The organism is Microvirga lotononidis, from assembly GCF_034627025.1.
In the GTDB taxonomy this organism is placed as follows: domain Bacteria; phylum Pseudomonadota; class Alphaproteobacteria; order Rhizobiales; family Beijerinckiaceae; genus Microvirga; species Microvirga lotononidis.
The window spans coordinates 1,752,527-1,807,180 of the sequence record NZ_CP141048.1 but is presented as its reverse complement, the minus strand read 5'-3'; the positions used below and the strand labels follow the sequence as shown (position 1 = coordinate 1,807,180).

Annotated in this window: 61 protein-coding genes (2 of these 61 only partly in view); 29 read left to right on the top strand and 32 right to left on the bottom strand. The window is 65.6% G+C overall.

Features of this window, described 5'->3' with window-relative positions; genetic code table 11:
- The 3 genes from U0023_RS08565 to U0023_RS08555 all read right to left on the bottom strand — a co-directional run.
- Positions 1-446: the 5' portion of a hypothetical protein gene (locus U0023_RS08565; RefSeq protein ID WP_009490735.1), read on the bottom strand. The gene continues 166 nt to the left of window position 1, outside the view; 446 of the gene's 612 nt are visible here — the first part of the coding sequence; the start codon lies at positions 444-446; the stop codon falls past the left edge of the window.
- 137 nt (positions 447-583) lie between these two features.
- The gene (locus U0023_RS08560; protein WP_009490734.1) at positions 584-1,279 is read right to left on the bottom strand and encodes an HAD family hydrolase; all 696 of its coding nucleotides are present in this window, start codon (positions 1,277-1,279) and stop codon (positions 584-586) included.
- Positions 1,276-2,064: a GyrI-like domain-containing protein gene (locus U0023_RS08555; protein ID WP_009490733.1), complete on the bottom strand. Its 789-nt coding sequence runs from the start codon at positions 2,062-2,064 to the stop codon at positions 1,276-1,278. Before U0023_RS08555 ends, U0023_RS08560 begins: the two co-directional genes overlap by 4 nt.
- A gap of 207 nt (positions 2,065-2,271) precedes the next feature.
- Here U0023_RS08555 and dapF point away from each other — a divergent pair, with 207 nt between their 5' ends.
- Both dapF and mtaB read left to right on the top strand, forming a co-directional pair.
- Positions 2,272-3,156, top strand: coding sequence for a diaminopimelate epimerase (dapF, locus tag U0023_RS08550; protein ID WP_009490732.1), 885 nt, complete (start codon positions 2,272-2,274; stop codon positions 3,154-3,156).
- Complete coding sequence (mtaB, locus tag U0023_RS08545; RefSeq protein WP_009490731.1) at positions 3,156-4,541, top strand: tRNA (N(6)-L-threonylcarbamoyladenosine(37)-C(2))-methylthiotransferase MtaB; 1,386 nt, start codon at positions 3,156-3,158, stop codon at positions 4,539-4,541. Before dapF ends, mtaB begins: the two co-directional genes overlap by 1 nt.
- Here the strand turns inward: mtaB and U0023_RS08540 are convergent.
- Complete coding sequence (locus tag U0023_RS08540; RefSeq protein ID WP_009490730.1) at positions 4,538-5,218, bottom strand: RluA family pseudouridine synthase; 681 nt, start codon at positions 5,216-5,218, stop codon at positions 4,538-4,540. The two genes, mtaB and U0023_RS08540, sit on opposite strands and share 4 nt — an antisense overlap.
- 66 nt (positions 5,219-5,284) lie before the next feature.
- On the opposite strand from U0023_RS08540, the gene ftsY reads away from it, so the two are divergent.
- From ftsY to U0023_RS08505, 7 genes are all read left to right on the top strand, one after another.
- Entirely contained in the window at positions 5,285-6,625 is a 1,341-nt protein-coding gene (gene ftsY / locus U0023_RS08535; protein ID WP_009490729.1) for a signal recognition particle-docking protein FtsY, read from the top strand.
- A complete protein-coding gene (locus U0023_RS08530; protein ID WP_009490728.1) occupies positions 6,622-7,218 on the top strand; it encodes a septation protein A in 597 nt (198 codons plus the stop codon). The genes ftsY and U0023_RS08530 overlap by 4 nt, the downstream gene beginning before the upstream one ends.
- A gap of 70 nt (positions 7,219-7,288) precedes the next feature.
- Positions 7,289-8,812, top strand: a complete 1,524-nt coding sequence (gene murJ / locus U0023_RS08525; RefSeq protein WP_009490727.1) for a murein biosynthesis integral membrane protein MurJ — start codon at positions 7,289-7,291, stop codon at positions 8,810-8,812.
- Between the two features lie 163 nt (positions 8,813-8,975).
- The gene (gene trpS / locus U0023_RS08520; RefSeq protein ID WP_009490726.1) at positions 8,976-10,016 is read left to right on the top strand and encodes a tryptophan--tRNA ligase; all 1,041 of its coding nucleotides are present in this window, start codon (positions 8,976-8,978) and stop codon (positions 10,014-10,016) included.
- Positions 10,017-10,097: 81 nt separating this feature from the next.
- On the top strand, positions 10,098-10,598 hold the full coding sequence (locus U0023_RS08515; protein ID WP_009490725.1) for a universal stress protein: 501 nt from the start codon (positions 10,098-10,100) through the stop codon (positions 10,596-10,598).
- A 236-nt stretch (positions 10,599-10,834) separates the two neighbouring features.
- Positions 10,835-11,395, top strand: a complete 561-nt coding sequence (locus U0023_RS08510) for a NifU family protein (protein ID WP_009490724.1) — start codon at positions 10,835-10,837, stop codon at positions 11,393-11,395.
- Positions 11,396-11,529: 134 nt separating this feature from the next.
- Entirely contained in the window at positions 11,530-12,120 is a 591-nt protein-coding gene (locus U0023_RS08505) for a malonic semialdehyde reductase (RefSeq protein WP_009490723.1), read from the top strand.
- A 3-nt stretch (positions 12,121-12,123) separates the two neighbouring features.
- Here the strand turns inward: U0023_RS08505 and U0023_RS08500 are convergent, their stop codons facing one another.
- Positions 12,124-12,708: an NUDIX hydrolase gene (locus U0023_RS08500; RefSeq protein ID WP_009490722.1), complete on the bottom strand. Its 585-nt coding sequence runs from the start codon at positions 12,706-12,708 to the stop codon at positions 12,124-12,126.
- A 153-nt stretch (positions 12,709-12,861) separates the two neighbouring features.
- Between U0023_RS08500 and tsaB the strand changes: the two genes are divergently transcribed.
- The 4 genes from tsaB to U0023_RS08480 are packed head-to-tail and all read left to right on the top strand — an operon-like array spanning position 12,862 to position 15,313.
- Positions 12,862-13,545, top strand: coding sequence for a tRNA (adenosine(37)-N6)-threonylcarbamoyltransferase complex dimerization subunit type 1 TsaB (tsaB, locus tag U0023_RS08495; protein WP_040638321.1), 684 nt, complete (start codon positions 12,862-12,864; stop codon positions 13,543-13,545).
- 11 nt (positions 13,546-13,556) lie between these two features.
- A complete protein-coding gene (locus U0023_RS08490; protein ID WP_009490720.1) occupies positions 13,557-14,042 on the top strand; it encodes a GNAT family N-acetyltransferase in 486 nt (161 codons plus the stop codon).
- A gap of 48 nt (positions 14,043-14,090) precedes the next feature.
- Positions 14,091-14,546, top strand: a complete 456-nt coding sequence (locus tag U0023_RS08485; RefSeq protein ID WP_009490719.1) for a Fur family transcriptional regulator — start codon at positions 14,091-14,093, stop codon at positions 14,544-14,546.
- The gene (locus tag U0023_RS08480) at positions 14,543-15,313 is read left to right on the top strand and encodes a lysophospholipid acyltransferase family protein (RefSeq protein ID WP_009490718.1); all 771 of its coding nucleotides are present in this window, start codon (positions 14,543-14,545) and stop codon (positions 15,311-15,313) included. Before U0023_RS08485 ends, U0023_RS08480 begins: the two co-directional genes overlap by 4 nt.
- 56 nt (positions 15,314-15,369) lie before the next feature.
- Here U0023_RS08480 and U0023_RS08475 read toward each other — a convergent pair whose 3' ends face one another.
- Positions 15,370-16,302: a transcriptional regulator GcvA gene (locus tag U0023_RS08475; RefSeq protein WP_009490717.1), complete on the bottom strand. Its 933-nt coding sequence runs from the start codon at positions 16,300-16,302 to the stop codon at positions 15,370-15,372.
- A gap of 119 nt (positions 16,303-16,421) precedes the next feature.
- Here U0023_RS08475 and U0023_RS08470 point away from each other — a divergent pair, with 119 nt between their 5' ends.
- Together U0023_RS08470 and U0023_RS08465 are read left to right on the top strand one after the other, a co-directional pair.
- Entirely contained in the window at positions 16,422-16,661 is a 240-nt protein-coding gene (locus U0023_RS08470) for a DUF1127 domain-containing protein (RefSeq protein WP_009490716.1), read from the top strand.
- Between the two features lie 19 nt (positions 16,662-16,680).
- Positions 16,681-17,364, top strand: coding sequence for a glutathione S-transferase family protein (locus U0023_RS08465; RefSeq protein WP_009490715.1), 684 nt, complete (start codon positions 16,681-16,683; stop codon positions 17,362-17,364).
- A gap of 38 nt (positions 17,365-17,402) precedes the next feature.
- Here U0023_RS08465 and U0023_RS08460 read toward each other — a convergent pair whose 3' ends face one another.
- Positions 17,403-17,900, bottom strand: a complete 498-nt coding sequence (locus tag U0023_RS08460) for a YidH family protein (protein ID WP_009490714.1) — start codon at positions 17,898-17,900, stop codon at positions 17,403-17,405.
- Positions 17,901-18,013: 113 nt separating this feature from the next.
- On the opposite strand from U0023_RS08460, the gene U0023_RS08455 reads away from it, so the two are divergent.
- On the top strand, positions 18,014-18,277 hold the full coding sequence (locus U0023_RS08455) for a hypothetical protein (RefSeq protein WP_009490713.1): 264 nt from the start codon (positions 18,014-18,016) through the stop codon (positions 18,275-18,277).
- A 45-nt stretch (positions 18,278-18,322) separates the two neighbouring features.
- Here U0023_RS08455 and coaA read toward each other — a convergent pair whose 3' ends face one another.
- From coaA to hisF, 4 genes are read right to left on the bottom strand one after another with little or no spacing between them, the layout of a single operon-like run.
- Positions 18,323-19,300 carry a type I pantothenate kinase gene (gene coaA / locus U0023_RS08450; RefSeq protein WP_009490712.1) on the bottom strand — a complete coding sequence of 326 codons (978 nt, stop codon included), beginning with the start codon at positions 19,298-19,300 and terminating at the stop codon, positions 18,323-18,325.
- Positions 19,301-19,321: 21 nt separating this feature from the next.
- Complete coding sequence (locus U0023_RS08445) at positions 19,322-19,642, bottom strand: phosphoribosyl-ATP diphosphatase (protein ID WP_009490711.1); 321 nt, start codon at positions 19,640-19,642, stop codon at positions 19,322-19,324.
- A gap of 7 nt (positions 19,643-19,649) precedes the next feature.
- Positions 19,650-20,399, bottom strand: coding sequence for a type I methionyl aminopeptidase (gene map, locus U0023_RS08440; protein ID WP_009490710.1), 750 nt, complete (start codon positions 20,397-20,399; stop codon positions 19,650-19,652).
- A 51-nt stretch (positions 20,400-20,450) separates the two neighbouring features.
- The gene (gene hisF, locus U0023_RS08435; protein ID WP_009490709.1) at positions 20,451-21,254 is read right to left on the bottom strand and encodes an imidazole glycerol phosphate synthase subunit HisF; all 804 of its coding nucleotides are present in this window, start codon (positions 21,252-21,254) and stop codon (positions 20,451-20,453) included.
- Between the two features lie 31 nt (positions 21,255-21,285).
- On the opposite strand from hisF, the gene U0023_RS08430 reads away from it, so the two are divergent.
- Positions 21,286-22,029: a DUF3800 domain-containing protein gene (locus U0023_RS08430; RefSeq protein WP_009490708.1), complete on the top strand. Its 744-nt coding sequence runs from the start codon at positions 21,286-21,288 to the stop codon at positions 22,027-22,029.
- Between the two features lie 96 nt (positions 22,030-22,125).
- On the opposite strand, the gene hisA is transcribed toward U0023_RS08430, so the two are convergent.
- The 4 genes from hisA to hisB all read right to left on the bottom strand — a co-directional run bounded on the left by hisA (position 22,126) and on the right by hisB (position 24,782).
- The gene (gene hisA / locus U0023_RS08425) at positions 22,126-22,893 is read right to left on the bottom strand and encodes a 1-(5-phosphoribosyl)-5-[(5-phosphoribosylamino)methylideneamino]imidazole-4-carboxamide isomerase (protein WP_009490707.1); all 768 of its coding nucleotides are present in this window, start codon (positions 22,891-22,893) and stop codon (positions 22,126-22,128) included.
- Positions 22,890-23,540 (bottom strand): imidazole glycerol phosphate synthase subunit HisH, encoded by a 651-nt coding sequence (hisH, locus tag U0023_RS08420; protein WP_009490706.1) that lies wholly within the window; start codon positions 23,538-23,540, stop codon positions 22,890-22,892. Before hisH ends, hisA begins: the two co-directional genes overlap by 4 nt.
- Complete coding sequence (locus U0023_RS08415; RefSeq protein ID WP_009490705.1) at positions 23,537-24,028, bottom strand: DUF2628 domain-containing protein; 492 nt, start codon at positions 24,026-24,028, stop codon at positions 23,537-23,539. The genes hisH and U0023_RS08415 overlap by 4 nt, the downstream gene beginning before the upstream one ends.
- 166 nt (positions 24,029-24,194) lie before the next feature.
- On the bottom strand, positions 24,195-24,782 hold the full coding sequence (gene hisB, locus U0023_RS08410) for an imidazoleglycerol-phosphate dehydratase HisB (protein WP_040638241.1): 588 nt from the start codon (positions 24,780-24,782) through the stop codon (positions 24,195-24,197).
- A 181-nt stretch (positions 24,783-24,963) separates the two neighbouring features.
- Between hisB and hslV the strand changes: the two genes are divergently transcribed.
- The 5 genes from hslV to U0023_RS08385 all read left to right on the top strand — a co-directional run bounded on the left by hslV (position 24,964) and on the right by U0023_RS08385 (position 29,281).
- Positions 24,964-25,494, top strand: a complete 531-nt coding sequence (gene hslV / locus U0023_RS08405; protein ID WP_040638240.1) for an ATP-dependent protease subunit HslV — start codon at positions 24,964-24,966, stop codon at positions 25,492-25,494.
- A gap of 120 nt (positions 25,495-25,614) precedes the next feature.
- Positions 25,615-26,925, top strand: coding sequence for an ATP-dependent protease ATPase subunit HslU (gene hslU / locus U0023_RS08400; protein ID WP_009490702.1), 1,311 nt, complete (start codon positions 25,615-25,617; stop codon positions 26,923-26,925).
- Between the two features lie 184 nt (positions 26,926-27,109).
- On the top strand, positions 27,110-27,877 hold the full coding sequence (locus U0023_RS08395; protein ID WP_009490701.1) for an endonuclease III domain-containing protein: 768 nt from the start codon (positions 27,110-27,112) through the stop codon (positions 27,875-27,877).
- A 69-nt stretch (positions 27,878-27,946) separates the two neighbouring features.
- On the top strand, positions 27,947-28,615 hold the full coding sequence (locus U0023_RS08390) for a BA14K family protein (protein ID WP_009490700.1): 669 nt from the start codon (positions 27,947-27,949) through the stop codon (positions 28,613-28,615).
- Positions 28,616-28,819: 204 nt separating this feature from the next.
- Positions 28,820-29,281: a BA14K family protein gene (locus U0023_RS08385; RefSeq protein ID WP_009490699.1), complete on the top strand. Its 462-nt coding sequence runs from the start codon at positions 28,820-28,822 to the stop codon at positions 29,279-29,281.
- Between the two features lie 56 nt (positions 29,282-29,337).
- Here the strand turns inward: U0023_RS08385 and U0023_RS08380 are convergent, their stop codons facing one another.
- Positions 29,338-29,688, bottom strand: coding sequence for a RidA family protein (locus tag U0023_RS08380; protein ID WP_009490698.1), 351 nt, complete (start codon positions 29,686-29,688; stop codon positions 29,338-29,340).
- A 187-nt stretch (positions 29,689-29,875) separates the two neighbouring features.
- Between U0023_RS08380 and U0023_RS08375 the strand changes: the two genes are divergently transcribed.
- On the top strand, positions 29,876-30,379 hold the full coding sequence (locus U0023_RS08375) for a DUF4142 domain-containing protein (RefSeq protein ID WP_009490697.1): 504 nt from the start codon (positions 29,876-29,878) through the stop codon (positions 30,377-30,379).
- A gap of 132 nt (positions 30,380-30,511) precedes the next feature.
- Here the strand turns inward: U0023_RS08375 and U0023_RS08370 are convergent, their stop codons facing one another.
- Positions 30,512-31,126, bottom strand: coding sequence for a pyridoxamine 5'-phosphate oxidase family protein (locus U0023_RS08370; RefSeq protein ID WP_040638239.1), 615 nt, complete (start codon positions 31,124-31,126; stop codon positions 30,512-30,514).
- A 176-nt stretch (positions 31,127-31,302) separates the two neighbouring features.
- Here U0023_RS08370 and U0023_RS08365 point away from each other — a divergent pair, with 176 nt between their 5' ends.
- Positions 31,303-32,937 (top strand): adenylate/guanylate cyclase domain-containing protein, encoded by a 1,635-nt coding sequence (locus U0023_RS08365; RefSeq protein WP_009490695.1) that lies wholly within the window; start codon positions 31,303-31,305, stop codon positions 32,935-32,937.
- Between the two features lie 72 nt (positions 32,938-33,009).
- The gene (locus tag U0023_RS08360; RefSeq protein ID WP_009490694.1) at positions 33,010-33,855 is read left to right on the top strand and encodes an AraC family transcriptional regulator; all 846 of its coding nucleotides are present in this window, start codon (positions 33,010-33,012) and stop codon (positions 33,853-33,855) included.
- A gap of 157 nt (positions 33,856-34,012) precedes the next feature.
- Here U0023_RS08360 and pnp read toward each other — a convergent pair whose 3' ends face one another.
- Together pnp and rpsO are read right to left on the bottom strand one after the other, a co-directional pair.
- Positions 34,013-36,190, bottom strand: coding sequence for a polyribonucleotide nucleotidyltransferase (gene pnp, locus U0023_RS08355; RefSeq protein ID WP_009490693.1), 2,178 nt, complete (start codon positions 36,188-36,190; stop codon positions 34,013-34,015).
- A 214-nt stretch (positions 36,191-36,404) separates the two neighbouring features.
- Complete coding sequence (gene rpsO, locus U0023_RS08350) at positions 36,405-36,674, bottom strand: 30S ribosomal protein S15 (protein ID WP_009490692.1); 270 nt, start codon at positions 36,672-36,674, stop codon at positions 36,405-36,407.
- Between the two features lie 313 nt (positions 36,675-36,987).
- On the opposite strand from rpsO, the gene U0023_RS08345 reads away from it, so the two are divergent.
- Entirely contained in the window at positions 36,988-37,524 is a 537-nt protein-coding gene (locus U0023_RS08345; RefSeq protein WP_009490691.1) for a ferritin-like domain-containing protein, read from the top strand.
- A gap of 103 nt (positions 37,525-37,627) precedes the next feature.
- Here the strand turns inward: U0023_RS08345 and truB are convergent, their stop codons facing one another.
- From truB to rimP, 6 genes are all read right to left on the bottom strand, one after another.
- Positions 37,628-38,548 (bottom strand): tRNA pseudouridine(55) synthase TruB, encoded by a 921-nt coding sequence (gene truB / locus U0023_RS08340; RefSeq protein WP_009490690.1) that lies wholly within the window; start codon positions 38,546-38,548, stop codon positions 37,628-37,630.
- On the bottom strand, positions 38,545-38,979 hold the full coding sequence (gene rbfA / locus U0023_RS08335) for a 30S ribosome-binding factor RbfA (RefSeq protein WP_009490689.1): 435 nt from the start codon (positions 38,977-38,979) through the stop codon (positions 38,545-38,547). Before rbfA ends, truB begins: the two co-directional genes overlap by 4 nt.
- 156 nt (positions 38,980-39,135) lie before the next feature.
- Positions 39,136-42,015 (bottom strand): translation initiation factor IF-2, encoded by a 2,880-nt coding sequence (gene infB, locus U0023_RS08330; RefSeq protein WP_009490688.1) that lies wholly within the window; start codon positions 42,013-42,015, stop codon positions 39,136-39,138.
- On the bottom strand, positions 42,012-42,683 hold the full coding sequence (locus tag U0023_RS08325) for an RNA-binding protein (RefSeq protein ID WP_009490687.1): 672 nt from the start codon (positions 42,681-42,683) through the stop codon (positions 42,012-42,014). The genes infB and U0023_RS08325 overlap by 4 nt, the downstream gene beginning before the upstream one ends.
- Before the next feature lie 30 nt (positions 42,684-42,713).
- Complete coding sequence (gene nusA / locus U0023_RS08320) at positions 42,714-44,333, bottom strand: transcription termination factor NusA (RefSeq protein ID WP_009490686.1); 1,620 nt, start codon at positions 44,331-44,333, stop codon at positions 42,714-42,716.
- A 12-nt stretch (positions 44,334-44,345) separates the two neighbouring features.
- On the bottom strand, positions 44,346-44,975 hold the full coding sequence (gene rimP, locus U0023_RS08315; RefSeq protein WP_009490685.1) for a ribosome maturation factor RimP: 630 nt from the start codon (positions 44,973-44,975) through the stop codon (positions 44,346-44,348).
- Between the two features lie 244 nt (positions 44,976-45,219).
- Here rimP and U0023_RS08310 point away from each other — a divergent pair, with 244 nt between their 5' ends.
- The 3 genes from U0023_RS08310 to U0023_RS08300 are packed head-to-tail and all read left to right on the top strand — an operon-like array spanning position 45,220 to position 48,165.
- On the top strand, positions 45,220-46,218 hold the full coding sequence (locus U0023_RS08310; RefSeq protein WP_009490684.1) for an efflux RND transporter periplasmic adaptor subunit: 999 nt from the start codon (positions 45,220-45,222) through the stop codon (positions 46,216-46,218).
- A gap of 1 nt (position 46,219) precedes the next feature.
- Positions 46,220-47,467 carry an ABC transporter permease gene (locus U0023_RS08305; RefSeq protein ID WP_009490683.1) on the top strand — a complete coding sequence of 416 codons (1,248 nt, stop codon included), beginning with the start codon at positions 46,220-46,222 and terminating at the stop codon, positions 47,465-47,467.
- Positions 47,464-48,165 (top strand): ABC transporter ATP-binding protein, encoded by a 702-nt coding sequence (locus U0023_RS08300; protein WP_009490682.1) that lies wholly within the window; start codon positions 47,464-47,466, stop codon positions 48,163-48,165. Before U0023_RS08305 ends, U0023_RS08300 begins: the two co-directional genes overlap by 4 nt.
- A gap of 8 nt (positions 48,166-48,173) precedes the next feature.
- Here the strand turns inward: U0023_RS08300 and trmB are convergent, their stop codons facing one another.
- From trmB to U0023_RS08265, 7 genes are all read right to left on the bottom strand, one after another.
- Positions 48,174-48,857, bottom strand: a complete 684-nt coding sequence (gene trmB / locus U0023_RS08295) for a tRNA (guanine(46)-N(7))-methyltransferase TrmB (protein WP_009490681.1) — start codon at positions 48,855-48,857, stop codon at positions 48,174-48,176.
- Between the two features lie 143 nt (positions 48,858-49,000).
- The gene (gene metK, locus U0023_RS08290) at positions 49,001-50,179 is read right to left on the bottom strand and encodes a methionine adenosyltransferase (protein ID WP_009490680.1); all 1,179 of its coding nucleotides are present in this window, start codon (positions 50,177-50,179) and stop codon (positions 49,001-49,003) included.
- A 103-nt stretch (positions 50,180-50,282) separates the two neighbouring features.
- Positions 50,283-50,696 (bottom strand): helix-turn-helix domain-containing protein, encoded by a 414-nt coding sequence (locus U0023_RS08285; RefSeq protein WP_009490679.1) that lies wholly within the window; start codon positions 50,694-50,696, stop codon positions 50,283-50,285.
- A gap of 49 nt (positions 50,697-50,745) precedes the next feature.
- Positions 50,746-52,350 (bottom strand): apolipoprotein N-acyltransferase, encoded by a 1,605-nt coding sequence (gene lnt / locus U0023_RS08280; protein ID WP_009490678.1) that lies wholly within the window; start codon positions 52,348-52,350, stop codon positions 50,746-50,748.
- Positions 52,347-53,378, bottom strand: a complete 1,032-nt coding sequence (locus U0023_RS08275; protein WP_009490677.1) for a hemolysin family protein — start codon at positions 53,376-53,378, stop codon at positions 52,347-52,349. Before U0023_RS08275 ends, lnt begins: the two co-directional genes overlap by 4 nt.
- A 20-nt stretch (positions 53,379-53,398) precedes the next feature.
- Positions 53,399-53,857: an rRNA maturation RNase YbeY gene (ybeY, locus tag U0023_RS08270; protein ID WP_040638312.1), complete on the bottom strand. Its 459-nt coding sequence runs from the start codon at positions 53,855-53,857 to the stop codon at positions 53,399-53,401.
- Between the two features lie 14 nt (positions 53,858-53,871).
- On the bottom strand, positions 53,872-54,654 hold the 3' portion of the coding sequence (locus U0023_RS08265; protein ID WP_009490675.1) for a PhoH family protein. 318 nt of this gene lie beyond the right edge of the window; 783 of the gene's 1,101 nt are visible here — the last part of the coding sequence; its start codon lies off the right edge, out of view; the stop codon is at positions 53,872-53,874.

Below are 54,654 nucleotides of genomic sequence, written 5' to 3'. Positions count from 1 at the left end.
TCGGGCTTGGTATCGATCTTCATCCATAGATCGATACCCTCGTCTTTGACTTCGTCGATTCCCGAGAGAATCCCCAGATCGGACTCCACGAGACGCTCTCCTAGAACGATCAGCTTCAGATGCGGTCCGTACTTGGGGCTCTTGCTGCCGAAATGCTGCAATACGAGCAGGTCGTCCTTTTGAGAGACGAACAGGTATCTCTTGCCCCTGCCCCCAATGAGGACAGCTGCAGGCTGCTGCGTGAAGGCGCACTGTGTCTGGTCGGAAGGGTGAGCTTTCCTCTTGATGAGGAAATCCGAACGCCAGTCCTTCCGGTCGCGTTGGACGACCAGATAGTCAGGGCTCTCATGGCATTTGACATCACCCGGGTCAGCATAGGCCGGCATGGCCCACAGGCTCGCAGCCAGCAGGACGAGGGCAGCAGCTCCCAACTTTCGCCGCTTCATGGCACTTCCCTTACACGGCAGACATGAACTCCATGTCACAATGTACCATAACCAGGGAAGCCCCGAAGCATTTCTTACGCGTCAGCAAAGATGGTATCCACGACCGGCAGCGGCTCATTCCAGCTGGACGTAGATGTTCACCTCGAAATCGATGTCTTGCCAATCGGTGACGTTGGTCTCGTATCCTCGAGGAAAGCACCCCTGGCGATGATCTCCTCGAGATCGCCCGGTTCGTCCACGAGGCAGGCCGCACCGGCCTCTAACAATTCCTGACGGGAGCCATAGCCCCAGGTGACGCCGATCGACGTGATGCCGTTGGCCTTCGCCCCGATGGCATCGTGCTTCCGGTCGCCGATCATGACGGCGCTTGCGGGGTCGAAGCGCTCCTCATCGAGAATGTGGCGGATCAGGTCGCGCTTGTCGGCATTCCGGTTGTCGGGTTCCGAGCCGTAGATCTCGACGAAGAACCGCGACAGGCCGAAATGATCGAGGATTCTCCGGGCGAAGACCTGAAGCTTCGACGTCGCGACGTAGAGGCGGACGTCCTTCTCCCGAAGATCCCGGAGCAGGGCCGGGATGCCCGAATAGACCTCGTTCTCGAACAGGCCCACATCGCCGTACCGCTCGCGATAGAAGCGCACGGCATCCTGCGCATCGTCGGTCCCGCCCAGAAGTTCCGTGAAGCCCGCGATCAGCGGCGGGCCGATCATCCACGTCAGCTCGTCCGCATCCGGCACGGGGCGGCCCAGCCGCTCGAGCGCATATTGCACCGAGCGGGTGATGCCGGCTTTCGGGTCCGTCAGGGTCCCGTCGAGGTCGAAGAGAGCGATCATGGCTTCGGCTGGACGTAGATGTTCACCTCGAAATCGGTGTCCTGCGAGTCGGTGAAGTCGCTCACGTATTCCTCGATGAAGGCATCCTTGGCGACGATCTCCTTGAGGTCGAGATAGGCCGTGATCGTCTCGTAGGTGCCGTCGATCTCGTCATAGGCGTCCTTGTGCACGAAGCGGAAGGACTTGCCCTCCGGGGTCTTGCCGAACTTGATCTCGGGGGTCAGCTCGGTCTTGCCCTCGGGAACCTGGGCGATCGGCACCATGGCTTCGTATTTGAACCCGTTGTCGTCGGTGTCGACGAAGATCGTCAGCGGCCGGCCCGCCGGGGCGATCCCGGCCTTCTTCATTTCGCCCTCGATCTTGGCGAAGGCGTTCTTGAGGTTGGTGAAGGCCTCGTCCCAGGTGCTGGTGCCCGAGAGCATCACGGTCGGCTTTGACACCAGGACACCCTCCTCCACGCCCGTCGGGTCGCTTGGGTTCGGGAACAGGGTCGTGCGGCCGGCCTGCTGGGCCGGCGCGGGGCTGGCGGGCGCGGCCGGGGCCGCGGGGTTTGGCTGCCCGGTCGCGGGGGCCTGGGGAGCCGCGGGCGTCTGCGGTTCGGCCGGAGCCGGGCTCGGGGTGCTCTGGGCCTGCGGCGTGGGCTGCGCCGCCGCCGGAGGAGCGGCCGGCGTTGCGGGAGTCGCCGAAGGGGCCGGTGTCTGGTCGGCCGCCGGAGGCGTCTGCGCGAAGGCGACGCCCGAGCAGAGGGCGAGAACGAGAAGAAGACCTGAAGAGCGCAGCCGCATGGGAAAAACGCCTCACCCGCGAATCAAAATGGAATACCGGGCAGCACCATAGGGGGGATTTGTAGCAGCCGCGAGGCCGTCAGCGGGGTCCTGTGGAGGACGGATTGCAGCAGGCCGGATCCCCGCCTCGCGGCCACCTGACGATATTGCCGCAGACAGGTGCGATCCCTCTCGCGATTTTCGACATTTTCGGCCATATACGCCCCCATGAGTGCCCTTTCGAACAGCCGTTTCCTGAAAATGAACGGTCTCGGCAACGAGATCACCGTGCTCGACCTGCGCGGCTCCTCCCATCGGGTGAGCCCGGCGGAAGCGCGCGCCATCGCGGCCGATCCGCGCTCGCGCTTCGACCAGCTCATGGTGCTGCACGACCCCGTCACGCCGGGCACCGACGCCTATATGCGCATCTACAACACGGACGGCTCGGAATCCGGTGCCTGCGGCAACGGCACCCGCTGCGTCGCCTGGGCGATGACGACGGATCCGGTCATGAGCCGCCCGGTCGAGGACGACCTCGTGCTCGAAACCAAGGCGGGTCTGCTGCCGGTGGAGCGCGTCTCGGACAGGGTCTTCACCGTCGACATGGGCCCGCCGCGCCTCGCCTGGAACGAGATTCCCCTGCGCGATCCCTATCCGGACACCCGCACGATCGCGGTCGACACCCGGCTTGCCGAAGCCCCCGAGCTTCAGGGCCCCTCCGCCGTCAGCATGGGCAACCCACATGCCGTCTTCTGGGTCGAGGACGCCCAGACCTATGACCTCGCGGCCATCGGCCCGGCCTTCGAGCACGATCCGGTCTTCCCGGAGCGGGCCAACATCTCCTTCGCCCAGGTCACCGGCCCCGACCGCATCATCCTGCGCGTGTGGGAGCGCGGTGCCGGCGCCACCCGCGCCTGCGGCTCCGCCGCCTGCGCGACCCTCGTGGCGGCCGCCCGCAAGGGACTGACGGGCCGCAAGGCCGTGGTGACGCTCCCCGGCGGCGATCTCGTCATCGAATGGCGCGAGAGCGACGGCCACGTGCTCATGACCGGCCCGACGGAGCTGGAGCACGAGGGCACCTTCTCGCCCGCCCTGTTCACCGAGGTGGCCTGATGGACCGGGATCTGTCGTTCCCGGCCGGAAGCGGCGAGGCCGCTGGAGGGGAAGGGAATCCAGGTGACACCAACATGGAGCGGGATCCCCTTCCCTCGCTGCGCTCGCCGAAGGTGACCACTTCGACGCAGGGTCGCGTCGAAGTGGTCACCTTCGGCTGCCGGCTCAACACCTACGAGTCGGAGGCCATGCAGCGCCACGCGGAGGAAGCGGGGCTCGGCGAAGTCATCATCGTCAACACCTGCGCGGTCACCGGCGAGGCGACGCGCCAGGCCCGCCAGTCGATCCGCAAGATCGCCCGCGAGAAGCCTAACGCCCGCATCGTCGTGACCGGCTGCGCCGCGCAAGTGGAGCCCGAGACCTTCGCGGCCATGCCGGAAGTCTCCCAGGTCGTCGGCAACCATGAGAAAATGAAGGCCGAGACCTGGGCCGGGCTGCGCGATTTCGGCGTGGGTTCGAGCGAAAAGGTTCTCGTCAACGACATCATGGCCGTGAAGGAAACGGCCGTGCATCTCATCGACGGGATGCGCGGACGCACCCGCGCCTTCGTGCAGGTGCAGAACGGCTGCGACCATCGCTGCACCTTCTGCATCATCCCGTACGGCCGCGGCAATTCCCGCTCCGTGCCCATGGGCGCGGTGGTGGAACAGGTGCGCACCCTCGTGGAGCACGGCTCCCGCGAGGTGGTGCTGACCGGCGTCGACATCACCAGCTACGGCAAGGACCTGCCGGGCGAGCCGAAGCTCGGCACCCTGGTGAAGGGCCTTCTCCGGCACGTGCCGGAACTGGAGAGGCTTCGCATCTCGTCCATCGATTCCGTGGAGGCGGACGACGACCTTCTCGACGTGATCGCCTCCGAGTCCCGCCTGATGCCGCATCTGCATCTCTCGCTGCAGGCGGGCGACGACATGGTGCTGAAGCGCATGAAGCGCCGCCACCTGCGCGCCGACGCCATCGCGTTCTGCGAGCAGGTGAAGCGCCTGCGCCCGGACATGGTCTTCGGCGCCGACATCATCGCGGGCTTCCCGACCGAGACCGAGGAGATGTTCGCCCGCTCCCTCGCCATCGTCGAGGAATGCACCCTGACCCATCTCCACGTCTTCCCGTTCTCGCCCCGCCCCGGCACGCCGGCCGCCCGCATGCCGCAGGTGGCGCGCGACGTGGTGAAGGACCGGGCGCGGCGCCTGCGCGAGAAAGGCGAGGCGGCGTTGCTGAAGCACCTCGCCGGGGAAGTCGGCGCGCGGCGCAACGTGTTGGTCGAGACCAACCAGCTCGGCCGTACGGAAGGGTTCACGCTCGTGCGTTTCACCGGCGAGGTGACGCCGGGCACCATCGTGCCGACCACCATCGCCGGGCACGACGGCAAGGACTTGTTGGCAGCTTAAACTGCGCCGTCACACATCCTCACCCGCTCCCGCATATGCTCCGGAACAGGCGCCTCGACCGTGACCGGCGGCTTCTTGGGATAGAGCGGCACGCTCACGCTTCGCGCATGCAGGTGCAGGCCCGGCCCGTGAAAACGCGGGGCCGTGCCGTAGATGGGATCGCCGAGAATCGGGAAATTCATCGCCGCGCAATGGACCCGCAGCTGATGGGTGCGACCGGTGATGGGGCGCAGTTCGAGGAGACACAGACCCTCACCCCGCCCCAGCACGCGCCATTTCGTCAAGGAAGGCTGGCCCTTCGGGTCCACCTTCATCCACCAGCCGCGATCCGGCGACTTCGGAGCAAGGGCGAGATCGATCTCGCCCTCGTCCTCATGCGGCCCGCCTTCGACCACGGCCCAGTACACCTTGTCGACCTCGCCCTTGCGGAAAAGCTCGTTGAGGCGGGCGATGGCCTTGGGATGGCGGCCGAGCACGAGGCAGCCGGACGTATCCTTGTCGAGGCGGTGCGCGGCCTCGGGACGGCGCGGCAAGCCGAAGCGGAGAGCATCGAGATGATGAAACAGGGTCTCGCCGCCCTTGGGGCCGGGATGCACCGGCAGGCCGGCGGGCTTGTCGATCACGAGCATCAGGGCATCGCGATACAGCAAACGGTTGACTATCTCTTCCGCATTCATGATGCCTCCGCTATCGAGGCAACTGCGTTAAATCAAGCACAGCGTTCATAAGGCAAAGCGACACTCATGGCCGAGACGAAGCCCGACAAGCCCGGATTTTTCTCCCGTCTGTTCGGGCGCAAGGCTGAAGAAGCCCCCGCAGCACCGGCGCCGGAAACCCCGCAGGCCGGCGGCGAGCCGGAGGCGATGCCCTCCCCGCCCGCGACGGCCGCGGACGATCTCACGGCCGCTCCCCCGAGCGTGACCACCGCCTCCCCGGATACGCCTGAGGAGGACAAGGTACCGCCGGAGCTGGCGGGCGCCGATCTCCAGCCCGTGGAGGGATTGGACCCCGAGGGCACCAACCCGCAGGAGCCGCTGCCGCGCATCGTCACCGAGACCGGCCCCGAGCTACGCCCCGACATTTCGGCCGCCGATCTGCTTGCGCCCGAGCCCGCCCCCGCCGAGGTTGTTCCCGCTCCGGAACAGCAGCCCGCCGCGTCCCGCGGCTGGTGGCAGCGCCTCACAGACGGCATGCGGCGCACTTCGTCCTCCCTGTCGGAGAGCGTGACCGGACTGTTCACCAAGCGGAAACTGGACGACGCCACCCTGGAGGAGCTGGAGGACGCCCTGGTCCAGGCCGATCTCGGCGTGCCTACGGCGATGCGGATCACCGAGGCCATCGCGTCCGGCCGCTACAACAAGGAAATTTCCCCCCAGGAGGTGAAGGCCATCCTGGCGGGCGAGGTGGAGAAAGCGCTCCAGCCCGTCGCCCAGGCGCTCTCCATCGACCGGTCCAGGAAGCCCTTCGTCGTTCTCATGGTCGGCGTGAACGGGGCGGGCAAGACCACGACCATCGGCAAGCTTTCCCAGAAATTCCGTGAGCAGGGTCTGAAGGTGATGCTGGCGGCCGGCGACACGTTCCGGGCCGCCGCCATCGAGCAGCTGAAGGTCTGGGGCGAACGGGTCGGGGCTCCGGTACTGGCCCGCGCGCAGGGCGCCGACGCGGCGGGCCTCGCCTATGACGCCCTGCAGGAGGCGAAAGCCAACGGCACGGACGTGCTCCTCATCGACACGGCCGGCCGCCTGCAGAACAAGGCCGGTCTGATGGCCGAGCTCGAGAAGATCGTGCGCGTGGTGAAGAAATTCGACCCGACCGCCCCGCACGCCACCCTCCTCGTCCTCGACGCGACGGTGGGCCAGAACGCCGTCAGCCAGGTCGAGCTGTTCCAGAAGGCGGCCGGCGTCACGGGCCTCATCATGACCAAGCTCGACGGCACGGCCCGCGGTGGCATCCTGGTGGCATTGGCTGCCAAATTCGGCCTGCCAGTTCATTTCATCGGCGTCGGCGAAGGCGTCGAGGACCTGGAGCCTTTCACCGCACGGGATTTCGCAAAGGCCATTGCCGGGTTAGATACAGCCTCATGACAGACGAAAAGCGCCTCCCTCCTCTCCTCAAGCTCGTCCTCGAACTCGGGCCGCTGGCCCTGTTCTTCCTCGGCAACGCCTATGGGGACCGGTTCGGCTTCGCGGAGGATCATCGCATCTTCGCCGCCACCGGGATCTTCATCGTGGCGACGGTGATCGCCCTGGGGATCAGCTACGCGCTCACCCGCAAGCTGCCGATCATGCCCCTGGTGTCGGGCATCGTCGTGGTGGTCTTCGGCGGGCTGACCCTGTTCCTGCAGGACGAGACCTTCATCAAGCTCAAGCCCACCATCGTGAATACGATGTTCGGCTTCGTGCTGCTCGGCGGGCTCTATTTCCGCAAGCCCCTGCTCCAGATCGTGCTCGACAGCATGTTCGAGCTCGACGAGGCTGGATGGCGCAAGCTCACCCTGCGCTGGGCGCTGTTCTTCTTCGCGCTCGCCGCCCTGAACGAGATCGTCTGGCGCACGCAGACCACGGATTTCTGGGTCAGCTTCAAGGTCTTCGGCATCATGCCCCTCACCATCGCGTTCGCGCTGGCGCAGACGCCCCTGCTGCTGAAGCATGAGATCAAGAAGCCGGGAGAGGTTTAGGCGTCCCGGCCGGCGCCGGCGAAGGCGTGTTCTTAGACATTTCCCTCGAGACCGGCTAAGCCGCGAGGGCATGTCGCTCATCCGTTCCTCGCTCCTGGTCGGCCTCGGCTCGATGGCCTCGCGCGTTCTCGGCTTCGTCCGGGACATGCTGTTCGCGCAGGCCCTGGGGGCCGGGCCGGTGGCGGATGCGTTTCTCGCCGCCTTTCGCCTGCCGAACCTGGTGCGCCGGATCGTCGGCGAGGGCGGGCTCAACCCGGCCCTGATCCCGGCCTTGAGCGCCCTGGAGCCCGATGAGGCGGCGGCGACCGCCGGCGATGTGCTGAGCGTGTTCGGACTGGCGCTGCTCGGCCTCACGGCGCTCGTGGAGGTCGGCGCGGGGCTGCTCGCCCTCGTCCTCGCGCCGGGCCTGCACGACGACGGCGAGACGCTCGCCCTGGTGGCGGTTTATACGCGCCTCTCCTTCCCCATCGTCCTGTCCGTGACGCTGGCCTCCATCGGGGCCGCGATCCTGAACATGCGCGGTCGCTTTGCCGCGACGGCCCTCGCGCCTCTTGCGGTCAATGGCGGCCTGATCCTGGTGCTGATCGGGATGGAAGCCGGTCTTCCCCTGCCGCTCGCCGAGAAGGCCGCATGGCTGGCCCTGGCGTCGAGCCTCGCCGGCCTGATCCAGCTCGCCCTCGTGGCCGCGGCCCTGTGGCGGGGCGACGTCCCGCTGGTCCGCTTCCGGAAGCCTCGCTGGTCCCCTCTTCTGAGGAATCTCCTGCTCGCGGGATTTCCCGTGCTCGTGGCGAGCGGCGCCGTGCAGCTCTTCATCCTGGCCGCGACCCAGATCGCCTCGTTCTGGCCCTCCGGCGTGTCCTGGCTCTACTATGCCGAGCGCGTGATGCAGCTGCCCCTCGGCCTGATGGCCGCGCTCGGCTCGGGCCTGCTCCTGCCGGAACTCGCCCGCCGCCATCGGGCCGGCGAGACAGGGGCCATCGTGGCGGCGCAGAACCGGGCCCTGGAAGTGGCGCTGCTGCTCGCCCTGCCGGCCAGCGCGGCCCTGATCGTTCTTGCCCGCCCCATGAGCAGCGTGCTGTTCGAGCGGGGCGCGTTCCAATCCTCCGACGCCGAGGGTACGGCGCTCGTCCTGACGGCCCTGAGCGTGGGCCTGCCCTTCGCGACGGCCGCCAAGGTGTTGAGCCAGACCCTGTTCGCGCGCGGCTCCCTCAAGGTGGTTCTCGTCGCCGCGATGCTCGGCCTCGTTCTCACCGTCGCGGCCTCCCTGCTGCTCGCCTGGCCTCTGGGCCCGACAGGGATCGCGCTCGGCGTAAGCGCAGGGTGCGTCGGCCATGCGGCCGCCGTCGTCCTGGGCCTCCATCGAATCGGCCTCTGGGCGCCGGATCGCGCCCTGGCGTCGCGCACCACGCGCATCGTCCTGGCGGTGCTCGCCATGAGCCTGGGCCTGCTGGGTGCGGGCTCCCTTTTCCCGCAGCCGGGAGTTGCGTCCCTCGCGGCTCTTTGCCTGGGTGGGCTGGCGCTTTATGCGCTCGTGGCCTGGGCCGCTGGCGCCGTCACCCGCGACGATTGGGCCGCGCTGACGAAAAAAGCGTGAGAACCCTTGCATCGTGGCGCGGCCCTGTCATAACGCGCGCCTCAATGGAGCATCGTCGCGCCGGCCGGCCTCCGGTTCGCCGCGGAACGATGCGGGACTTAGAAGCGATCTGGGGCGGTCGGCGGTTCGGCCTTGCGCGTGCACCCCGTGGGAGTTCAAGACGATGGCGCAGTTCAAGGAGCTGGTGTTCTCGGGCGTTCAGCCCACCGGCAATCTCCACCTCGGGAATTATCTCGGCGCCATCAAGCGCTTCGTCGCCATGCAGGAGCAGTATGACTGCATCTACTGCGTCGTGGACATGCATGCGATCACCGTGCCGCAGAACCCGACCGATCTGACCCGCCAGATCCGCGAGGTGACGGCCGCGTTCCTCGCAGCCGGCATCGATCCGAAGCGGCACATCGTCTTCAACCAGTCCCAGGTGCCCCAGCACGCGGAACTCGCCTGGGTGTTCAACTGCGTGGCCCGCCTCGGCTGGCTCAACCGGATGACCCAGTTCAAGGACAAGGCGGGCAAGGACCGGGAGAACGCCTCGGTCGGCCTCTACGCCTATCCGAGCCTGATGGCCGCCGACATCCTGGTCTACCGGGCGACCCATGTGCCGGTGGGCGAGGACCAGAAGCAGCATCTGGAGCTGACCCGCGACATCGCCCAGAAGTTCAACAACGACTGGGCCGAATCGATTGCCGCCCACGGCTTCGGCGATGCGTTCTTCCCCCTGACCGAGCCCATGATCCAGGGGCCCGCCACCCGGGTCATGTCCCTGCGCGACGGCTCGAAGAAGATGTCGAAGTCGGACCCGTCCGACTATTCGCGCATCAACCTGACCGACGACGCCGACACCATCGCCCAGAAGGTGCGCAAGGCGAAGACCGATCCCGAGCCGTTGCCGAGCGAGGTCGAGGGCCTCAAGGCCCGCCCCGAGGCCGAGAACCTCGTGGCGATCTATGCGGCGCTCATGGACACGACGCCGGAAGAAGTGCTGCGCCAGCACGGCGGCTCCCAGTTCTCCGGCTTCAAGGCCGCTCTCGTGGACGTGGCGGTGACGAAGCTCTCGCCCGTCGCCGACGAGATGCGCCGCCTCATGGCCGATCCCGGCCACATCGATGCGGTGCTGGCGGACGGCTCGGCCCGCGCGCGCGCCCTGGCCTCCGTGACCATGGATGCGGTCAAGGACATCGTGGGCTTCGTCCGCGCGCGCTGATGCCTGGATCGACGGAGATGACGGGACTTGCCCTTGCCTTAACGGCAGGGCAGCATTCTCACTGACACAGGAGAGCATGCTGTGAGCGGCAAGCGCCGATCCTACGAATCCGGCCACCGGCCGAAATTCATGGTGGTGGTCGACCAGACGCCGGAATGCGCCCGGGCGGTGCACTTCGCCTCCCGGCGCACGGCCCGCACGGGCGCGAGCATGATCATGCTCGCGGTCGTGGATCCACCCGACAATTTCGAATGGCTCGGCGTCGGCGAGGCCATGATCGAGGAAGCGAGCGAAGAGGCCCAGAAACGGCTCGACGCCGCGGCTCGCGAGGCCCGCAACGCCGCGGGCGTGGAGCCGGAGCAGGTGATCCGCGTCGGCAGCCGGGCCGACGAGATCATCAAGCTCATCAACGAGGACGAGGACATCTCCTTCCTGGTCCTTGCGGCCGGCAGCGCCAAGGACGGCCCCGGCCCCCTGGTCTCCACCCTGGCCGGCGGCAAGGCCGCCGCCTCCTTCCCGGTCCCCATCGTCATCGTGCCGGGCAGCCTGACGGACGAGGAAATCGACGCGCTGGCGGGCTAGCGACCGGAATTGGCCTGCACCGCACCTTTCCGATCGGGATCACCGGCATGAGGCCGGAGAGGACGCAGGAGAGGTCGAGCGGCGGCCGAAGTTGCAGTCCTCCGATGCCCTTGAGGTATGTATTCTCCCCTTGGAATCCGCCTCGTCCCATTCCACATTGAGGCTGGAATCTGTTAGAACGATTCTAACACCCACACTCGGCCGGCCTTGAACCGGCGCAGAGGACGACAGACACGATGTTCATCCAGACCGAAGCCACTCCCAATCCCGCCACCCTGAAATTCCTGCCCGGCCGCGTGGTCATGCCGGAAGGCACCTTCGAGGCGAAGACCCCCGAGCAGGGCGAAGTCTCCCCCCTGGCCCAGCGGCTCTTCGCGGTGCCGGGCGTCACGGGCGTGTTCTTCGGCTACGATTTCGTCACCGTGACCAAGGCGGACGGGGAATGGCAGCACCTGAAGCCTGCCATCCTCGGCGCGATCATGGAGCATTTCATGACCGGCGCTCCGCTCTTCGCCAACGGATACGGCGCCAGCCAAGAGGACGGCGAGGAGTTCTTCGACGATGCGGACGCCGCCACCGTCGAGACCATCAAGGAACTGCTCGAGACCCGCATCCGCCCGGCGGTGGCGGGAGACGGCGGCGACATCACGTTCCGCGGCTTCAAGGACGGCACCGTGTATCTCGTCATGAAGGGCGCCTGCTCGGGCTGCCCGTCCTCGACCGCCACCCTGCGCCACGGCATCCAGAACCTGCTGCGCCACTTCCTGCCGGACGTGCGCGAGGTGCAGGCGGTCTAAAGCATCGGACCCAAAAGCGGATTTGCACTTTTGGGACCTAGACGATGCGCCCATAAGCCGTTTGGTCCGATCTTAAGAATTCCGTTAGGAAAGCGCGGCTTTGTTCAGCCGCGCTTTTTGTTTGGAGACCTCCGTTGCCCGTCTTGTCCGAGATCGCCCTGGACCAGCTCTTCCGCGACGCCCGCACCCATCGCTGGTGGCAGGATCGCCCGATCCCGGAGGCGACCCTGCGCGAGGTCGCCGACCTCGCCAAGCTGGGGCCGACGAGCACCAATTCCTCGCCCGGCCGCTTCGTCTTCGTGGTGTCGCGCGAGGCCAAGGAGAAGCTCAAGCCCCATCTCGACGAGGGCAACGTGCGCCAGACCATGAGCGCGCCCGCGACGGTGATCGTGGCCTATGACACCGAATTCTACGAGAAGCTCGCCACCCTCGCGCCGAACAGCCCCGATGCGCGCAGCTGGTTCGCCGGGAAGCCCGAGGCCATCGAACGGGCGGGGTTCCAGGGCTCGTGCCTCCAGGGCGCCTATCTGATGATGGCCGCCCGGGCGCTCGGGCTCGATTGCGGACCCATGGGGGGTTTTTCTCACCAGGGGGTCGACGGGGCCTTCTTCCCCGACGGCCGGTTCAGGTCCAACTTCCTGATCAATCTCGGCTACGGCCTTCCCGAGAAGCTCCATCCGCGCCAGCCGCGCCTCGCCTTCGAGGAGTTCTGCTCCATCGCCTGAAGCTCATAAATGCCATTTGCCGATGGCGCCGAGCGCGATGGCCAGGGAGGCGATCTGCATCGCGTTCGTGAGGGTGCCGTCGGCAGCGAGCCGAGCGGCATCCCCGACCGGCACCCGCACCACCTTGATCTGCTCGGTCGGGTCGTTCAGCTTCCGGCCGACCGGGCGCGCACCGAGCGCCAGCACCGTATGGCAGGAATTCGTATGGGTTGCGGGATTGGGTGAGTGCTTGCCCAAAGACCGCCATCGCTCTGCGACGTAACCCGTCTCTTCCTCGAGCTCGCGGGCCGCCGCCGCCAGCACGGACGGGTCCTCCCGGTCGATCGCCCCGGCCGGCACTTCGAGGGACAGGCCGCCGAAGGCATGGCGATATTGCTCGATCAGGACGAGGTGGTCCTCGTCGTCGATGGCTATGACGTGGACCCAATCGGGATATTCGAGCACGTAATAGGGGGCGATTTCCACGCCTTCGGCGGTCACGCAATCGTCGGCGCGCAGCGTGACCCAGCGGTCGCGAATCACGTCCCGCGAGCGGCTCACGGTCCAGGGCTTGAGGTCTGTCGAGGAAGGATCGGGTCCGGTTGTCATGGGCGGATCATGGCACCGGCCATCCGGCCCGTTCAAGCTGAAACGCTTGCGTCGCGAGATAGAGTGTGAAACCGGGTTTCCTCCGGGCCACTTCTTGCTCTAAAGCATCGGACCTAGTGCATCGTGCAAACGACGATCCAATGGAGGCGAATGGTGCGAGTCCTTGCCATCGATACGGCCCTAGGCGCCTGCTCGGCCTGCATCGTCGAGGCCGGTGAGCCCGTGCCGCTGGCCGCCGAATCCATCGCCATGGATCGCGGACACGCGGAAGCCCTGATGCCGCTCCTCGACCGGCTCTCCGCCCAGGTGGACGGCGGATTCGAGAGTCTCGACCGGGTCGCCGTCACGGTCGGGCCGGGCAGCTATACGGGCCTGAGGGTCGGGATCAGCGCGGCCCGCGGCATCGGCCTTGCGGCCGGGATCCCGGTGGTCGGGGTCGCGACCCTGTCCGCCTTCCTCGCCCCGATGATGGTCGGCGACAGGCGCGGGCTCTTCACCGCCGCCATCGACGCCAAGCACGGCCACATCTACATCCAGGCCATCGCGCCGGGCGGACGCACGATCATTCCGCCGGGCCTCATGACCTATCGTGAGGCCATCCGGCTTCTCGGCTCCGGCCCGATCCTGGTCTCCGGCTCCGCCTCGGCCATGTTGGCCGCGGAGGCGCGTGCCCAAGGGGTCGAGGCCCATATCAGCGACATCTCGGGCTATCCCGACATCGCCTGGGTGGCCCGCCTCGGGGCCCTGGCCGATCCGACCCAGGCGCTGCCGAAGCCGCTTTACCTGCGCGAGCCCGACGCCAAGCCGCAGGACGGGGCCCGGATCGCCAGGCAGTAAGAAATCTCGCCGTGAGCATCCTCGACCGCTTCATCCATCCGCCGGCCCCGCGCGTCGAAGCCGTCGGGACCGAGGCCGCCGCCCGGCTCTCGGCCATCCATGCCTCGGCCTTCGCGCCGGCCTGGAGCACGCTGGATTTCGAGCGCCTTCTGGGCGAGCGCGGCGTCGTGGCCGATGGGCTCTTTCTGGGACGCGCGACGAAACCCGTCGGCTTCGTCCTGTCGCGGATCGTGCTCGACGAGGCGGAGATCATCACGGTCGCGGTCGCGCCGGAAGCCCGGGGCAAGGGCCATGCTCGCCCTCTCCTCGCCCATCATCTCGACGCGCTTTCGCGGCAAGGCGTGGCCCGGGTGCATCTGGAGGTCGAGGAGGGCAACGGGCCCGCCATCGCCCTCTACCGGCGCGCGGGTTTCCAGGACGTCGGCCGGCGGGAAGGCTATTATCGGAAAGCCGACGGGACCAAGGCTGCGGCGCTCACCATGACCTTGAGCCTATAGCCCGCTCCGCTCCCCTCGCCTATAAGTCCTCCAAGGAGCGAGTAAGCCTTGGTCACACGAAACAGCACCTCCGCCAAACCACGCCGATCGGACGCCATCGAGCGCGCCTGCCGCGACAAGGGCCTGCGCATGACGGGCCAGCGCCGGATCATCGCGCGGGTTCTGGATTCCGCCGAGGACCATCCCGACGTGGTGGAGCTGCACCGGCGCGCCGCCGAGGTGGACGACCGGATCTCGCTCTCCACGGTCTATCGCACGGTCAAACTGTTCGAGACCGAAGGCATCCTGGACCGGCTCGACTTCCGCGACGGTCGCTCGCGCTACGAGCAGGCCGCACGGGAGCATCACGACCACCTCATCAATCTCGAAACAGGCGACGTGATCGAATTCCGCTCGGAGGAGATCGAGGCGCTGCAGAACGAGATCGCCAAGCGGCTCGGCTACAAGGTCGTCTATCACCGGCTCGAACTCTACGCGGTGCCGCTGGACAAGGACGACGCGTGACGAAACCCGGCGTCGCCTTGCGTCTCCTGCTGCTCGGCCTGTGCAGCCTCGTGCTCGTGCCACTGCAGATGCTGGCCTTCCGGTTCGGCTGGTCGTCGATGCTGCCTGTGCTGCCCATGTGGTTTCACAGGATCCTGATGAGGCTCTTCAACGTACGCGTGATCGAGCGGGGAACGCCGCCGGGGAGCGCGCCCACCATCGTGCTGGCGAACCATGTCTCCTGGCTCGACATCCCGGTGATCGGTTCGCTGCATCCGCTCTCGTTCATCGCCAAGTCGGAGATCGAGACCTGGCCGGTGGTCGGTCTCTTCGCGCGACTGCAGCGCTCGGTCTTCATCGACCGCCAGCGCCGCAAGGCCACCGCGGAGGTGAACGACGCCCTCGCCCACAGGCTGGTGAAGGGCGAGGCGATCGTGCTGTTCGCGGAAGGCACCACCGGCGACGGCAACCGCCTCCTGCCCTTCCGCTCGTCCCTTGTCGGCGCGGCCCAGACCGCCCTCATGCACGACAGCGTCGAGCACGTTTATCTCCAGCCGCTCGCCATCGCCTACACGCGCCGCAACGGCCTGCCGGTGACCCGGCGCGAGCGCCCCTTCATCGCATGGTACGGGGACATGGAGCTCGGGCCCCATCTCAAGATGTTCGTCCAGGGAATCCCGCTCGACGTGGTGGTCACCTGGGGCGAGCCAATCCCCTTCAACGGCAACCGCAAGCAGGCCACGGCCACTGCGGAAAGCGCCGTGCGCACGGCACTGAAGGCGGCGTGATGCGGCAATGCCCCGCTCCGTCATCGCCGGCCTTGTGCCGGCGATGACGGAGACGATCAGTCCCGCCCCGCCTCGGCGCCATGCGCCCTCGCCTCCTCCAGCAACCATGCCCGGAAGGCCGCCAGCGCCGGCCGGTCGGCGGTGGCTTCCGGGCAGACCACGTAATACTGGTAGGAGCCCTTCACCTGCTGCGGGAACGGCTGAACGAGGCGTCCGGCCTGCAGGTAATCGCCGATCAGCACGTTGGTGGCGAGCGCCACCCCCTGACCGGAGGCCGCGGCCTGGAGGCAGAGATAGGTATGGGGAAAATGCGGGCCGCGAGAGGTGTCGAGGCCGGTGACGCCGACGGCGTCGAGCCAGCGATCCCAGGTGGTGTAGTCGGGGATGCTGTAGACGCTTTCGTGCAGCAGGGTGTGGTGGCGCAGATCCGCGGGTTCGTTCAGGGGGCGCTCGGGGTCGCCCAACAGGGACGCGCTGCAGACGGCGAAGAAATATTCCTCCATCAGCAGGCTCGAGCGGAGCCCCGGATAGTTCCCCCGGCCGAAGCGGATCGCCACGTCCACATCCTCGCGGGCGAAGTCCGTCAGCCGCGTGTCGACGGAGACCCGCACCTCGAGGTCGGGATGCTGCTCCTTGAGGGAGCCCAGCCGGGGGATGAGCCAGCCCGATGCAAAGCTCGGCATGGAACTCACGGTGATCACGTTGGACCGGTCCGAGCGCAGGGCCTGGGCCGTCACATGATCGAGCCGGTCGAGGATGTCGGACAGGGAGGCGGCATAATGCTCGCCCAAAGGCGTCAGCGCCACGCCGCGGCTCGGCTGGCGCAGGAAGAGGGGGCGCCCGAGCCAGGCTTCCAGAGCCTTCACCTGCTGGCCCACGGCGCTCGCCGTGACGGCGATCTCGTCGCCCGCCTTCTCGAAGTTCAGGTGACGGGCGGCGGCCTCGAAGGCCCGGAGGGCATTGAGCGGGGGAAGACGTCTGCGGGACATGGCGGATCCAGGTTATTGCCCAAGTTTTCCTTGGGCACAGCGCAAGAACTTCTCGTTTGCCCGAACGCTATCATGAGCGCACATTTGTCTCAATGGAACGCCGTTGAAGGAGACTCGTCATGGCGATCGGATATACCGCAGGAAATCTTGGGCTTCACGCCGCCCGCCGCGAGCGCAGGAACCTGGTGCTGCAGCTTCTGCTCAGGTACGAGGCCTGGCTCGACGCACGCGAGAACGCCAAGGCCTTGTACCGGTTGGACGATCGGGAACTCGCCGATATCGGGTTGTCGCGCGCCGACGTGGCAGGCTTGAATGTCGCCTCCTGGCAGGATCATCTTCCCACCACCTTCAGCCGATGATAGCCCGAAAGGCACCCCGATGAAGCTCTATTCCGGTCCGGTAAGCCTCTTCTCCCGCAAGGTCGAAATCGCCCTTCACGAGAAGGGGCTCGTCTTCGAGCGGATCCTGGTGCCGTTCACCCAGACGAAGGGCTACAGCCCCAAGAACCCGGACGTGGTGGCCATCAACCCCAAGGGACAGGTCCCGGTCCTCGTCGACGGGGACCTGTCCCTTTACGATTCGACCGTGATCCTCGAATACCTGGACGAGGCCTATCCCGGTCCGTCCCTCTACCCCGATACCCCGCGGGAGCGCGCCCGATGCCGGCTCTTCGACGTGTTCGGCGACGAGGTCATGCTGGCGCCCTTGCGCCTCCTCATGCATCGCACCGAGCCCAAGCCCGAGGATTCGGAGCGCTGGGATGCGAAGGAAGCGAAGGCCCGGGAGGCCGAATCGGCGCTCGCCGGCCATTTCGCCGAGATCGACCGCGCGCTCGAGGGCAAGGAGTATCTCTGCGGCGCGTTCTCGGCCGCCGACATCGCCGTGTTCATGGCGGTCTTCTGGACCCGCCGCCTGGGCGGCCCGTCCGTCAAAGGCCTCGGGGCCCTGGCATCCTGGTATGCAAGGCTCGAGGCGCGCCCCGCTTTTGCGCGCGTCATCACGGAAATCCGCGCGGCGGATGCGGAATTGTCGGCCCCGGTCGAAGGGGCGTTCCGCGAGTGAAACCCTCTCGGGAGCGTCCAGCGTCCTGAGAGCCGCCCTCACCCGCCCGTTCGTCCGAACCAGATGCTGAACAGGGCGGCAAGCGAGACGAGCGCCAGGAAGCCGTTGAAGGCGATGAGCAGGAAGGGCGGAAGGCGCTGCACGTCGGGCTGCGGCGGCTGCGAGCCGGTGAAGAGCTGACGCCAGACGGCGGCCGCGAAGCAGAAGGCGCTGAACAGGATGAGGATCGACCCGGTGGAGACGATCATCCAGCCCGGCACCACGCCCTCGAGGAGCTTCTTCGCGCCGATTCCGGAGGCGAGCGACGCCAGGCCCGTCCGCACCCAGGCGGCATAGGTTCGCTCGGCGGCAAAGACCGTCCGGTTGGCCGCGAGTTCCGTGCGCCGGTCGGCGCTGTCCTTCATCTGCACGCTGGCCTTGGCGGTCGTCCGCGCCGCCGCCTGCGTGTGTTCTGCCGCTTCCTGGGTCTGCTCCGCGGCCTCCTTCGCGTGCTCTGCGCTGCGCTTCAGCTTTTCGTCAACCGGCTGGGTCGTCATGGATCCTCCTTGGATGTGGAGGCACAACGTTCACAATCAGGAAGTGGTTGAACAAACGTTCCCATAGGATATATGTTAATACATAACATTTCTGTACGAAGGTTGAAAACAAGTTGCTCGATTGGATTTGGCTTTTAGCACTCCCCATTGCCGTCATCATGGTCATGCCGGCCTCGACCGCTCGCAACCGTGTTTGTCGTTACGTGCTCTGTGCCGGCAGGTTCCTGACGGTCGGTTCCTGGTTGCCGCTGCTGTCGTCCGTCATTTTCGGATGGGCCGGCGACAATCCGGTCGGTCTCGGCCTTCTCGCCATGTTCGGCAGCGGGTTCGGATTGCTTCTGATGGGCTTCGGCACGTTTCTGCGTCGGCAGGAATGAGCCGGCTCGGACGGGATTGAAGAAGAAGGGGAGCCCGGGTCCCGCTCACAGCCTTCTCAGCGCCACCGTTTCGATCCGGTGGCTCGGGCCTTTCTTCAGGATCAGGCTCGCGCGTTGGCGGGTCGGCACGATGTTCTCCTGCAGGTTCACCAGGTTGATGCGGTTCCACAGGCCCTCGGCGATGGCGATGGCATCCGCTTCCGCGAGTTCCGCATAGCGCCGGAAATAGGACAGGGGATCCCGGAAGGCGGTGTGCCGCAGGCGCAGGAACCGGTTCACGTACCAGCGGTGCAGGTCGGCCTCGTCGGCGTCGATATAGACCGAGAAATCGAAGAAATCGGACACGAAGGGAATGGCCGTGCCGTCCTTGGGCATGCGCGCCGGCTGGAGCACGTTGAGTCCCTCGACGATCAGGATGTCCGGACGGTCGACATTCGTCTCCTCGCCGGGCACCACGTCATAGACGAGGTGGGAGTAGAGCGGCGCCTTCACGTTGCGCTTGCCGGCCTTGATGTCGGCGAGGAAATGCAGGAGCTTTCCCGTGTCGTAACTCTCCGGAAAACCCTTGCGCTCCATCAGGTTGAGCCGTGTCAGCTCGGAGTTGGGGAGGAGGAACCCGTCCGTGGTGACGAGGTCGACCTTGGGCGTGTTGGGCCAGCGGGCGAGAAGGGCTTTCAGCACGCGGGCCGTGGTGGATTTGCCGACCGCCACCGAGCCCGCCACGCCGATGATGTAGGGCACCTTCTCCTGTTGCTCGGCAAGGAGGAAGCGCTGGGTCGCCTTGAACAGCCCCTGCGTCGCCGCGACGTAGAGCGACAGCAGGCGCGAGAGCGGCAGGTAGATCGCCGCCACCTCGTCGAGCGAAATCGGATCGTTGAGGGATTGCAGCTGAACCACCTCGTCGGCCGTCAGCGTCATGGGCGCATCGGCGCGCAACCGAGCCCATTCGTCGCGCGAGAACGTGCGATAGGGCGAGAGGCCGTCATCGTCCTCGGCGGCGGACACCAGGTTGGGCTGGTCCATGCGAACCACCTCTTTCCAATTTTAGGCCTTGCGGGCGGCCTTCTCCGCGAGACCCGACTGCGCCGTGCGGCGCTCCAATTCGGCCATCACGTCACTTAGTGGAATATTGGCGCCCTGCAACACGACCAAAAGGTGATACAGCACATCGGCCGCCTCGGCCGTGAGGTTCTGCCGGTCGCCCTGGACGGCCGCGATGGCGGCCTCCACGGCCTCCTCCCCCAGCTTCTTGGCCGCCTTGGCCGGCCCGCCACCGATCAACTTGGCCGTATAGGACTCGGTCGCCGGTGCGGCCGCACGCTCGGCCACGATGCGAGCGAGATCGTCGAGGGTGAAGGAGGTCATGGTTGGATCAGCCCGGTAATGTGACGACGAGAGGACCGTTGCGGGTGGCGACGACCGTATGTTCGTATTGCACCGTCGGTGCGCGCGGATCGCTGAGCAGGGTCCAGTCATCGTCTCCGTCCGTCGCCCAGTTCGCGCCCATCGACAGGAAGGGCTCCACTGTGAAGACGAGGCCCTCGTTCATGATCCGCCTCTCGGAGCGGTCGGGCCAGGTGGGAATTTCGCCCGGCTCTTCATGAAGGGAGTGGCCGATGCCGTGGCTCGCCAGGTTGCGGACCAGGGTATAGCCGTTCTTCTCGGCGAATTGACCGATGGCCTGGCCGATCCCGGCGATCGGCCTGTCGGCGCCGACCTGGCGCAGGCCGACCCACATGGCGCGCCGCCCGTCCCGGCAGAGCCGCTTCGTGGCGTTGGTGACCGGCGGAACGGCGAAGGAGGCGCCGGTATCGGCATAGATTCCGTTCTTCTCCGCCGAGATATCGATATTCACGAGATCGCCTGCCTCGATCCGGCGTGGTCCGGGAATGCCGTGGGCGACCTGCTCGTTCACGCTGATGCAGGTTGCGCCGGGAAAATCGTAAACGAGTTCCGGACCGGAACGGGCGCCCGCCTGTTCGAGAAGCTTGCGGCCGATCATGTCGAGCTCCGCCGTCGTCATGCCCGGCTCGAGGGCCGCAGCCATGGCCTCGAGGGTATTGGCGACGATCCTGCCGATCTCCTTGAGCTTGTCCAGATCATCCTCGTTGGAGATCGTCATGGGCCAGATTCCTTCGTGATGTCTGGATTTGCGGTTGTCGTCGAACCCGCATCAATGCCGGTCGGCAGGGCGTCGCGCCGGCTCGTCCAGCCGCATCTTGAGGCCCTTGCCGGCCATGTAGCCCTTGGCTTCCGAAATCGTGTGGGTGCCGAAATGGAAGATGGACGCCGCGAGAACGGCGCTGGCATGGCCCTTCTCGACGCCGTCGACCAGGTGGTCGAGTTTGCCGACGCCGCCCGAGGCGATGACAGGCACGGAGACCGCGTCCGCGATGGCGCGCACCAGCGCGAGATCGTAGCCGCCCTTGGTGCCGTCCCGGTCCATGGAGGTGACGAGCAACTCCCCTGCCCCCAGCTCCGCCACCTGCCGGGCGAACGCGACGGCGTCGATGCCCGTGGCGGTGCGGCCGCCATGGGTGAAGATTTCCCAACGCGGCGCCTCGCCCTCCCCCGACACCTTCTTGGCGTCGATGGCGACGACGATGCACTGCGCGCCGAACTTTTCCGCGGCCTCGCGCACGAAATCCGGGTTCTTCACGGCAGCGGTGTTGATCGAGACCTTGTCGGCGCCCGCGAGCAGGAGCTTGCGGATGTCCTCCACGGTGCGCACGCCGCCGCCCACGGTCAGCGGCATGAAGCAGGCCTCGGCCGTGCGCTGCACCGCGTCGAGCAGGATCCCCCTCGCCTCGTGGCTCGCGGTGATGTCGAGAAAGCACAGCTCGTCGGCGCCGGCCGCATCATAGGCCTTCGCCGCTTCCACCGGATCGCCCGCATCGACGAGGTCGACGAACTGCACGCCCTTCACGACGCGCCCGTCCTTGACATCCAAACAGGGAATGAGGCGAACTTTCAACATAACATTACACCTGCCCATGACTGGGGATCGAATGCCATCGTTTTCCGATTATGTCATCTACGTTGATGAAAGCGGTGACCATGATCTCACTTCGATCAACGAAGACTTTCCCCTCTTCGTCCTGGCATTCTGCATTTTCAAGAAGTCAGATTACGTAAGGGAAATTGTACCGGCGATCCAGGACTTTAAATTCCGCTGGTTCGGGCACGACATGGTCATCCTCCACGAACGTGAAATCAGGAAGCAGCAGGCGCCCTTCAAGTTTCTCCAAAACCAGGATGTCAGGCAGCGATTCATGGACGAATTGTCCGGCCTCGTACGCCGTTCCGAATTTACCCTGGTCGCCAGTGCCATAGACAAGAGAAAACTCAAGCTACGCTATGCTTCGCCTGAAAATCCCTACCACATCGGATTGCAGTTCTGCATGGAGAGAACGCACGCGTTCCTGATGGAGAACGAACAGAAGGGCAAGGTGGCCCATTGCATGTTCGAGAGACGAGGCGCCAAGGAAGACAATATCCTGGAGCTGGAGCTCAGAAGAATCAGAGATCGCGGCAACTACACGCAGACCGACATGACGGAGCTCGACATCTGCTTTGCGGACAAGAAGGCGAATTCATCAGGATTGCAGCTCGCCGACCTGGTCGCCCGACCTATCGGACTGGGTGTACTGAGGCCGGGCCAGTCGAACAGGACGAGGGCGATCCTGGCCGAGAAATTCCGTCGAAGTCCGGCAGGAAAAACTTTCGGATGGGGATTGAAGATCTTCCCCTAAAAGCGAAAGGCCCCGGAGAAAACCGAGGCCCGACGCCGACCGAGAACATCCCCCAGTCCACTTGCGGATCATCATACCCGAACAAAATAAGAACCGTCAAGAACCGACCTTGACAGGCTCCGCATTCTGAACCCGCTGAACTGATTTCAACAGCGCCAGCGCCTCCTCCGGATCGATGCGTCCGTCATAGAGGGCCCGGCCGGAGATGGCGCCGTTGAGGACGGCACAGTCGGGTTGGGTGAGACGCTCGATATCGGCCATGGAGGCGAGGCCGCCCGAGGCGATGACCGGGATCGAGACCGCGCGGGCGAGCCCCAGGGTCATGGGGAAGTTGAGGCCCTTCAGGATGCCGTCGCGGGCGATGTCCGTGTAGATGATGGCGGCGACGCCCGCATCCTCGAAGCGGCGGCCGAGTTCCTCCGCCGACAGGGTAGAGGTCTGCGCCCATCCTTCGACGGCGACCAGCCCGTCCTTGGCGTCGATCCCGACCGCGATCTTGCCCGGATGGAGGCGCGCGGCCTCGCGCACGAAGGCCGGATCGCGCACGGCGGCCGTGCCGATGATGACGCGGGACACGCCCTTCCCGAGCCAGCCGTCCACCGTCTTCATGTCGCGGATACCGCCGCCGAGCTGCACCGGGATCGAGACCCGCTTCAGGATGGTCTCCACGGCGGAGGCGTTCATCGGCTTGCCGGCGAAGGCGCCGTCGAGGTCGACCACGTGCAGCCACTCGAAGCCCTGGGCCTCGAAGGTCGCGGCCTGATCGGCCGGATCGTCGTTGAACACCGTCGCCTGGTCCATGTCGCCTTGTATGAGGCGGACGCAGCGGCCTTCCTTCAGATCGATCGCGGGATAAAGAATCACGGGCGCCACCTTAAAAAATTGGCGATGAGCTTGAGGCCGAGCGCCTGGCTCTTCTCGGGATGAAACTGGGTGCCGACGAGGTTGTCCCGCCCGACGATGGACGTCACCGGCCCACCGTAATCGGTGGTGGCGACCACGTCGTCCGGGTTTTCCGGCGAGAGCGCGTAGGAATGGACGAAATAGGCGTGCAGCCCGTCCGGCCCGGTCGGAATGCCCTCCAGCAGCGGATGCGGCTTCGCCGCTTCGAGCGTGTTCCAGCCCATATGCGGGATCTTGAGGGACGGATCGCTCGGCGTGATCGCCTTCACGTCGCCATGGATCCAATCGAGCCCGTAGCTCGTCGTATGCTCCAGCCCCCGGGTCGCCATGAGCTGCATGCCGACGCAGATGCCGAGGAAGGGCCGCTTGTCCTCGTGGACGCGCCGCTGCAGCGCCTCCACCATGCCGGGCACGGCATCGAGGCCGCGGCGGCAATCGGCGAAGGCGCCGACGCCCGGCAGCACGATCCGGTCCGCCTTGGCGACGAGAGCCGGGTCGGACGAGACGGCGATGGAGAGATCGAGCTGTGCCTCGCGGGCCGCCCGCTCGAAAGCCTTGGCGGCGGAGTGCAGATTGCCGGACCCGTAATCGATGATGACGACGCTCACCGGGGACGCTCCGCATCGGGGAAGAGGCCGATGACCGGCTCCGACCTCCGGGGGGTGGACAGGACCGCCGAGGCCGACGGAACGCGGGACGGAACGGACGGCCTGGCCTCGAGCCAGCGGGCGAAGGCCTTGGCCTCCGCGTCGTCCAGGTCCTCCGCCGTAACCGCATCGACCATGGCCAAGCCGCGGCGGCTTAAGGTCCAGCGGCGCAGGCTGTTGGCTTCGAGCCCGATCAGGGCCTGGAGCAAGAGCTGCGCGATGGAGCCTGCGAGCGGATGCACGTCGAGCAGGGTCAGGAGGCCGCCGAAAGCGAAGACGACGATCAGCACGCCGATCCCGGCGAGCCACAGCCGGTGATAGAAGAACCACAGGAAGGTGAAGAAGAAGGCCCCCCAGGAGAAGGCGTCCTTCACGAGCTCGGAATCCTCCAGAGCCGTCGGATCACCCGGCCGCGCGTCGCGCGGGAGGTGCAGGGTATAGGTGGTCATGGCGACGTTTCCTCAAGTCCCGCCCGGCGAGATGACGCTGGCGTGCCCGCCGGACAGGGGTCTTGCTTAGAACTTAGAGCTGCTTCCACTGTCGTGGAATCGTCTCTCATCTTCACTTGGTCGCATTTTTTGACGGTGAACCGGACCCACTTCACCGAAAAATGCTCTAGAGCGTACCCTTGGTGGAGGGAACGCGGCCCTCTTCCCTTGGGTCCAGTGCCACGGCCTGACGCAAGGCCCGTGCCAAGCCCTTGAAGCAGCTCTCGGCGATATGGTGGCTGTTCTCCCCGTAGAGCGTCTCCACGTGCAGCGTCAGCCCGGCATTGATGGCGAAGGCCTGATGGAACTCGCGCACCAGTTCGGTGTCGAAAACGCCGATCTTCTCCGTCGGGAACGTGGTCCGGAACACCAGGAAGGGGCGGCCCGATATGTCGAGGGCGACGCGCGTCAAGGTCTCGTCCATCGGCAGATGGATATCGGCATAGCGCGAGATGCCCTTTTTGTCGCCAAGCGCCTGCAGGATGGCCTGGCCGAGCGCGATGCCCGTATCCTCGGTCGTATGATGCTGGTCCACATGGAGGTCGCCGTTCACCTTCACGGTCAGGTCGAAGAGACCGTGTCGGGCGAACAGTTCGAGCATATGGTCGAGGAAGCCGACCCCCGTGGAGATCTCGGCCTTGCCGGTGCCATCGAGGGCGATCGACACGGCGACATCGGTCTCGGCGGTGCGACGGCTGACGCTCGCGGAGCGCATCATCAAAATCCTTTGCGGAACCAGAGACGGGCCTTCTAGCAAGCCGCGGCGAGAAATGCCACCCGCGTTGCTTTTGGCTGATCAGTGATTAAGTCAGGCCATGAAACGGCCCTGTGGCCGATGCCGACCGATTCTCGCCCTCCGGAGTTTGACCCTCGTGTCCGAAGACGCCACCCCCCGCATGCATGCCACTACGATCCTCATGGTCCGCAAAGGCGGCCGCGTCGTCATCGGGGGCGACGGGCAGGTGAGCCTCGGCCAGACCGTGGTGAAGGGCAATGCGCGGAAGGTCCGCCGCCTCGCCAAGGGCGGCGTGATCGGCGGTTTCGCCGGCTCCACGGCCGACGCCTTCACCCTGTTCGAGCGCCTCGAGGCCAAGCTCGAGCAATATCCCGGCCAGCTCACCCGCGCCTGCGTCGAACTCACCAAGGACTGGCGCACCGACCGTTACCTGCGCCGCCTCGAAGCCATGATGCTCGTGGCCGACAAGGAGGTGGGCCTGCTCCTCTCCGGCGCGGGCGACGTGCTGGAGCCGGAGAACGGCATCATGGCCATCGGCTCCGGCGGCAACTACGCCCTCGCGGCCGCGCGGGCGCTCGCCGATTCCGACATGGATGCGGAGGCGATCGTGCGCCGGTCCCTCGCCATCGCGGCCGAAATCTGCGTCTATACCAACGCCAACATCGTCATCGAGACGCTCGATGAAACCTGATGGCCCGTCATGGCCGAGCGCGTCTCGACCATCCACGTCTTCACCCTCTCCACGCCGTAACGGCGTGGATCTCCGGAACAGACCCGGGGATGACGATCACCCTTTGAGCCAAGATATCTCATGACCACGTTCTCTCCCCGCGAAATCGTTTCCGAACTCGACCGCTACATCGTCGGCCAGAACGACGCCAAGCGCGCGGTCGCCATCGCCCTGCGCAACCGCTGGCGCCGGCAGCAGCTCGAAGGGAGCCTGCGCGAAGAAGTGGCGCCGAAGAACATTCTGATGATCGGGCCGACCGGCTGCGGCAAGACCGAGATCTCCCGCCGCCTCGCCAAACTTGCGAATGCGCCTTTCCTCAAGGTCGAGGCAACCAAGTTCACGGAAGTGGGCTATGTGGGCCGCGACGTGGAGCAGATCGTGCGCGATCTCGTGGAGATCGGCATCGGCCTCGTGAAGGAGGAGCGCCGCCGGCAGGTGCAGGCGAAAGCCCATGTAGCCGCGGAGGAGCGCGTACTCGACGCGCTCGTCGGCTCGACCGCCAGTGCGGCCACGCGCGATGCGTTCCGGCGCAAGCTGCGCGCCAACGAACTCGACGACAAGGAGATCGAGATCGAGCTGCAATCGGGCGGAGGGCAGGGGATGCCGATGTTCGAGATTCCCGGCATGCCCGGGGCTTCGGTCGGCGCGATCAACCTCTCCGACATGTTCGGCAAGGCTTTCGGCGGACAACGCAAGACGCGGCGCACCACCGTGAGCGAGGCCTACGAGCCGCTGGTGACGGAAGAAGCCGACAAGATGCTCGACCAGGACGCCATCGTTCAGGAGGCCCTGCGCCAGGTGGAGAACAACGGCATCGTGTTCCTCGACGAGATCGACAAGATCGCCGGACGCGAGGGCCGCACCGGCGCGGATGTGTCCCGCGAAGGCGTGCAGCGCGATCTGCTGCCGCTGATCGAAGGCACGACCGTGTCGACGAAATACGGGCCGGTGAAGACCGATCACATCCTCTTCATCGCGTCCGGCGCGTTCCATGTGTCGAAGCCGTCGGACCTGCTGCCGGAACTGCAGGGCCGGCTGCCGATCCGCGTCGAGCTTTCGCCGCTGACGGTGGAGGATTTCAAGCGCATCCTCACGGAAACGGAAGCGAGCCTCATCAAGCAATCGGTTGCGCTGATGCAGACGGAAGGCGTGAGCCTCGTCTTCACGGACGACGCCATCGATGCGCTTGCCCAGGTGGCCGTCGACGTGAACAACTCCGTCGAGAACATCGGTGCGCGCCGCTTGCAGACGGTGCTGGAGCGCGTGCTCGACGACGTCTCGTTCACCGCGCCGGACCGCTCGGGCGAAACGGTGACCGTCGATGCCGCCTATGTGCGCGGCGAAGTGGAGACGCTGGCGAAGAACACGGATCTGAGCCGTTTCATTCTGTAATTGCACGGGCCGTTTTTCATCCCCGGCGGTCGCTGGCTGGGAATGACATCTCTCACGTCATGGCCGGCCTTGTGCCGGCCATCCCGATAAGGTGAAGCGTGGCGCTTCATACAATCGAGATCACCGGGACAGGCCCGGTGATGACGAGGCGGAACCGCAGCCCCGATTCGCGACTTGCATCGGGATGAATCCTGACCTGCAGGACCTGAAAGAGAAGGCGCTGGCGATCCATCGGCGCCTCTGCGGCGTCTATGGCTGCCCGATTCCCTACTTTCATTCCCTGGATCCTTTGAGCGAGCTGATCTCCTCGCTTCTGTCCCACCGCACCCGCAATGCGGATTCGGGCCGCGCCTTCAAGGCGCTGAAAGGCCGCTATGCCGATTGGCGCGCCATGATGGACGCGCCGACCGAGGAGGTGGAGGAAACGATCCAGGGCGTGACGTGGCCCGAGCAGAAGGCGCCGCGTCTTCAAGCGGTGCTGCGCGCCATCGAGGAGCGGCATGGCAGCCTTTCGCTCGATTTCCTGGACACCATGCCGGTCGACGAGGCGAGGGCGTGGCTCGAGAGCATTCCGGGTGTTGGGCCGAAGACGAGTGCGGCGGTGCTGTCTTTCTCGAAGCTGCGGAAAGCCGCTCTGCCGGTCGACAGCCATCATCACCGCGTCGCGCAGCGAACGGGGCTCATCCCGCAATCGACGGCGGTCGGCCCGTCCCATGCGGTGCTCGCCGCCCTCCTGCCCGAGGATTGGGACGCACAGCAGGTTTACGACCACCACGAGGTCATGATGCTGCATGGCCAGCGCTGCTGCTTCTTCAAGAGCCCGGCCTGCGAGCGCTGCGCTATTCTTGATCTGTGTCCGACCGGGCAGGGACGGATGGAGGGCCGGCGGAACGTCCCGAGATCTCTCGAGATCGCGCCGGACCTTCATGCTTCGCGGCCCCGCGAGAGGTAGACGGTTGTCTCGAAAGCGGAACCGTTCGAGTGGTTCTCGCGTTCTCCTCCCAGATGGGAGGAGCTGGCCATGCGAAAACTCATCTTCGCCGCTTTGGCCACAGCCGTGCTCGTTCCGGCGTCTCTGTTCGCCGGTTCAGCCTCCGCGCAGGTGGCGCCATTTTCAAAGTTCCAGCAGCTAATCGACCACGATCAGATCACGATCGCCTATGTCGCTCGCGGCGGGCGCGGCGGTGGAGCACGCGTCCACAGAGCCTCCGTCAGAAGACCGGCCGGCATGCATGCCGGCGGTTACCGGGGCTATCGCGGCCATGTCGCCCGTGGAGGCGTGTACCGGGGGAACATGGCGCGTGCCGGAGTGTACCGGGGCAATGTCGCGCGGGCGGGTGCCTATCGCGGTGTCGCGACCCGCTCCTATGCAGGGCGCTACTACAACGGCCGTTACTACAACGGTCGCTATTATAACCGGCCCTATGCCGCCTATGGACGGCCCTATTATCGCGGCGCGTATTACGGCGGATATTATCGTCCGTATTATGGTGGCTCCTACTACCCCTACGGCTACGGTGCTGCAGCGGCAACGGGCGCCCTGATCGGCGGCGCCATCGCCTCGCAGCCTGTCGTAACGGGAAGCATCGGATCGAATGCCTCCGCTTATTGTGCGCAGCGTTACAGATCCTACAATCCGGCAACCGGCACGTTTACCGGCTATGACGGCCGGCAGCATTCCTGCCCATAGCGATCCGATCGTTCAGCAGAGCGGGACGGGCCGATAAGGCCCGTCCTTTCTTTCGCCTGCGTTTGCAGCCTGCCCCATAGGAAGAGACACTCTTCAAGGATCAAGAACCCTCACGTTCCCGCGAGAGATACCCCAAAATTCCTAAAACGAGGAACGACCTCCGGGTTAAGGGCGTTCGCCTCCAACGATTGGAGGAGTTAGCTCATGCGTAAGTTTGTTATGGCCGCTGTCGCCGCGGCGGCCCTTGGTACCTTTGGCCTTGCCGCTCCGGCTTCCGCCGCCGAGGCGCAGACGGCTCCCGTCAAGGAACTCGCGGCCGCGATAAAGAAGGGCGAGGTAGGATCCGATTACGTGCAGTATCGCCGTTATTACCGTGGCGGCCCGCGCTACGTGGATCGCCGCTATTACGCGCCGCGCCGCTATTACGGCGACCGCGGCTACTACTACCGTCGCAACAATGGCAACGCCCTGGCAGCGGGCGCCCTGGGTCTCGCGACGGGCGCCATCATCGGCGGCGCCATCGCCCAGTCGCAGGCTCAGGCCGCTCCGACCTACGTGGCTCCGGGTGGCAGCGCGGCCGGCTATTGCGCCCAGCGCTTCAAGTCCTACGACCCGGCTTCGGGCACCTATCTCGGCTACGATGGCCTGCGCCATCCCTGCCCGTAACTTCAGCAAAGCGTGAATGAACGAAGCGGGCCCGGCGGCCCGCTTCTTTTTAGAAATTACTTCGCCGCGATGACGGCGATCTCGACCTTGAAGGCCGGGGCGGCGAGCTTCGCCTCGACGGTGGCGCGGGCGGGCGTGTTACCGGGGGAAACCCAGGCATCCCACACGGCGTTCATCTCCTGGAACGTGCTCATGTCGGTGATCCAGATATTGGCCATCAGGATCTTCGACTTGTCGGTTCCGGCTTCCGCCAGGAGGCTGTCGATGATCGAGAGGATCTCCTTGGTCTGCTCGGTCACGCTTTGCCCGGCGCTCTGGCTGGCGACCTGGCCGGCGAGATAGACCGTGTTGCCGTGAACGACCGCGCCGCTCATGCGCGGGCCCGGCTTGATGCGTTGAATCGTCATGACGTGCCTCTTTCCAGTCGGTGAAGCTGCCCTTTTGACCGCAGGCGAGCGAAGCGTAAAGGGCCGGCGGCCAAATTATGTGGATCGCTCGGGCGGATCGACTATCCGGGAACCGGGCCGCCCTGCGGTCGTTCATGGCTTACCTGTGATGCGTATCGAGAACCGTTCCGTTCGAACAAGGTGCATCATGTCAAAGAAGCTTCTCTTGAGCCTCAGTATCGCGGCGGCCCTGGCGGGTTCGTCTTACGCTCTCGCCAAGGACCAGCCGAACCAGGCCTTCATCAAGAAGGCGATCGAGGGCAACCTCGGCGAGGTCGCCGTGGGTCAGCTCGCCCAGCAGAAGGGCGCCAGCGACGGCGTCAAGAATTTCGGCCGACAGCTCGAGACGGATCATTCCGCCGCGAACGAGAAAGCCATGTCCGTGGCAAGCTCCCTCAACGTGACGCCGCCGACCGAGCCCGGCAAGGAGCAGAAGGCGGTCTACCAGAAGCTCTCGAAGCTCTCGGGCGCCGCCTTCGACCGCGAGTTCATCAAGGACATGGTGGCCGACCACAAGAAGGATGTCGCCGAATACGAGCGAGAATCGAAGCGCCAGAACGATCCTGCCGCGTCCTATGCCAGCGAGACCCTGCCGACGCTGCAGAACCATCTGCAGACGGCCCAATCCTTGTCGTCCGCGAAGACCCAATAGAAGGCCCGGTCGCACGCAGCATGACGAAAGGGCGGGTTTCGAAGCATCGGGCGTGAATGCGAATCGACGCCCGATGTTCCACCTTTGGAAAAGCCCATGGTTCGACGCGGACCCAGAGGGCCGCACGATGCTCTAGTACAGCGTCGTCTTCTGCCGTTCGGGCAGTGCCTTGTCGTAAGCCTCGCCGTCGAAACGCTCAGGGCTCAGAGCCGCGAGGATCTGGCCTGCACTCGGCAATGAGCCGCGCGCCACATGCTTTTCCGGATTCCACAGTTCCGACCGCAGGATCGCGCGGGCGCATTGGAAAAACACGGTATCGACCGTGATCGCGACCACCGATTTCGGCGCCTTGCCGTCGATGGCGAAGCTCTCGAGCAGGGCAGGCTCGACCGAGATCACGGCGCGGCCGTTGACGCGCAGGGTCTCGCCGATGCCTGGAATCAGGAACAGCAGCCCAACGCTCGGATTGCGTACGATATTGCGCAGGGAATCGATGCGGTTGTTGCCGCGGCGGTCTGGCAGGAGCAGGGTTTTCTCGTCCCGCACCCGCACGAAGCCCGGTCCGTCGCCGCGGGGCGAGCAATCGAGTCCTTCCGGCCCGCTTGTGGCCAGCGCCACGAAGGGCGCGACCTCAATGAAGGCCCGGTACTCGGGAACGATCCTGTCCGTCTCCTTCAGGACCGAGGCCTTGTTGACCTCGCCATAGAGGGATTCGAGTTCGGGCAGGGTGGTGATGGTGTCGGGCATGTCTCGGGGGCCGGTCCGGGGATCGTGATTTGACAATCCGCACCTTGGTGCAAGTGCATAGGCGCAGGCAAGCTTGAAAGCCATAGCATTCGGGCTCAAGCGTGACCGAGCCCGAGTGAAAGACGCGTATGAACAGCTTACAAAGCAGATTGGCACCGGAAGCACCTGTCTCCGAGATGGCAATCCGGACGCGAGAGATCCGCTTGGTCACGGGCCTTGTCCTGGGTGCCTTTCTGCTCACCCATTTCTCCAACCACGCCCTCGGTCTCGTCTCGGTCGAGGCCATGGAGGCCGGACGCGTCTGGTTCAACGGCCTGTGGCGGAATCCGGTCGGCACCCTGCTCCTGTACGGCTCCGTTCTGACGCATTTCTTGCTGGCGCTCTTGGCCCTCTACCGGCGGCGGACCTTGCGCATGCCGGTCCGCGAGGCGGCCCAGCTGACCCTGGGCCTGAGCCTGCCGTTCCTGTTGATCGCCCATGTGGTCGGGACCCGGGTGGAATGGGCCCTGACCGGCCACAACTCGGGCTATCCGGAGGTGGTTCGCAATCTGTGGATTCACAATCCCGAGATCGGGGCCCGGCAGGCTTTGGCTCTCGTGATCGCCTGGCTGCACGGATGCCTCGGGATCTATTTCTGGCTGCGCCCGAAAACCTGGTTTCCACGTTCGGCGCTCTTTCTCTACACGGGCGCGCTCCTCATCCCGGTCCTGGCGCTGCTCGGCTTCGCGGAGGCGGGACGGGAGATCGCGGACGCACCCGAGCGCTTCGGCCCAATCCCGACACCACCCGCCTCCGCTATTCTGCCCATGGCCGGCCCTGTCCTTTATGCCTTCTTCGGAGGAGCGATCGTGGCGACGGTCGCGGCCCGTTTCATCCGCAGTGGTCTTTTGTGGTCGCGGCGGGTGCGCGTCTTCTATCCCAACGACCGGGTTGCGACCGTGCCGCAGGGGTTCAGCGTGCTCGAGGCAAGCCGAATCGCCGGCATCCCGCATGTGGCCGTCTGCGGCGGCAGGGGACGCTGTTCCACCTGCCGCGTGCGGGTGCTGGAAGGTCTCCAGCGGCAACCGCCGCCCTCGGCCCAGGAACGCGGCACGCTGGCGCGCATCAAGGCAGGCCCGAACGTGCGGCTCGCTTGCCAGTTCCGGCCAACCCACGACGTCTCGGTGGTGCCGATCCTGTCCACCGGGCGCAACGGTGTGGCCTCGCTCGTGCGGGGCGGCAGGGCCCAGGGGCAGGAGCAGGAGATCGCCGTGCTGTTCTGCGACCTGCGCGGCTTCACGAGCCTCGCGGAGCGGCGCCTGCCCTTCGACACGGTCTTCATCCTCAACCGCTATTTCGAAGCGGTGGGCGAATCCGTCGAGGATGCGGGCGGCTACATCGACAAGTTCATCGGCGATGGCGTGCTCGCCTTGTTCGGCCTCAGGACCACGCCGCAGCAGGCCGCCAAGCAGGCCCTCGATGCGGCGCTCCGGATCAAGGCGGCGCTTGAGCATCTCAACGAGGAATACGCGAGCGAATTCGAGCACCCGCTGAAGATCGCCATGGGCCTTCATGCAGGCCCTGCCATCGTCGGGCAGATGGGCTACGGCCAGGCCACGAGCCTCACCGCCGTGGGCGACACCATCAACGCCGCGAGCCGCCTGGAAGGGCTCGCCAAGGAGCTCGACGTCGAACTCGTCATCTCCGAAGACCTCGCCACCCGTGCCGCCCTCGACCTCTCCGGCCGCGACAGGCAGATCGTCCAGATCAGGGGACGGGCCGCGCCTCTGGGGAGCTGGATCATTCCGAAGGCGGACGGCCTCGTGCGCTAAGGCAAAACAGCAGGATTTATCAAAGGCGTTCTGCTTAAGGTTCGATCAACAACCTCAAAGCAGATGCCGCGCATGGAACAAGCGACCTCGGAATGCTATGCAAGCCGCCTCACACGGGTATCGGCCTACATCCACGACCATCTGGATGAGGAACTCAATCTCGATGTGCTCGCCGGCATTGCGTGCCTCTCACCCTACCATTGGCACCGGATCTATCACGCCCATTTCGGCGAAACGGTTGCCGCGACCGTCCGGCGCTTGAGGCTGCAGCGGGCGGCCGCCGATCTGGCTCACACAGCCGTGTCGATCGCGAAGGTGGCGGAGCGAGCCGGTTATGACAGCCAAGCCTCGTTCACCCGCGCCTTCAATGCAGCTTTCGGCCTGCCGCCAGCCAAGTATCGCGACATCGGAGGTCATTCCGTCTTCAAGGCCAACACCCTGCGAGGAGCTCATGTCGTGTACGATGTCGGCATCACGCCTATAGCACCCAGAACACTGATCGCCGTGGAGCACCGCGGCCCCTATATGACCATCGGCAAGAGCTTCGATCTGCTGTTCACGACACTCGCGCAACGTAACCTGCTTCGGCCGGACCTTCGCATGGTGGGTGTTTATCTTGACGATCCCACGAGCGTTCCCGAAGCCGAGTTGAGATCGCATGCCGCCGTTGTCGGTGGAGTCCCGGCGGTCGAGGCGCCCCTTTTCACCTCGCACATCCTGGGCGGCGATCATGCGGTGCTGAAGTACAAAGGTCCTTACGGCGACATGCGTGCCGCCTATGATTGGCTCTTCGGCCAATGGCTGCCATCGTCCGGTCGCGAGGCCGCGGATGCGCCGATCTTCGAGGAATACCTCAACAGCCCGCGCGATACACCGCCGACCCATCTGCGGACGGACATCTATCTGCCGCTGAAATGAGCCCACTTGTCTAAGGTTGGAGCATCGCCCACCCGTCGCCGACCTCGTGCCGACCGTGACAGAGGTTTGCTCATCCGGTCGCGCCGGCTCTCCACCGGGGCAATAAAAAAGCGCGGCTTTCACCGCGCTTTCTTTTGACTTGAAGCGTCGAGCGATCTTACTCGCCGGCGTTCGCCTTCTGCTGATCGCGCTGGGCGCGTTCGGCGTCACGCTCGGCCTTGAGCTGCTCGGTGATGTCCTCGCCGGTCTCCTGGTTGACGACCTTCATGGAGAGACGGACCTTGCCGCGCTCGTCCATGCCGAGGAACTTCACCTTCACCTTGTCGCCTTCCTTGACCACGTCCGTGACCTTGCCGACGCGGTTCTTGGCGAGCTCCGAGATGTGCACGAGGCCGTCGCGGGAACCGAAGAAGTTCACGAAGGCGCCGAATTCCATCACCTTCACGACCGTGCCGTCATAGATCACGTTGACCTCGGGCTCGGCGACGATGGAGCGGATCCAGTTGTAGGCCGCCTTGATCGACTTGCCGTCGGCGGATGCGATCTTGATGAGGCCGTCGTCGTTGATGTCGATCTTCGCGCCGGTCTTCTCCACGATCTCGCGGATGACCTTGCCGCCCGAACCGATGACTTCGCGGATCTTGTCGACCGGGATCTGCATGGTCTCGATGCGCGGAGCATGCTCGCCGAGCTCGGCGCGCGGAGCCGTCAGGGCCTTGTTCATCTCGGCCAGGATGTGACCGCGACCGTCCTTGGCCTGATCGAGCGCGACGCGCATGATCTCCTCGGTGATGCCGGCGATCTTGATGTCCATCTGGAGCGAGGTGATGCCCTGGTCCGTGCCGGCCACCTTGAAGTCCATGTCGCCGAGGTGATCCTCGTCGCCGAGGATGTCGGACAGGACCGCGAAGCGCTCACCCTCGAGGATGAGCCCCATGGCGATGCCCGCCACCGGACGGCGCAGGGGAACGCCCGCATCCATCAGCGACAGGGAGCCGCCGCAGACCGACGCCATGGACGAGGAGCCGTTCGACTCGGTGATCTCCGACACGACGCGGATCGTGTAGGGGAACTCGTGGGACGGCGGCAGCATCGGGTGGATGGCGCGCCAGGCAAGCTTGCCGTGGCCGATTTCGCGGCGGCCGGGCGAGCCCATGCGGCCCGTCTCACCGACGGAATAGGGCGGGAAGTTGTAGTGCAGCAGGAAGGTTTCCTTGCGGGTGCCCTCCAGCTCGTCGATGAACTGCTCGTCCTCGCCGGTGCCGAGCGTGGTCACGACCAGAGCCTGGGTCTCGCCGCGGGTGAACACGGCCGAACCGTGGGTGCGGGGCAGAACGCCGACTTCCGACAGGATCGGACGGACCGTCTTGAGGTCGCGGCCGTCGATGCGGGTGCCGGTATCGAGGATGTTCCAGCGCACGACCTTGGCCTGAGCTTCCTTGAAGACCGCCTTGACCTTCTCCGGATCGAACTTCGCTTCGCCGTCGGCCGGGACCAGCGCATCCATCACCTTCGCCTTCACGGCGTCGACGGCGGCATAGCGGTCCTGCTTCTTGGTGAGCTTGTAGGCTTCGCGCAGATCGGCCTCGGCGATGGCGAGCACGGCCTGCTCCACCTCGGACACATCGGCCGGCTGATAGTCGCGCGGCTCCTTGGCGGCCTTCTCGGCGAGGCGGATGATGGCCTCGATGACCGGCTGGAAGTGCTTGTGACCGAACATCACGGCGCCGAGCATCACGTCCTCGGGCAGTTCCTTCGCCTCGGACTCGACCATGAGCACGGCTTCGGACGTGCCGGCGACCACGAGGTCGAGAGCCGACTGCTCCATCTCCTGGATCGGCGGGTTCAGCTTGTACTGGCCGCCGATATAGCCGACGCGGGCCGCGCCCACCGGGCCCATGAAGGGAACGCCCGAGAGGGTCAGGGCGGCGGAGGCCGCCACCATGGCGACGACGTCCGGATCATTCTCGAGATCGTGCGAGAGCACGGTCACGACGACCTGGGTGTCGTTCTTGTAACCCTCGACGAAGAGGGGGCGGATGGGACGGTCGATGAGGCGGGAGACCAGGGTCTCCTTCTCGGTCGGACGGCCTTCGCGCTTGAAGTAGCCGCCCGGGATGCGGCCGGCCGCGTAGGTGCGCTCCTGGTAGTTCACCGTGAGCGGGAAGAAGTCGACGCCGGCCTTCGGCTCCTTGGCCGACACGACGGTGGCGAGAACGGTGGTTTCACCGTAGGTGGCGACGACGGCGCCGTCGGCCTGGCGGGCCATCTTGCCCGTTTCGAGCACGAGCTTGCGCCCGGCCCAGATCAGTTCTTCGCGTTGAATATCGAACATGGCATGTCTTTCATGACAGCGGGGCGGGGGCTCGATGCCATGAGCAAGACGGCAAGAGGCTCGTGACGGTGGGTAAACCAGCCTTACAAGCCCCTTGCGATCCTGCCATGGTCATCGTGTCTGCCGCCTCCTTAAGATACACCGGGCGTGAAGCCTCGCAGTGTTGGAGAAACCGTCCGGAGCCGGGCTCCGGACGGGAGTTTTTCGAAAAAGCTTAGCGGCGGATGCCGAGCTTCTCGATCAGCACCTTGTAGCGGTTCTCGTCCTTCTTCTTCAGATAGTCGAGAAGCGAACGGCGCGACGACACGAGCTTCAGAAGGCCACGACGGGAATGGTTGTCCTTGGCGTGGGTCTTGAAGTGACCGGTCAGGTTGTTGATCCGCTCGGTCAGAATGGCGACCTGCACCTCGGGGGAGCCGGTGTCGCCAGCCTTCTGGGCGAATTCCTTAACGAGCGCGTTCTTGCGCTCAGCCGTAATCGACATCGTCAATCCTTTCAGGTTGGTTTTGTCAGGAGACCTTGTGCCTTCAGGGCTTCGGGTCCGGGGCATCCGGAAGGGCCGGGCCGGGATGTCGTCCAGCGCGGTCCGAGCTCGGACGCGTCTTTCGGAGTGTTTCGTCCGAAAAGATGGCGCACCATACACGAAAAGCATCCAAGTGCCAGTGAAATCGTTTTTCCCAAGCAGGGCAATAGGATGCGCGGATCGGGCGGGTTCCTGTCGGGAGGGTTCCTGGCGGAACAAGTCTCGGGGGCCATGGTTGGTGAGCCAGACACCCCCAATATAGGAAGCCCACAGCATGGTTGCCACCACAGCCGATCTCGCGTCCTCCGAGACCGTCAAGAACGTCTTCATCACGGGCGTTCAGAACGCCCATGCGCTCGAGAAGGAAGCGCTCCAGCTCATGCGGCGCCAGGTCGAGCGTTTCGAGAACTATCCGGAGATGTCCCAGATCCTGAAGACGCACATCGCCGAGACGGAAGGACAGATCCGCCGCCTCGACGAGATCCTGCACAATTTCGGCGAGGACCGCTCGATCCTAAAGGACATGGCGACGCAATTCATGGCCAACATGGCGGCTGCCGGCCACATGCCGATGGCCGACGAGGTGATCAAGAACACCTTCGCCAATCATGCTTTCGAGAATTTCGAGATCGCCGCCTATACGTCGCTGATCGCCATGGCCGAGGCTTCCGGGCACCAGCGCTTCGTTCCGGCGCTCGAGGAGACCCTGCGCGAGGAGCAGAAGACCGCCCAGCTGATCCGTGACCAGATCGTGCCGATCACGCAGAAATACCTGATGCGCGAGGCGCAGGGTCTGAAGGCGGACCGGTAGGCTTGCCGGCTCTTCACGACGTCATGGCCGGGCTTGTCCCGGCCGTTTCGTTATTGAGACGAGATCACCGGCGCAGGGCCGGCGATGAGATCGTGAAAAGCCTTCAACCGCCCAGGTTGAACACCCGGTGGGGCACCAGCTCGCCGCGCTCCACGTCGCCGACCGCGATGAGGACGCCGTTGCAGGTAGCATAAACCTTCCCGGACAGAGGCGTCTCGCGGCCGCGCAGGATGATGGACTGACCGCGCATCAGGCGTCCCGCCATGTCTCGGCTCACGGCGATCGAGGGAATCTCGCTGAGCGCGATCTCCACCGGGCGCAGGGCCGCCGGATCGGTGGCGAGGTCGTCCACGGCGACGGCGTCGTGCTCGGTGAACGGGCCCACGCGGGTGCGCCGCAGGGCGGCGATATGGCCGAGGCAGCCCAGGGCGCGGCCGAGATCCCGCGCGATGGCGCGGACATAGGTGCCCTTGCCGCAATCGGCCTCGATCACGGAGCGGTTGCCCTCGTGGTGGATCAGGGCCAGGCGGTCGATTTCCACCGTGCGCGGCTGCAGCTCCACGACCTCGCCGTCCCGAGCGAGATCATAGGCCCGCTCGCCCTGGATCTTGATGGCGGAAAACCGAGGTGGCACCTGCTGCACCTGGCCGGTGAACCGGGGCAGGAAGGCCTCGATCTCGGACGGGTCCGGCAGCTTGTCCGTCGTCTCGACCACGTCGCCTTCGGTGTCGTCGGTGGTCGTCTCAGAGCCCCAGGCCACGGTGAACACGTAGGATTTGCGCCCGTCCATGACGAAGGGCACCGTCTTGGTCGCCTCTCCGAGGGCAATCGGCAGAATGCCGGAGGCGAGCGGATCGAGGGTGCCGGCATGGCCGGCCTTCTTGGCCGAGAGGCCGCGTTTGACCATGGCGACCGCATGGGTCGAGGTCATGCCGACGCCCTTGTCGAGGATGATCCATCCGTTGACGTCGCGCTTCTTCGGACGGTCGCCGTGCGGCCGCCGCTGCGGGCGTTCTTCGCTCATGATTCCTGCTCGCTGTCGTCGTCGGAAATATCGGTGGCCGGCTTCGCCGTGTCGCGCGCCACGCGCTCGGAGCGCAGCAGCGAGTCGATGCGAGCGGCCTCGTCGAAGCTTTCGTCGCGGCGGAAGCGCAGGTCAGGGGCGAATTTCAGGTTGACTCGACGGGCGACCTCCTGGCGCAGAACCTTCCTGTTCTTCTCCAGCGCACGGATCACCGCGTCCTCGTCCTTGCCGCCGAGCGGCATGACGTAGGCGGTGGCGAGCTTGAGGTCGGGCGACATGCGCACCTCGGGAATGGTGATGACGTTCTTCGTCAGCACGTCGTCCTGGAAGTCTCCGCGGGAGAGGACCTCGGCGAGGGCGTGTCGGACGAGCTCGGCGACGCGCTGCTGGCGCTGGGAAGGCCCTGTGGTTTGTTCGAAACGTTTAGCCATTTTTCTTCTCCGGGATTGGACCGGACCGGGATGCGAGGTGCCGTGGCCCGTGCGGGCGGTCACCTCATTGCGACGGGAACTCTGTCCATGAAAGCGCGATCACCGGGACGAGCCCGGTGATCGCACATCGTTTTAGTGTCGAAGGCGTGAAGCGGATCAGAGCGTCCGCTTCACCTCTTCCACGCGATAGCACTCGATGAGATCGCCGACGCGCATGTCCTGGTAGTTCTCGAAGGACATACCGCATTCCTGACCCGAGGTGACTTCGCGGGCATCGTCCTTGAAGCGCTTGAGCTGCGAGAGCTTGCCTTCGTGGATGACCACGTTGTCGCGGATCAGGCGGACATGGGCGCCGCGCTGGACCACGCCGTCGAGGACGCGGCAGCCGGCGATCTTGCCGACCTTCGAGACGTTGAACACCTCGAGGACCTGGGCTTCGCCGAGCCGCTCCTCGCGCAGGGTCGGAGCGAGCAGGCCGGACATGGCCGCCTTCACGTCATCCACGAGGTCGTAGATGATGTTGTAGTAGCGGATCTCGATGCCGGCACGCTCGGCCGCCTCGCGTGCTTCCTTATGGGCGCGCACGTTGAAGGCCAGGATGATGGCGCCCGAGGCTTCCGCCAGGGTGACATCGGATTCCGAGATGCCGCCGACGCCCGCCTGGACGATGCGGGCTGCGACTTCCTCGTTGCCCACCTTCTCGAGAGCACCGACGATCGCTTCGGCCGAGCCCTGCACGTCCGCACGGACCACGAGCGGGAATTCCTTGCGGCCCGCTCCGGCCTTGAGGTCGCGCATCATGTCCACCAGCGTGCGTCCGGCCGAACCCATGCGAGCCGCCTGACGCTCGCGCTTCTGGCGCGTCCGGTACTCGGTGACCTCGCGGGCGCGGGCCTCGGACTCGACCACCGCGACGCGGTCGCCGGCCTCGGGCGTTCCGTTGAAGCCCAGCACCTCGACGGGAACGGAGGGACCTGCCTCCTTCACGTTGGCGCCGAGATCGTTGATCAGAGCACGCACGCGACCCCATTCGGCGCCGGCCACGACGATGTCGCCGGTGTGGAGTGTGCCGCGCTGAACGAGCACGGTGGCGACGGGACCGCGGCCGCGATCGAGTTTCGCCTCGATGACGGTGCCTTCGGCCGACCGCTCGGCATTGGCCTTGAGCTCGAGGATTTCGGCCTGGAGCTGGAGGCCTTCGAGCAGGGTCTCGAGACCTTGGCCGGTCTTGGCCGACACCTCGAATTCGAGCGTCTCGCCGCCCATGGATTCCACCACGATGGAATGCTGCAGCAGCTCGGTGCGGACCCGCTGCGGGTTGGCGTCGGGCTTGTCCACCTTGTTGATCGCCACGATCAGCGGCACGCCGGCCGCCTGCGCGTGGTTGATCGCCTCGATGGTCTGCGGCATGACGCCGTCATCGGCAGCCACCACCAGGACGACGATGTCCGTCACCTTGGCGCCGCGGGCGCGCATGGCCGTGAAGGCCGCGTGGCCGGGCGTGTCGATGAAGGTGATCTTGCCGCCGAGCGGAGAGGTCACCTGGTAGGCGCCGATATGCTGCGTGATGCCGCCGGCCTCGCCGGAGACCACGTTGGTCTTGCGGATCGCGTCGAGCAGCGAGGTCTTGCCGTGGTCGACGTGGCCCATGATGGTCACGACGGGAGGACGGGCCGACAGGTTGTCGTCCGTATCCGGGGTGTCGAAGAGGCCTTCCTCAACGTCCGCTTCCGCGACGCGCTTCACCGTGTGTCCAAGCTCTTCCGCGACGATCTGCGCCGTATCGGCGTCGATCACGTCGGTGATCTTGTGCATCTGTCCCTGCTTCATCAGGAACTTGATCACGTCCACGGCGCGCTCCGACATGCGGTTGGCGAGCTCCTGGATGGTGATCGTCTCGGGAATGGTCACCTCGCGGGCGATCTTTTCCTTCTGCTCCACCTGACGGTGGCCCATGAGACGCTGGTTGCGGCGGCGGAAGGAGGCGAGCGAGCGGGTACGCTCGTCTTCGCCGGAGGTCGCGTTAGCCAGGGTCAGGCGGCCACGGCGCTTCTCTTCACCGGGAGCCGTCTTGGGCGTTTTCGGTAGAGCCGCGGGCTTGGCCGCGACGCCAGGACGGCGGATGGTGCGTGCACCCTCCTCGTCGTCCATCACGGCCGCACGGGCAGCAACGGGCGGAGCCGTACGAACGTTTGGCTTCGCGGTTTCCGGCTCAGGCGCAACCGGCGCGGCAGGGCGCGCCATGTGGTTCAGGCTCGGCGGACGACCGCCGGTGGTGCCGACGCCGGGACGCTGATAGCCGCCAGGACGGGGACCGTCGGAGCGTGGTCCGGAGGGACGCGGGCCATCGAAGCGGCCCGCCGGACGGGGACCGTCCGAACGCGGCCGATCCGACCGGGGCGCATCGGAGCGCGGGGCAGGGCCGCGTGCGGCCGGGGCCGACGCGGAAGCCGGGCGCGGAGCCTCTTCGCCGAGACGGCGGCGGGCCTCTTCCTCCGCACGACGCTTGCGCTCCTCGTCCTGACGACGGCGCTCTTCTTCCTCGTGCTTGCGGGCCTCGGCCGCTTCGCGCTCCTTGGCCTCGGCGGCCTCGCGCTCGGCGCGGCGGGCAACTTCCTCAGCCTGACGGCGGCGATCTTCCTCGTCGCGTCGACGAGCATCGACCAGCGCGTTCATACGCGCGTCGCGCTCCTGCTCGGAGAGCGTCTGGAGCACCATTCCGCCGGACCGGGGGGTATTCGGAGCGCTGCGCTGCGGCCGACCACCCTGGGCCGGCGCTGCGGGCTTCGGAGCCGGAGCGGCCGGCTTGGGCGCGCTGACGGGTGCCGCGGCCTGTTGCGGCGCGGGTCTTTCATCTTTGGCCCCGCTCCCGGGACCGACAGCAGGGCGACGCTTGACCGTCTCCACCACGACCGACTTCGACCGGCCATGGGAAAAGCTTTGGCGCACCGTGCCTTGCTCGACCGGTCGCTTCAGAGACAGCGTCTTGGACGACACATGGAGAGTCTTGTCGCCCTGGTTTTTCGTATCAGTCATTCCGCCTCAGTTCCTGCGGGTTTCATAGTCGTGGGTTCGCCGGTCCCGTTTCCGAGGCCAGTTCGATCGGCATCGAGGCCGCCAAAGGAGCGGTAACGATGCCAGCGGTTCAGAAAGCCGTCGCTCCCAGCGCCCGCGACGAGGGCAGCATGTATCACATGTGACCGGCCTAATGCCAAATCCAATTCGTCGATCGACAAGTCTTGGATGACCGGAAAGTGAGATATTGCGTCGCCGAGGCGTTTTCGCAACTGGTTCGCCAATTTTCTTCGCCCATCTTCGGCCGCCTCTGCGGCATGAATAAGGGCAACGATGGGCTTATCCGTGATCGCCGACTCGACCTTGAAGAAGCCGGTGATCACCGTACCGGCCTTGTTGGCCAGGGCCAAGCCCTGGCGGAGATCGTCCCGGAGCATGCGGTCGATGTCCTGGGCGAGGGTCTCGGGGGCCTTGGCGTCGGTCTTGAAGGCTCGGGAAAAGAGGCGACGTTTAGCCGCCTCTTCCACCATGCTGGCCTGGGCCGTGACCCAGACCCCGCGGCCCGGCAGCTTGTGCCGGAGATCGGGCACGACCTGATGGTCGGGCCCGAGGACAAAGCGGATCAGTTCCGCGGGGCCTTTCGCCTCGCGGGTGACGATGCAGGTGCGCTCCGGTTCATGCCGCGGCACGGGTGCTGACCTCGCTTTGCCATCGCCGGGTTAAGACGGTTGGGCCTCGGTCTCAGCCTCTTCGGCCGATCCCTCGGTCTCCACCGTCTCTTCCGGCTGCTCGATCCAGCCCGCCTTCACGCGGGCGGCCATGATCATGTTCTCCGCGTCGGCGCGGGAGACGTCGAAGCCGTCGAGCGCGCCCTTGTAGCGGGTCGCGTCGGCCCCCCTGCCCTCGGTCCAGCCGACGAGATCGTCGGTGGCGCAGCCGGCCAGGTCCTCGACGGACTTGATGTCGTTCTCGCCGAAGGCCACCAGCATGGCGGTCGTGACGCCGTCGATCTCCTTCAGGTCGTCGGCGACGCCGAGTTCCTTGCGGCGTCCCTCGTTCTCGGCCTCGATGCGGGCGAGATATTCCTGGGCGCGGCTCTGGATCTCGGCCGCGGTGTCCTCGTCGAAGCCCTCGATGGAGGCCACTTCGCCCGCGTCCACATAGGCGATCTCTTCGACGGAGCGGAAGCCTTCCGACGCCAGGAGCTGGCCCACCACCTCGTCCACGTCGAGGGCGTTCATGAACAGCTCGGTGCGCTCGGCGAATTCCTTCTGGCGGCGCTCGGATTCCTCGGCCTCGGTCAGGATGTCGATGTCCCAGCCGGTGAGCTGCGAGGCCAGACGCACGTTCTGGCCGCGGCGGCCGATGGCGAGCGAGAGCTGGTCGTCGGGCACCACCACCTCGATGCGGTCGGCCTCCTCGTCCAGCACCACCTTGACCACCTCGGCCGGCTGCAGGGCGTTGACGATGAAGGTCGCCTGATCGGGCGACCAGGGAATGATGTCGATCTTCTCGCCCTGCAATTCGCCGACCACCGCCTGAACGCGGGAGCCGCGCATGCCGACGCAGGCGCCGACCGGGTCGATGGAGGAATCGCGCGAGGTCACGGCGATCTTGGCGCGGGAGCCCGGGTCGCGGGCGACGGCCTGCACGGACACGATCCCGTCGTAGATCTCCGGCACTTCCGAGGCGAAGAGCTTCGCCATGAACTGCGGGTGGGTGCGCGACAGGAAGATCTGCGGCCCGCGGGCCTCGCGGCGCACGTCGAAGAGATAGGCGCGGATGCGGTCGCCCGGGCGGAAGGTCTCGCGGGGGATGAGCTCGTCGCGGCGGATGATGGCCTCGCCCCGGCCGAGGTCGACGATCACGTTGCCGTATTCGACGCGCTTGACCGCGCCGTTCACGACCTCGCCGATCCGGTCCTTGTATTCCTGGTACTGCCGGTCGCGCTCGGCGTCGCGCACCTTCTGGACGATCACCTGCTTGGCCGACTGGGCCGCGATGCGGCCGAAATCGAAGGGCGGCAGGGTGTCGGCGATCACGTCGCCCACCTGGGCTGCCGGATTGTGGCGGGTGCGGGCCTCGGCGAGGGCGATCTCGCGGGAATCGTTCTCCACGGCGCCGTCGTTGACCACGAGCAGGTGGCGGGCCAGACGCAGCTCGCCGGTCTTCGAATTGATCTCTGCATGGATGTCGGTTTCGGCACCGTAGCGGGACCGGGCCGCCTTGGCGATCGCGTCCGCCATGGCGTCGAGCACGATCTGCTTGTCGATCACCTTTTCGCGCGCGACCGCATCGGCGATCTGCAAGAGTTCCAGCCTGTTGGCACTGATAGCCATCGTGGTCGCTCCTTAGTTCGGTTTCTTCTGATCGGTCGGGTCCTGCGGCTCGTCGGGCGCATCGACCACATCCGTGTCTTCATCCAGATCGTCCGTGGTCGGCGCCGTTCCGCGGCGCAGCGATTCACGGATCAGTTCGTCGGTCAGAACGAGGTGCGCCTCGCCGATATCCGTCAGGGGAACGCGGGCGATGGGCTCGAGACCTTCCTTAACGTCAGGCAACTCGATCACGAGCATGCCGTCCTCGACGCCCCGCAGGAGACCCCGGAAACGCTTGCGGCCTTCCACCGGCGCGGCCATTTCCACCTTCGCATCGTACCCGCCCCAGCGCTCGAAATCGCTGACGCGCACGAGCGGCCGGTCGATCCCCGGCGAGGAGATTTCCAGGTGATAGGCCGTGGCGATGGGATCCTCAAGGTCGAGAACCGGCGAAATCGCGCGGCTCACGGTCTCGCAATCCGATACCGACATGGTGCCGTCCGGCCTTTCGGCCATGATCTGCACGGTGCATCCGTTCGCGCCGGTGACCCGCACCCGCACGAGATTGAAGCCCAGATCCTCGATCACAGGCTCGACAATGGCCGCCACTCGGGCGGCGACGCCGCTTTCCGTAATCAGTCGCTTGTCGCGTTCGTTTGTCATGGCTCTCCGCACGCTCCGGCGTCCAAGCAATAAAAAAGAGCGGACCCCGGGGGGCCCACTCTCGACCAGCAGCTTGACGCTGCAACCAGAGCTGACAGGGGAGATATACCGATTCAAGTCAAAAAAAGCAAGGGTCCCGTGAGTATTGCCTGAAACCGCCGCGACACCGATACCTCCGGAAAGCTACGCAGTCGCCGTTCGTCCTGCGCTATGGTAGCCAAGACCTCCTTCGGAGGACGATGTCTTGAAGACTTCCCGACTTCTTTTCCTCGGGATTCCGTTGCTGGCGGCCGGAGCAGCCTATTGGTATTTCAGCCGGCCGCCGGAGGTGGTCGTCGTTCCTCCGAAACGCGGAGACGCGGCCGAGATCGTCTATGCCACAGGCGTCGTGGAGCCACGCACCTGGGCCAAGGTGGCGCCTCTCCTGCGGGAGAGGATCGTCGAGCTTTGCAATTGCGAGGGCGAATCGGTCGAACGGGGAGCCGTGCTCGCGCGCCTCGACAGCCGTCAGCCGGAAGCCACGCTCGCAGAACTGAAGGCGCGACAGAAGCTGACCGCCGCGGATTACGACCGCATCGCCGCTCTGGTGGAGCGGAAGGTCGCTAGCGATCAGGCCCTCGACCGGGCCCGCAGCGAACTCGGCCAGGTCCAAGCCCTCATTGCCGGTCAGGAGACCCGGCTCGAATCCTACGTCCTGCGGGCGCCCATGAGCGGGGTCGTCCTTCGTCAGGATGGCGAGGTCGGGGAGGTGGCGGAACCCGGGACGGTGCTGTTCTGGGTCGGCGAGCCCAAGCCCCTGCAGATCGAGGCCGACGTGAACGAAGAGGACATCCCCCGCGTCGCTGTCGGTCAACGGGCGGTCATCAAGGCGGATGCCTTTCCCGATCAGGTTCTCGAGGCGAAGGTCGACTCGATCACGCCAAAGGGCGATCCGGTGGCCAAAACCTACCGGGTCCACCTGGCCCTGCCCGACGATACACCCCTGCGCATCGGGATGACGGTGGAGGTGAACGTGATCGTGCGGGTCTCGTCCGGAGCGCTTCTCGTCCCCACGAATGCCCTTCGCGGCGGCTCTCTTTTCGTGCTGGACGGGGATGTGGCCCGGAAGCGGGACGTTAAGATCGGGATCCGCGGCGCCAGCAACACGCAGATCCAGACGGGGCTTGCCGATTCGGACCGGGTGATCGCGCCTTACCCGGACGCTCTGACCGACGGGACGAAGGTCGTGGAAAAGCGAGGATGATATGCGTCTCATCCTGGAACTCGCCCTGACCCATATCGCCGGACGAGGCCGGCAGACTGTGGTGGCGATCCTCGGGGTCGCCCTCGGGGTGGGCTTCTCCATTGCCATGGCGGCGCTGATGCAGGGCACGGAGAAGGATTTCATTGCCCAGCTCGTGGACACCATGCCTCACGTCCAGATCACCGACGAGCATCGCGCGCCGCGCCGGCAACCCGCGGAAGATCTGTTCGCCGCTGCGCAGTTCGAGGGCCTGCGCCCGAAAGAAGACCGGCGCGGCATCCTCAATCCCGCTGCCGCCACGGCCTCCTTGCGGGCTTGGGTGCCGGGCCGGATAGCCCAGAGCCTGCGGACGCAGGGGGTGGTGCGTTATGCCGGTCGCGATGTGGGTGTGACCGTGATCGGGATCGAGCCGGAGGTCGAGGCTCAGGTCTCGTCCGTGGCCGGCGATTTCCTCGAGGGCGGGTTCGAGGCGCTCAGGGCCGGCGGTAACAACATCGTCGTCGGGGACCGGCTCGCGCAGAGGCTCGGCGCCTCGACGGGAACCACGATCCAGGTCGTTGCACCGACCGGGCAATCGCGAGGCTTCCGGATCGTCGGGCAGTTCCATACCGGCACCAACGCGCGCGATGAAGGCGAGACATACGTGCTGCTCAAGAACGCACAGATTCTGAGCGAGCGTCCCAATGCCATCAACGATATCCGGCTGCGCTTGGACGACCCGAATGCGGCGCCGCGGGTGGCCCGCCAGGCGGAGGCCGAGCTCGGCTACAAGGCGGTGCCCTGGCAGGAGGCGAACGAGTCGCTCCTCGAGGCTTTGGTGGTGCGCAACGTGGTGATGTACACGGTGGTGGGCGCAATTCTCCTGGTCGCGGGCTTCGGGATCTTCAACATCATCTCCACCATCACCCACGAGAAGGCCCGCGACATCGCGATCCTGAAATCCCTCGGCTTCACGCAAGGCAACATGCGGCGGCTGTTTCTGATCGAGGGCTTGGCCCTCGGCTTCGCCGGATCGGCGGTCGGCTGGGTCGTCGGCTTCCTGCTGTGCTTTGCCCTGTCGCAGGTAGAATTCAAGCTTTCGGGCGCGGGCGTCGGACACGAAATGACACGGCTGCCTCTCTTCTGGAGCCCGTGGCACTACGTGATCGCCTCGGCGTTCGCTCTCATTTCCGCAGGCGTCGTGGGTTATCTGCCGGCCCGCCAGGCGGCACGGCTCAATCCCGTCGACATCATTCGGGGAGCCACATGACGCTTCTCATCGAAGCCGATCACCTCACCCGGATCCTGCCCGCGATCGTGCCCGTGACCCTGGTGCGCGACGTGTCGATGGGGGTTGGGGAGAAGGAGTTCATTGCGATTACCGGACCGTCCGGCTCCGGCAAGTCCTCCCTTCTGTATCTGCTGGGCCTGCTGGATCGCCCGACGAGCGGAACCCTGAGGATCGGCGGGCAGGATACATCCGTCATGGACGATGACGCTCTGGCCCGGCTCAGGCTCGAGATGCTCGGCTTCGTGTTCCAGTTCCACTTCCTGCTGCCGGAGTTCACGATCCTGCGGAATGTGGAGCTGCCCATGCGCAAGGCGGGGCGGCTGTCATCGACAGAGATGCACAATCGAGCCGCGAGCCTGCTGGAGGATCTCGGCCTTGCAGGCCATCTCGACAAGCGGCCGGACCAGCTGTCCGGCGGTCAGCGTCAGCGCGTGGCGGTGGCCCGCGCTCTTGCCAACGATCCTCAGGTGGTTCTGGCCGATGAACCGACCGGCAGCCTCGACAGCAAGAACTCGGAGCAGGTTTTCGCTATCCTGCGCGATCTCGTTCGCAAGCACGGAAAGACGGTCATCGCCGTCACCCATGACATGGAGATCGCTGCCCGTGTGGACCGGCTCATTCATCTCGTCGACGGCCGGGTGGTGAGCGACGATCGCGTGCCTGTAGCAACGATGTGAGGGCCGCCTCACACCCGCTCGAACGTGAGATAGCTCGGCACCCTGCCCTCCCGAATCGCCTTGGCCTCGTAGCGCGTGCCGGGCCAGCCCTCATAGGGTTTGCGCCAGTCGTCGGCCCGGGTAGCGGTCCAGCGGAAATGCGGAGAGCGTAGGGTCCGGGCCAGGACCCAGCCGATGTAATCGTCGATGTCGCTGGCAAAGCGCAGCTCGGCGCCCGGTTTCATGACGCGGGCGAGAACTTCGAGGGTCTCGTCCGAGACGAGGCGGCGCTTGCGCTGGCGGCGCTTGGGCCACGGATCGGGATAGAGGATGTAGACCCGGTCGAAGCAGGCATCGGGCAGAGTCGGCAGGAGGTCCGTGACGTCGTCGTCCCAGACGCGGACATTGTCGAGCCGCTCCTGCTCGATGACGGCGAGAAGCTTCGCCATGCCGTTCACGAAGGGCTCGCAGCCAATGAAGTTGACGTCGCGATGCACCCTCGCCTGGGCGGCGAGATGCTCGCCGCCGCCGAAACCGATCTCGAGCCAGGTTTCCCGGGCCTGCGGATGGGGAAACTGGCCGTTGGGCGCGCTTCCCGGAACCACGCGGATCGCCGGCAGCAGGTTCTGGACCAGCTCGTCCTGGCCCGAGCGAAGCTTCTTGCCTTTGCGGCGCCCGAAGAACGCGCCCGCCCGTTCCGATGCTTCGCTCATGGGACAGATGCTCCTGAAATTCCTGACGATCGGCCCATCGCTGCCGGCTCATGCAATGAGAGCCGGTCCTCCTTCCGGGGAACCGGCTCTCTCGGGTGAAGGCTTATTGTGGCCGGACGATAGCCGCTCGGCCCCGTTCAATCTTAGCGGAACGCCGCCTTGAGGCGCTCGGCGAGGTCCGTGCGCTCCCAGGAGAAGCCGCCATCGGCATCCGGCTTGCGGCCGAAATGACCGTAGGCCGAAGTGCGGGCATAGATCGGCCGGTTGAGGCCGAGATGCGTGCGGATGCCACGCGGGGAAAGGTCCATGGCGTCCATGAGGACGGCCTCAAGCTTGCCCTCGTCGACCTTGCCGGTGTCGTGGAGATCCACGTAGATCGACAGGGGCTTGGCCACGCCGATGGCGTAGGAGAGCTGCAGGGTGCAACGGTCGGCGAGACCGGCCGCCACCACGTTCTTGGCCAGGTAGCGCGCCGCATAGGCGGCCGAGCGATCCACCTTGGTCGGATCCTTGCCCGAGAAGGCGCCGCCGCCATGGGGCGCCGCGCCGCCATAGGTGTCCACGATGATCTTGCGCCCGGTGAGACCGCAATCGCCGTCCGGACCGCCGATCACGAACTTGCCGGTGGGGTTCACGTGCCAGATGGTCTGGGCCGAGATCCAGCCCTCGGGCAGGGTCTGGCGGATATAGGGCTCGACGATGGCGCGCACGTCATCGGAGGAGAGGTTCTCGTCCAGATGTTGGGTGGACAGGACGATCTGGGTCGCCGCGACGGGCTTGTCGTTCTCGTAGCGCAGCGTGACCTGGCTCTTGGCGTCCGGGCCGAGCTTGGCTGCGTCGCCGACCTTGCCCTTGCGGGCGGCGGTCAGGTTCTCGAGGATCTTGTGGGCGTAGTAGATCGGCGCCGGCATGAGGTCGGGCGTCTCGGTGCAGGCATAACCGAACATGATGCCCTGGTCGCCGGCGCCCTCGTCCTTGTTGCCGGCTGCATCGACGCCCTGGGCGATATGCGCCGACTGGGCGTGGAGATAGACCGCGACGTCGGCGGTCTTCCAGTGAAAGCCTTCCTGCTCGTAGCCGATGTCCTTGATGGCGTCGCGAGCGAGTTCGATCACCTTGTCCTTGGTGATGGACTCGGGCCCGCGCACCTCGCCGGCGATGACGACGCGGTTGGTGGTGGCGAGCGTCTCGCAGGCCACGCGGGCTTCCGGCTCGGCCGCCAGATAGGCATCGACGACGGCGTCGGAAATCCGGTCGCAGACCTTGTCCGGATGACCTTCTGAAACCGACTCGCTCGTGAAAAGATAGCTAGAACGCCGCACGATGGAATTCCTTGAGGCAATAAAATCTGGTGCCCGCGGTCGGCCGCAGGCTTCAAATATGCTCATGCCGTAGGCCGTGTGAAAGGTCAAGCGAACGTGTTCTTTATGACGAACGCTCTGCTTCTTCTTGAGACGCGAGGGCATTGACGAGCTGGACGATGCTCTTGCGGACCTTCGGGCTCTTGATGCTCGCAAAGGTCCGGACGAGATGCAGTCCTTCCGGGGTCGACATCATGTCAGCCACATAGGTCGGGGTGCTGTCCTCGGAAAAGCCCGGGTCGGACTTGCCGCTTCTGATGCCGTCGAAGAAGAAATCGATCTCGACGTTGAGGATCTTGGCGATGTCGACGAGGCGGGCAACACTGATCCGGTTCATGCCCTTTTCGTATTTCTGGACTTGCTGAAACGTCAGGCCAAGCATATCGCCCAGTTTTTCTTGGCTCATCCCAATTGAAACGCGGCGCATACGCACCCGGCTTCCGATTTCCTTATCGATAGTCCCCGTCGATTTCTTCATTTTGGCCTGTCCCCTTGCCGATTACGACGCACTGACGAGGCATATTTACTTACTTTAGGGATATTTGGCGCCTGCGACGTGCCATCAAGAGGATTAAGCAGATCGCAAGCGTGGCCGTCAAAGAAAACCTGCCCCAATTTTCATAAAGAGTCGGGGCTTCGGCAACCGGGAGAGAGGTGTCGAGGACACCTTCAACCCCCAATGGAAGTTTGTCGACTATCCGACCGAACGGGTCGATTATAGCTGAGATTCCAGTGTTGGCCGCCCGCACTAGCGGGAGGCCCTCCTCGACCGCTCGCAGGCGAGCTTGGGCGAAATGCTGATAGGGGCCCGGGGTCCGACCGAACCAGGCATCGTTGGTCACGTTCAAGATCAGATTAGGCCGGGGTCCCTCCGCGACGATCTCTCCCGGAAAGATCGCCTCGTAGCAGATCGTCGCGGCAACCGGCGGAAGGCCCGGAATGGACAGCATCGCGCGTTTCTCGCTCGGCTCGAAGCCGCCGGGAATGTGCACGAACTGGCGCAAACCCGCGGCCCTGATCAAGGTATCGAGAAATTTGGGCACATATTCGCCGAAGGGCACCAAATGGACCTTGTCGTAGGCGCCGAGGATCGTGCCCTTTTCGTCGATCACCTGAATGGCATTGTAGAATTTGCCCACGGCTTCGCCGGGCAGAGGATCGTCCATGCGGGCGGCGCCCGTGATCAGGGTCGAGCCCGGCCCGAGCAGGGCGGCGATCTGCGCCAGGGAGGCGGGATCGCGATGCAGCAGGAACGGAAAGGCCGATTCCGGCCAGACGATGTGGGTCGGGGCGGCGGCATTCCCGTCCCGGCCTGGGCTCGCGCTCAGGGTCAGGTAGCGCCGCATGATGGCGTCCCGGTTGCGCGGGTTGAACTTGGCATCCTGCGGCAGATTGGGCTGCATGATGCGCAGGCGTACATTCTCGACCGTTGCCGAAGCCTCCGACGGGACACGCCACGCACCGAAGGCCGCCAGACCGAGAAGCAGAGCCGCCGCGAGGCCCGGAGCCGTCCAGCGGGCGCGCATCGTCCGCCCGGTGAGCCGGACGGCGGGCGCGGCGCAGATGGCAACGCTCAGGAAGGTCAAGCCGTAGAGGCCCACCAACGAGGCGGATTGCATGAGCCAGAGGTTCTGACCAAGCGCCATCCCGGGATTGTTCCAGGGAAAGCCGGTGAAGAGATGGCCGCGCAGCCATTCGCTCACCGTCAGGCCGAAGGCGAGGGCGAGGATGCGCCAGGCGTCGGGAAGCCAGAGCAGGCGCGAGAGCGCAAAGCCGAAGGCGGAAAAGAAAGCGAGCAGGGCAGGAAGGCCCAGGACCCCGAAGGGCATGGCCCAGGCGAATTGGTCGGCCTCCACGAGAAAGGCCGCACCGAGCCACCACAATCCGGCGACGAAGTAACCGAAGCCCCAGAACCAGCCGAGGAGGGCGGCGGATCTGAAGGGCGCCCAGCGGGAAGGGCCGTCCTTGACGGTGCCGTCCAGGAGCCAGACGGCCGGCACGAGGGAGAGAACGAGCGCCGGCAGAATGCCGAAGGGTGGCATGGCCAGGGCACCGACGGCCCCGGCCGCAAAGGCCGTGAGCCACCGGCGCCATCCCCTGACGAGGATGGCGCGATCGGCCAGGCGCATCATTCCGCGGCAGCGCTTTCGGGGCGCGGGGCGTTCGCCTGGTTGTCTCCGGCCTCCGCCTCGGGCGCGAAGGTCCGGCGATGAACGCGCAGCCGCTTCACACGCCGCGGGTCGGCATCGAGAACCTCGAATTCCAGGCCCGACGGTCCCTCGATCACCTCGCTGCGGGACGGGACACGGCCGGCAAGCGTCACGATGAAGCCGCCGATGGTGTCGATGTCCTCGGCGCCTTCCTCGTCGGTCAGGTCGAGGCCCAGCACGTCCTTGACCTCGTCGAGGCTCGCGCGGGCGTCGGCGATGAAGGTACCGTCGGCGGCCGGCACGATGGTGAGGGTCGCATCCTCGTCGTGCTCGTCCTCGATGTCGCCCACCACCATCTCGACCAGGTCCTCGATGGACACGAGGCCGTCGGTGCCGCCGTACTCGTCGATGACCAGGGCCATGTGCGTACGCGTCGCCTGCATGCGCACCAGCAGGTCGATGGCCGGCATGGAGCGCGGCACGAACAGGACCGGACGCAGGATATTGGCGGAGGAGAGCGCCATCGACAGGTCGATCTGCCCGAGGCTCGGCAGGGCCGCCTCGTCGGCGGAGCCGGATTCCGGGGTGCCGCCGTCCGCCCGCATGGCGATGAAATCGAGGAAGTCGCGGATGTGGACCATGCCCTTGGGATCGTCCAGGGTCTCGCCATAGACCGGCAGGCGGGAATGGCCGGCCGTGCGGAACAGGCTCAGGAGCTCGCCCAGATTGGTGTCGGCCGCCACCGCCACGATGTCGGCGCGGGGAACCATCACATCCTCCACCCGGATCCGGTGGAAGGAGAGCACGTTCTTGAGCATCGCCCGTTCCTGGGGCGAGAAATCCGTGTCCTCGACGGTTTCGGCGAGGACATCCTCAAGATCGTGACGGATGGATTCACGGGGTTTCAGGCCGAGACGGGTCAAAACCCGGTCGTACCAGTGGTCGCGTGTGTCGTCTGTCTCGGTCGGTGTTCGGACAGGTCGGTCGCTACGACTTCGATCTTCGTTCATTGCTTTGGGTTGTCAGCCGTTCATGCTGCCATATCGCGATAGGGATCGGCGATGCCAAGGGTGGCGAGCGCCTTTACCTCAAGACCTTCCATGATTTCCGCCTCCGACTCGACCTCGTGGTCGTAGCCGAGGAGGTGCAGGACTCCATGGACGATCAAATGGGCAAAATGATGCGAGAGCTCCTTGGATTCCTCCTCGGATTCGCGCACCAGCGTTTCGTAAGCTAAAGCAATGTCGCCCAAATGGCGAGGGCCGTTTGCGCCCGGCTGCTCGGGGGCCGGGAAAGACAGCACGTTGGTGGGCTTGTCCTTGCCCCGCCAGGTCCGGTTCAACTCCCGGATCTGGGCATCGTCGGTGAGCATGACGCTCGCCTCGAAAGCGCCATCCGCCTCATAGGTGACGGACAGGGCGGCCTCGGCCGCCTTCTGCGCCAGGGCCTCTGCGTCCTCGAGGCGATCCCAATCGCCCGCCTCGATCATGATGTCGAGCGTGATCACGGTCTGCGGTCCCGGTCGTAACGGGGTTGATCCTGTTGAGGCGGCGCCTCGCGGGCGGCCTTGTCGTAGGCGGTCACGATGCGGCGTACGAGATCGTGGCGCACCACGTCGGCCTCCTTGAAGGTGACGCGGGCGATGCCCTCGACGCCGTGCAGGATGCGCACCGCCTCGACCAGGCCGGATTTCTGGCCCGGCGGCAGGTCGATCTGCGTCGGGTCGCCGGTGATGATCATCCGCGAGCCTTCGCCGAGCCGGGTCAGGAACATCTTCATCTGCATCGACGTGGTGTTCTGCGCCTCGTCGAGCAGCACCAAGGCGTTGGTGAGCGTGCGCCCGCGCATGAAGGCGAGAGGAGCGATTTCGATCATGCCGGTCTGCAGGCCGCGATCCACATGGCGCGCTTCCATGAAATCGTAGAGCGCGTCGTAAATCGGGCGCAGATACGGATCGACCTTCTCGCGCATGTCGCCCGGCAGGAAGCCGAGGCGCTCGCCCGCTTCCACGGCCGGGCGGGAGATGATCAGACGGTCCACCTGGCCCTGTTCCAGGAGAGACACGGCATAGCCCACCGCAAGCCAGGTCTTGCCGGTGCCGGCCGGGCCCTCGGCGAAGACGAGTTCGTTGGTCTTGAGCGCCTTGATATAGGTGTTCTGCGAAGCGTTGCGGGCCCGGACAGGCCCGCGCCTGCGGGTGGAGATCTGGTCGAAGGCCGTAAGACCCGAGGCCGGCTGCTCCTCGGCGGCCGGGAAGAGGCTGCCCTGCAGGGTGCTCTCCTCGAT

Excerpts from the sequence above, each read along its gene's own strand:
- dapF (WP_009490732.1), top strand. The coding sequence starts at position 2,272 with ATGAGTGCCCTTTCGAACAGCCGTTTCCTGAAAATGAACGGTCTCGGC.
- U0023_RS08445 (WP_009490711.1), bottom strand. The coding sequence starts at position 19,642 with ATGACCTCCTTCACCCTCGACGATCTCGCTCGCATCGTGGCCGAGCGT.
- nusA (WP_009490686.1), bottom strand. The coding sequence starts at position 44,333 with ATGGCTATCAGTGCCAACAGGCTGGAACTCTTGCAGATCGCCGATGCG.
- rbfA (WP_009490689.1), bottom strand. The coding sequence starts at position 38,979 with ATGGCTAAACGTTTCGAACAAACCACAGGGCCTTCCCAGCGCCAGCAG.
- U0023_RS08375 (WP_009490697.1), top strand. The coding sequence starts at position 29,876 with ATGTCAAAGAAGCTTCTCTTGAGCCTCAGTATCGCGGCGGCCCTGGCG.
- U0023_RS08465 (WP_009490715.1), top strand. The coding sequence starts at position 16,681 with ATGAAGCTCTATTCCGGTCCGGTAAGCCTCTTCTCCCGCAAGGTCGAA.
- U0023_RS08540 (WP_009490730.1), bottom strand. The coding sequence starts at position 5,218 with ATGAATGCGGAAGAGATAGTCAACCGTTTGCTGTATCGCGATGCCCTG.
- hslV (WP_040638240.1), top strand. The coding sequence starts at position 24,964 with ATGCATGCCACTACGATCCTCATGGTCCGCAAAGGCGGCCGCGTCGTC.
- trmB (WP_009490681.1), bottom strand. The coding sequence starts at position 48,857 with ATGAGCGAAGCATCGGAACGGGCGGGCGCGTTCTTCGGGCGCCGCAAA.
- infB (WP_009490688.1), bottom strand. The coding sequence starts at position 42,015 with ATGACTGATACGAAAAACCAGGGCGACAAGACTCTCCATGTGTCGTCC.
- U0023_RS08510 (WP_009490724.1), top strand. The coding sequence starts at position 10,835 with ATGTTCATCCAGACCGAAGCCACTCCCAATCCCGCCACCCTGAAATTC.
- U0023_RS08460 (WP_009490714.1), bottom strand. The coding sequence starts at position 17,900 with ATGACGACCCAGCCGGTTGACGAAAAGCTGAAGCGCAGCGCAGAGCAC.
- lnt (WP_009490678.1), bottom strand. The coding sequence starts at position 52,350 with ATGATGCGCCTGGCCGATCGCGCCATCCTCGTCAGGGGATGGCGCCGG.
- ftsY (WP_009490729.1), top strand. The coding sequence starts at position 5,285 with ATGGCCGAGACGAAGCCCGACAAGCCCGGATTTTTCTCCCGTCTGTTC.
- U0023_RS08430 (WP_009490708.1), top strand. The coding sequence starts at position 21,286 with ATGCCATCGTTTTCCGATTATGTCATCTACGTTGATGAAAGCGGTGAC.
- U0023_RS08415 (WP_009490705.1), bottom strand. The coding sequence starts at position 24,028 with ATGACCACCTATACCCTGCACCTCCCGCGCGACGCGCGGCCGGGTGAT.
- pnp (WP_009490693.1), bottom strand. The coding sequence starts at position 36,190 with ATGTTCGATATTCAACGCGAAGAACTGATCTGGGCCGGGCGCAAGCTC.
- U0023_RS08385 (WP_009490699.1), top strand. The coding sequence starts at position 28,820 with ATGCGTAAGTTTGTTATGGCCGCTGTCGCCGCGGCGGCCCTTGGTACC.
- murJ (WP_009490727.1), top strand. The coding sequence starts at position 7,289 with ATGTCGCTCATCCGTTCCTCGCTCCTGGTCGGCCTCGGCTCGATGGCC.
- U0023_RS08560 (WP_009490734.1), bottom strand. The coding sequence starts at position 1,279 with ATGATCGCTCTCTTCGACCTCGACGGGACCCTGACGGACCCGAAAGCC.
- ybeY (WP_040638312.1), bottom strand. The coding sequence starts at position 53,857 with ATGATCGAGGCGGGCGATTGGGATCGCCTCGAGGACGCAGAGGCCCTG.
- U0023_RS08380 (WP_009490698.1), bottom strand. The coding sequence starts at position 29,688 with ATGACGATTCAACGCATCAAGCCGGGCCCGCGCATGAGCGGCGCGGTC.
- map (WP_009490710.1), bottom strand. The coding sequence starts at position 20,399 with ATGACGATCTCCAACGAGGATGATCTGGACAAGCTCAAGGAGATCGGC.
- U0023_RS08365 (WP_009490695.1), top strand. The coding sequence starts at position 31,303 with ATGGCAATCCGGACGCGAGAGATCCGCTTGGTCACGGGCCTTGTCCTG.
- U0023_RS08475 (WP_009490717.1), bottom strand. The coding sequence starts at position 16,302 with ATGTCCCGCAGACGTCTTCCCCCGCTCAATGCCCTCCGGGCCTTCGAG.
- U0023_RS08360 (WP_009490694.1), top strand. The coding sequence starts at position 33,010 with ATGGAACAAGCGACCTCGGAATGCTATGCAAGCCGCCTCACACGGGTA.
- U0023_RS08395 (WP_009490701.1), top strand. The coding sequence starts at position 27,110 with ATGAATCCTGACCTGCAGGACCTGAAAGAGAAGGCGCTGGCGATCCAT.
- U0023_RS08555 (WP_009490733.1), bottom strand. The coding sequence starts at position 2,064 with ATGCGGCTGCGCTCTTCAGGTCTTCTTCTCGTTCTCGCCCTCTGCTCG.
- rpsO (WP_009490692.1), bottom strand. The coding sequence starts at position 36,674 with ATGTCGATTACGGCTGAGCGCAAGAACGCGCTCGTTAAGGAATTCGCC.
- U0023_RS08300 (WP_009490682.1), top strand. The coding sequence starts at position 47,464 with ATGACGCTTCTCATCGAAGCCGATCACCTCACCCGGATCCTGCCCGCG.
- hisB (WP_040638241.1), bottom strand. The coding sequence starts at position 24,782 with ATGCGCTCCGCGAGCGTCAGCCGTCGCACCGCCGAGACCGATGTCGCC.
- U0023_RS08305 (WP_009490683.1), top strand. The coding sequence starts at position 46,220 with ATGCGTCTCATCCTGGAACTCGCCCTGACCCATATCGCCGGACGAGGC.
- trpS (WP_009490726.1), top strand. The coding sequence starts at position 8,976 with ATGGCGCAGTTCAAGGAGCTGGTGTTCTCGGGCGTTCAGCCCACCGGC.
- hisF (WP_009490709.1), bottom strand. The coding sequence starts at position 21,254 with ATGTTGAAAGTTCGCCTCATTCCCTGTTTGGATGTCAAGGACGGGCGC.
- hslU (WP_009490702.1), top strand. The coding sequence starts at position 25,615 with ATGACCACGTTCTCTCCCCGCGAAATCGTTTCCGAACTCGACCGCTAC.
- U0023_RS08390 (WP_009490700.1), top strand. The coding sequence starts at position 27,947 with ATGCGAAAACTCATCTTCGCCGCTTTGGCCACAGCCGTGCTCGTTCCG.
- U0023_RS08500 (WP_009490722.1), bottom strand. The coding sequence starts at position 12,708 with ATGACAACCGGACCCGATCCTTCCTCGACAGACCTCAAGCCCTGGACC.
- U0023_RS08275 (WP_009490677.1), bottom strand. The coding sequence starts at position 53,378 with ATGAACGAAGATCGAAGTCGTAGCGACCGACCTGTCCGAACACCGACC.
- U0023_RS08345 (WP_009490691.1), top strand. The coding sequence starts at position 36,988 with ATGGTTGCCACCACAGCCGATCTCGCGTCCTCCGAGACCGTCAAGAAC.
- coaA (WP_009490712.1), bottom strand. The coding sequence starts at position 19,300 with ATGGACCAGCCCAACCTGGTGTCCGCCGCCGAGGACGATGACGGCCTC.
- rimP (WP_009490685.1), bottom strand. The coding sequence starts at position 44,975 with ATGACAAACGAACGCGACAAGCGACTGATTACGGAAAGCGGCGTCGCC.
- U0023_RS08530 (WP_009490728.1), top strand. The coding sequence starts at position 6,622 with ATGACAGACGAAAAGCGCCTCCCTCCTCTCCTCAAGCTCGTCCTCGAA.
- U0023_RS08470 (WP_009490716.1), top strand. The coding sequence starts at position 16,422 with ATGGCGATCGGATATACCGCAGGAAATCTTGGGCTTCACGCCGCCCGC.
- U0023_RS08370 (WP_040638239.1), bottom strand. The coding sequence starts at position 31,126 with ATGCCCGACACCATCACCACCCTGCCCGAACTCGAATCCCTCTATGGC.
- mtaB (WP_009490731.1), top strand. The coding sequence starts at position 3,156 with ATGGACCGGGATCTGTCGTTCCCGGCCGGAAGCGGCGAGGCCGCTGGA.
- U0023_RS08285 (WP_009490679.1), bottom strand. The coding sequence starts at position 50,696 with ATGAAGAAATCGACGGGGACTATCGATAAGGAAATCGGAAGCCGGGTG.
- truB (WP_009490690.1), bottom strand. The coding sequence starts at position 38,548 with ATGAGCGAAGAACGCCCGCAGCGGCGGCCGCACGGCGACCGTCCGAAG.